The 56,059-nt window shown below is 69.8% G+C and carries 50 protein-coding genes and 2 tRNA genes (1 of these 52 cut by a window edge); 36 read left to right on the top strand and 16 right to left on the bottom strand.

The features are described 5' to 3' along the window. The 12 genes from ACBY01_RS11290 to ACBY01_RS11235 form a co-directional block, all read left to right on the top strand. Positions 1-1,444, top strand: the 3' portion of a protein-coding gene (locus ACBY01_RS11290; RefSeq protein ID WP_416460949.1) for an acyl-CoA ligase (AMP-forming), exosortase A system-associated. 80 nt of this gene lie to the left of the window's left edge; only the last 1,444 of its 1,524 coding nucleotides appear in the window; its start codon lies off the left edge, out of view; the stop codon is at positions 1,442-1,444. Then, positions 1,441-2,688: a pyridoxal-dependent decarboxylase, exosortase A system-associated gene (locus ACBY01_RS11285; RefSeq protein WP_416460948.1), complete on the top strand. Its 1,248-nt coding sequence runs from the start codon at positions 1,441-1,443 to the stop codon at positions 2,686-2,688. The genes ACBY01_RS11290 and ACBY01_RS11285 overlap by 4 nt, the downstream gene beginning before the upstream one ends. A 188-nt stretch (positions 2,689-2,876) precedes the next feature. Further along, positions 2,877-3,515: an XrtA/PEP-CTERM system exopolysaccharide export protein gene (locus tag ACBY01_RS11280; protein ID WP_416460947.1), complete on the top strand. Its 639-nt coding sequence runs from the start codon at positions 2,877-2,879 to the stop codon at positions 3,513-3,515. Positions 3,516-3,527: 12 nt separating this feature from the next. Continuing rightward, positions 3,528-5,057: an XrtA system polysaccharide chain length determinant gene (locus ACBY01_RS11275; RefSeq protein WP_416460946.1), complete on the top strand. Its 1,530-nt coding sequence runs from the start codon at positions 3,528-3,530 to the stop codon at positions 5,055-5,057. Positions 5,058-5,067: 10 nt separating this feature from the next. Next, positions 5,068-5,949: a P-loop NTPase family protein gene (locus tag ACBY01_RS11270; RefSeq protein ID WP_416460945.1), complete on the top strand. Its 882-nt coding sequence runs from the start codon at positions 5,068-5,070 to the stop codon at positions 5,947-5,949. Next, positions 5,946-7,598, top strand: a complete 1,653-nt coding sequence (locus ACBY01_RS11265; protein WP_416460944.1) for a hypothetical protein — start codon at positions 5,946-5,948, stop codon at positions 7,596-7,598. Before ACBY01_RS11270 ends, ACBY01_RS11265 begins: the two co-directional genes overlap by 4 nt. Positions 7,599-7,611: 13 nt before the next feature. After that, on the top strand, positions 7,612-8,706 hold the full coding sequence (locus tag ACBY01_RS11260; protein ID WP_416460943.1) for an AAA family ATPase: 1,095 nt from the start codon (positions 7,612-7,614) through the stop codon (positions 8,704-8,706). A 10-nt stretch (positions 8,707-8,716) separates the two neighbouring features. After that, positions 8,717-9,553: an XrtA system polysaccharide deacetylase gene (locus ACBY01_RS11255; protein WP_416460942.1), complete on the top strand. Its 837-nt coding sequence runs from the start codon at positions 8,717-8,719 to the stop codon at positions 9,551-9,553. After that, positions 9,550-10,620, top strand: coding sequence for a FemAB family XrtA/PEP-CTERM system-associated protein (locus tag ACBY01_RS11250; RefSeq protein WP_416460941.1), 1,071 nt, complete (start codon positions 9,550-9,552; stop codon positions 10,618-10,620). The genes ACBY01_RS11255 and ACBY01_RS11250 overlap by 4 nt, the downstream gene beginning before the upstream one ends. Beyond that, on the top strand, positions 10,620-11,804 hold the full coding sequence (locus tag ACBY01_RS11245; RefSeq protein WP_416460939.1) for a TIGR03087 family PEP-CTERM/XrtA system glycosyltransferase: 1,185 nt from the start codon (positions 10,620-10,622) through the stop codon (positions 11,802-11,804). The genes ACBY01_RS11250 and ACBY01_RS11245 overlap by 1 nt, the downstream gene beginning before the upstream one ends. After that, a complete protein-coding gene (gene xrtA, locus ACBY01_RS11240; protein ID WP_416460938.1) occupies positions 11,801-13,324 on the top strand; it encodes an exosortase A in 1,524 nt (507 codons plus the stop codon). The genes ACBY01_RS11245 and xrtA overlap by 4 nt, the downstream gene beginning before the upstream one ends. After that, positions 13,324-15,210 (top strand): XrtA/PEP-CTERM system amidotransferase, encoded by a 1,887-nt coding sequence (locus tag ACBY01_RS11235; protein ID WP_416460937.1) that lies wholly within the window; start codon positions 13,324-13,326, stop codon positions 15,208-15,210. The genes xrtA and ACBY01_RS11235 overlap by 1 nt, the downstream gene beginning before the upstream one ends. A 30-nt stretch (positions 15,211-15,240) precedes the next feature. Here ACBY01_RS11235 and ACBY01_RS11230 read toward each other — a convergent pair whose 3' ends face one another. From ACBY01_RS11230 to ACBY01_RS11215, 4 genes are all read right to left on the bottom strand, one after another. Beyond that, positions 15,241-15,477, bottom strand: a complete 237-nt coding sequence (locus tag ACBY01_RS11230) for a PEP-CTERM sorting domain-containing protein (protein ID WP_416460936.1) — start codon at positions 15,475-15,477, stop codon at positions 15,241-15,243. Between the two features lie 172 nt (positions 15,478-15,649). Next, positions 15,650-16,627: an alpha/beta hydrolase gene (locus tag ACBY01_RS11225; protein ID WP_416460935.1), complete on the bottom strand. Its 978-nt coding sequence runs from the start codon at positions 16,625-16,627 to the stop codon at positions 15,650-15,652. Between the two features lie 108 nt (positions 16,628-16,735). Beyond that, positions 16,736-17,794, bottom strand: coding sequence for a 1,9-bis(guanidino)-5-aza-nonane synthase (locus ACBY01_RS11220; protein ID WP_416460934.1), 1,059 nt, complete (start codon positions 17,792-17,794; stop codon positions 16,736-16,738). A gap of 106 nt (positions 17,795-17,900) precedes the next feature. Continuing rightward, positions 17,901-19,130: a type III PLP-dependent enzyme gene (locus ACBY01_RS11215; RefSeq protein ID WP_416460933.1), complete on the bottom strand. Its 1,230-nt coding sequence runs from the start codon at positions 19,128-19,130 to the stop codon at positions 17,901-17,903. Between the two features lie 143 nt (positions 19,131-19,273). On the opposite strand from ACBY01_RS11215, the gene ACBY01_RS11210 reads away from it, so the two are divergent. Further along, complete coding sequence (locus ACBY01_RS11210) at positions 19,274-20,242, top strand: threonine ammonia-lyase (RefSeq protein WP_416460932.1); 969 nt, start codon at positions 19,274-19,276, stop codon at positions 20,240-20,242. Between the two features lie 78 nt (positions 20,243-20,320). Here ACBY01_RS11210 and ACBY01_RS11205 read toward each other — a convergent pair. The 6 genes from ACBY01_RS11205 to ACBY01_RS11180 form a co-directional block, all read right to left on the bottom strand. Then, positions 20,321-20,396: transfer RNA gene (locus ACBY01_RS11205), tRNA-Lys, on the bottom strand. A gap of 106 nt (positions 20,397-20,502) precedes the next feature. Further along, positions 20,503-21,636, bottom strand: a complete 1,134-nt coding sequence (gene rodA / locus ACBY01_RS11200; protein WP_416460931.1) for a rod shape-determining protein RodA — start codon at positions 21,634-21,636, stop codon at positions 20,503-20,505. Between the two features lie 25 nt (positions 21,637-21,661). Next, complete coding sequence (gene mrdA, locus ACBY01_RS11195) at positions 21,662-23,725, bottom strand: penicillin-binding protein 2 (RefSeq protein ID WP_416460930.1); 2,064 nt, start codon at positions 23,723-23,725, stop codon at positions 21,662-21,664. Further along, positions 23,722-24,234 carry a rod shape-determining protein MreD gene (mreD, locus tag ACBY01_RS11190; RefSeq protein ID WP_416460929.1) on the bottom strand — a complete coding sequence of 171 codons (513 nt, stop codon included), beginning with the start codon at positions 24,232-24,234 and terminating at the stop codon, positions 23,722-23,724. The genes mrdA and mreD overlap by 4 nt, the downstream gene beginning before the upstream one ends. Continuing rightward, positions 24,231-25,130, bottom strand: coding sequence for a rod shape-determining protein MreC (locus ACBY01_RS11185; protein WP_416460928.1), 900 nt, complete (start codon positions 25,128-25,130; stop codon positions 24,231-24,233). The genes mreD and ACBY01_RS11185 overlap by 4 nt, the downstream gene beginning before the upstream one ends. A gap of 16 nt (positions 25,131-25,146) precedes the next feature. Next, positions 25,147-26,190: a rod shape-determining protein gene (locus ACBY01_RS11180; RefSeq protein ID WP_416460926.1), complete on the bottom strand. Its 1,044-nt coding sequence runs from the start codon at positions 26,188-26,190 to the stop codon at positions 25,147-25,149. Between the two features lie 140 nt (positions 26,191-26,330). Between ACBY01_RS11180 and mutL the strand changes: the two genes are divergently transcribed. The 5 genes from mutL to ACBY01_RS11155 all read left to right on the top strand — a co-directional run bounded on the left by mutL (position 26,331) and on the right by ACBY01_RS11155 (position 30,701). Next, positions 26,331-28,124, top strand: coding sequence for a DNA mismatch repair endonuclease MutL (mutL, locus tag ACBY01_RS11175; protein ID WP_416460924.1), 1,794 nt, complete (start codon positions 26,331-26,333; stop codon positions 28,122-28,124). Positions 28,125-28,510: 386 nt separating this feature from the next. Further along, positions 28,511-28,810: a hypothetical protein gene (locus tag ACBY01_RS11170; RefSeq protein ID WP_416460922.1), complete on the top strand. Its 300-nt coding sequence runs from the start codon at positions 28,511-28,513 to the stop codon at positions 28,808-28,810. After that, positions 28,803-29,495, top strand: coding sequence for an alpha/beta hydrolase (locus ACBY01_RS11165; protein WP_416460921.1), 693 nt, complete (start codon positions 28,803-28,805; stop codon positions 29,493-29,495). Before ACBY01_RS11170 ends, ACBY01_RS11165 begins: the two co-directional genes overlap by 8 nt. Before the next feature lie 271 nt (positions 29,496-29,766). After that, on the top strand, positions 29,767-30,096 hold the full coding sequence (locus tag ACBY01_RS11160; protein WP_416460920.1) for an SMR family transporter: 330 nt from the start codon (positions 29,767-29,769) through the stop codon (positions 30,094-30,096). A 266-nt stretch (positions 30,097-30,362) separates the two neighbouring features. Then, complete coding sequence (locus ACBY01_RS11155; protein ID WP_416460919.1) at positions 30,363-30,701, top strand: GFA family protein; 339 nt, start codon at positions 30,363-30,365, stop codon at positions 30,699-30,701. Positions 30,702-30,806: 105 nt separating this feature from the next. Here the strand turns inward: ACBY01_RS11155 and ACBY01_RS11150 are convergent, their stop codons facing one another. After that, the gene (locus ACBY01_RS11150) at positions 30,807-32,735 is read right to left on the bottom strand and encodes a putative bifunctional diguanylate cyclase/phosphodiesterase (protein WP_416460918.1); all 1,929 of its coding nucleotides are present in this window, start codon (positions 32,733-32,735) and stop codon (positions 30,807-30,809) included. A gap of 109 nt (positions 32,736-32,844) precedes the next feature. Next, entirely contained in the window at positions 32,845-34,398 is a 1,554-nt protein-coding gene (locus ACBY01_RS11145; protein WP_416460917.1) for a PAS domain-containing sensor histidine kinase, read from the bottom strand. Between the two features lie 261 nt (positions 34,399-34,659). Between ACBY01_RS11145 and ACBY01_RS11140 the strand changes: the two genes are divergently transcribed. From ACBY01_RS11140 to ACBY01_RS11125, 4 genes are all read left to right on the top strand, one after another. Continuing rightward, positions 34,660-36,243, top strand: coding sequence for a hypothetical protein (locus tag ACBY01_RS11140; RefSeq protein ID WP_416460916.1), 1,584 nt, complete (start codon positions 34,660-34,662; stop codon positions 36,241-36,243). A gap of 68 nt (positions 36,244-36,311) precedes the next feature. Beyond that, complete coding sequence (locus tag ACBY01_RS11135; RefSeq protein ID WP_416460915.1) at positions 36,312-38,993, top strand: TonB-dependent receptor domain-containing protein; 2,682 nt, start codon at positions 36,312-36,314, stop codon at positions 38,991-38,993. Positions 38,994-39,356: 363 nt separating this feature from the next. Next, complete coding sequence (locus ACBY01_RS11130; RefSeq protein ID WP_416460914.1) at positions 39,357-39,524, top strand: hypothetical protein; 168 nt, start codon at positions 39,357-39,359, stop codon at positions 39,522-39,524. After that, positions 39,514-39,684, top strand: coding sequence for a hypothetical protein (locus ACBY01_RS11125; protein WP_416460913.1), 171 nt, complete (start codon positions 39,514-39,516; stop codon positions 39,682-39,684). Before ACBY01_RS11130 ends, ACBY01_RS11125 begins: the two co-directional genes overlap by 11 nt. A gap of 68 nt (positions 39,685-39,752) precedes the next feature. Here the strand turns inward: ACBY01_RS11125 and ACBY01_RS11120 are convergent, their stop codons facing one another. Beyond that, the gene (locus ACBY01_RS11120) at positions 39,753-40,418 is read right to left on the bottom strand and encodes a prolyl hydroxylase family protein (RefSeq protein ID WP_416460911.1); all 666 of its coding nucleotides are present in this window, start codon (positions 40,416-40,418) and stop codon (positions 39,753-39,755) included. A gap of 134 nt (positions 40,419-40,552) precedes the next feature. Here ACBY01_RS11120 and ACBY01_RS11115 point away from each other — a divergent pair. The 10 genes from ACBY01_RS11115 (at position 40,553) to ACBY01_RS11070 (ending at position 47,718) form a co-directional block, all read left to right on the top strand. Further along, positions 40,553-40,629 (top strand) — tRNA-His (locus tag ACBY01_RS11115). 30 nt (positions 40,630-40,659) lie between these two features. Continuing rightward, positions 40,660-41,706, top strand: a complete 1,047-nt coding sequence (locus tag ACBY01_RS11110) for a Glu/Leu/Phe/Val family dehydrogenase (RefSeq protein ID WP_416460910.1) — start codon at positions 40,660-40,662, stop codon at positions 41,704-41,706. 371 nt (positions 41,707-42,077) lie between these two features. After that, positions 42,078-42,803 (top strand): heme ABC transporter permease CcmC, encoded by a 726-nt coding sequence (gene ccmC, locus ACBY01_RS11105; RefSeq protein ID WP_416460956.1) that lies wholly within the window; start codon positions 42,078-42,080, stop codon positions 42,801-42,803. Then, entirely contained in the window at positions 42,800-42,928 is a 129-nt protein-coding gene (locus tag ACBY01_RS11100) for a hypothetical protein (RefSeq protein WP_416460909.1), read from the top strand. Before ccmC ends, ACBY01_RS11100 begins: the two co-directional genes overlap by 4 nt. Beyond that, positions 42,925-43,359, top strand: coding sequence for a cytochrome c maturation protein CcmE (gene ccmE / locus ACBY01_RS11095; protein ID WP_416460908.1), 435 nt, complete (start codon positions 42,925-42,927; stop codon positions 43,357-43,359). The genes ACBY01_RS11100 and ccmE overlap by 4 nt, the downstream gene beginning before the upstream one ends. Then, positions 43,356-45,299, top strand: coding sequence for a heme lyase CcmF/NrfE family subunit (locus tag ACBY01_RS11090; RefSeq protein ID WP_416460907.1), 1,944 nt, complete (start codon positions 43,356-43,358; stop codon positions 45,297-45,299). Before ccmE ends, ACBY01_RS11090 begins: the two co-directional genes overlap by 4 nt. Continuing rightward, positions 45,296-45,820 (top strand): DsbE family thiol:disulfide interchange protein, encoded by a 525-nt coding sequence (locus ACBY01_RS11085; protein WP_416460906.1) that lies wholly within the window; start codon positions 45,296-45,298, stop codon positions 45,818-45,820. Before ACBY01_RS11090 ends, ACBY01_RS11085 begins: the two co-directional genes overlap by 4 nt. After that, on the top strand, positions 45,817-46,230 hold the full coding sequence (locus ACBY01_RS11080; protein WP_416460905.1) for a cytochrome c-type biogenesis protein: 414 nt from the start codon (positions 45,817-45,819) through the stop codon (positions 46,228-46,230). Before ACBY01_RS11085 ends, ACBY01_RS11080 begins: the two co-directional genes overlap by 4 nt. After that, complete coding sequence (locus ACBY01_RS11075; RefSeq protein WP_416460904.1) at positions 46,230-46,892, top strand: tetratricopeptide repeat protein; 663 nt, start codon at positions 46,230-46,232, stop codon at positions 46,890-46,892. The genes ACBY01_RS11080 and ACBY01_RS11075 overlap by 1 nt, the downstream gene beginning before the upstream one ends. A 109-nt stretch (positions 46,893-47,001) precedes the next feature. Further along, positions 47,002-47,718 (top strand): Crp/Fnr family transcriptional regulator, encoded by a 717-nt coding sequence (locus ACBY01_RS11070; protein WP_416460903.1) that lies wholly within the window; start codon positions 47,002-47,004, stop codon positions 47,716-47,718. A 43-nt stretch (positions 47,719-47,761) separates the two neighbouring features. Here ACBY01_RS11070 and ACBY01_RS11065 read toward each other — a convergent pair whose 3' ends face one another. Then, positions 47,762-49,135 (bottom strand): class II 3-deoxy-7-phosphoheptulonate synthase, encoded by a 1,374-nt coding sequence (locus ACBY01_RS11065; protein WP_416460955.1) that lies wholly within the window; start codon positions 49,133-49,135, stop codon positions 47,762-47,764. Positions 49,136-49,671: 536 nt separating this feature from the next. Further along, a complete protein-coding gene (gene cysS / locus ACBY01_RS11060; protein ID WP_416460902.1) occupies positions 49,672-51,129 on the bottom strand; it encodes a cysteine--tRNA ligase in 1,458 nt (485 codons plus the stop codon). A 247-nt stretch (positions 51,130-51,376) separates the two neighbouring features. Between cysS and ACBY01_RS11055 the strand changes: the two genes are divergently transcribed. Genes ACBY01_RS11055 through ACBY01_RS11045 form a run of 3 tightly spaced genes read left to right on the top strand, consistent with a single transcriptional unit; the run spans position 51,377 to position 53,943 of the window. After that, positions 51,377-51,934 (top strand): SRPBCC family protein, encoded by a 558-nt coding sequence (locus ACBY01_RS11055; protein ID WP_416460901.1) that lies wholly within the window; start codon positions 51,377-51,379, stop codon positions 51,932-51,934. 28 nt (positions 51,935-51,962) lie between these two features. Then, positions 51,963-53,153, top strand: a complete 1,191-nt coding sequence (locus ACBY01_RS11050) for a zinc-dependent alcohol dehydrogenase (protein WP_416460900.1) — start codon at positions 51,963-51,965, stop codon at positions 53,151-53,153. A 16-nt stretch (positions 53,154-53,169) separates the two neighbouring features. Next, positions 53,170-53,943, top strand: coding sequence for an SDR family NAD(P)-dependent oxidoreductase (locus tag ACBY01_RS11045; protein WP_416460899.1), 774 nt, complete (start codon positions 53,170-53,172; stop codon positions 53,941-53,943). Positions 53,944-54,137: 194 nt separating this feature from the next. On the opposite strand, the gene ACBY01_RS11040 is transcribed toward ACBY01_RS11045, so the two are convergent. Further along, positions 54,138-54,452 (bottom strand): hypothetical protein, encoded by a 315-nt coding sequence (locus ACBY01_RS11040; protein WP_416460898.1) that lies wholly within the window; start codon positions 54,450-54,452, stop codon positions 54,138-54,140. Between the two features lie 102 nt (positions 54,453-54,554). Here ACBY01_RS11040 and ACBY01_RS11035 point away from each other — a divergent pair, with 102 nt between their 5' ends. Continuing rightward, positions 54,555-55,943, top strand: a complete 1,389-nt coding sequence (locus tag ACBY01_RS11035; protein ID WP_416460897.1) for an MFS transporter — start codon at positions 54,555-54,557, stop codon at positions 55,941-55,943. Positions 55,944-56,059: the final 116 nt, after the last annotated feature.

Raw genomic sequence — 56,059 nt, 5'->3', positions numbered from 1 at the left:
CAGGGACGGCACGCTCGACTATGCGGGGCTGGAACGGGCGGTCGGACGGCTGGCGCACTGGCTCGCCGCGCAGGGCCTGGCACCGGGCGACCGGGTGGCGAGCTGGCTGCCAAAAACGCGCACCGCCTGCCTGCTGCCGCTCGCCGCGCCGCGTTCCGGGCTCGTCCACGTGCCCGTCAATCCGGTGCTCAAGCGCGCGCAGGTTGCGCACATCCTTGGCGACAGCGGTGCGGCGCTGCTGGTGACCCAGCCGGTGCGCGCGGGGCTGCTCGAACCCGGCGACGTGCCCAGGGGCTGCGCGGTCGCCGCCGAAGAGGATGCGCTTGCCCACGCCGCCGACGCGCTGCCGCCGTCACGGGCGACGCCGGACACGCTGGCGGCGATCCTCTACACCTCGGGTTCGACCGGAAAGCCGAAAGGGGTGATGCTCAGCCACGCCAATCTATGGCTCGGCGCCGTGTCGGTCGCGCACTATCTGAAGCTCGCGCCGGATGATCGCGTGCTCGGCGTGCTGCCGCTGAGCTTCGACTATGGCCAGAACCAGCTGTTGTCGACCTGGGCGGCGGGCGGCTGCGTGGTGCCGCTCGACTATCTCACGCCGCGCGACGTGGTGAAGGCGGTGGCGGCGCAGGGCATCACCACGCTCGCCGGCGTTCCGCCGCTGTGGACGCAGCTGCTCGAGGCGAACTGGCCGGCGGAAGCCGCGGCGCAGCTGCGGCGACTGACCAATTCCGGCGGCGCGCTGACGCCGCGGATGGTTCGCGCGCTGCGCGAGCGCTTTCCCGCTGCCGATCTCTACCCGATGTACGGGCTGACCGAGGCGTTCCGCTCGACCTTCCTCGATCCTGCGCTGGTCGACGCCGCACCCGACTCTATCGGCCGCGCGATTCCCTTCGCCGAGGTGCTGGTGGTGCGCCCCGACGGCAGCCGTGCCGCCGCGGGCGAGCCGGGCGAGCTGGTCCACGCCGGGCCGCTGGTCGCGCAGGGCTATTGGCGGGATGCCGAGCGCACCGCCCAGCGCTTCCGCCCCGCGCCGGCGTTCGCCGAGCACCGCGGCACCGCGGTCTGGTCCGGCGACACGGTGGTGGAAGGCGCCGACGGTCTGCTGCGCTTCGTCGGCCGCGACGACGAGATGATCAAGAGCGCGGGCAACCGTATCAGCCCGACGGAGATCGAGGAGGCGGTGCTCGCCGGCGGCGAGGTCGAAGAGGCAGCGGCGTTCGGGGTGCCGGACGAACGGCTCGGTCAGGCGATCCTGGTAGTGGCTCGCGGCGACGGCGCCGGGATCGAGGCACGGCTGTGCGAGCGGCTGCGGCGCGAGCTGCCGGCGTTCCAGCAGCCCAGCCACTACCGCTGGCTCGACGCCTTGCCGCGCAACGCCAACGGCAAGCTCGACCGCAGCGGATTGCGTGCGGCGATCCTCGCCGAATGGAGAGTGCGATGAAGCCGACCGGACCGATCCCCGCCGCCTTCGCCGGGCAGGATCGGCTGACGATCGGCGGGGAAGCTGCCGAGGCGCTGGTCGCGCGCGCCGGCGACACGCCGCTGTTCGTCTACGACCTGGGACTGGTCGCCGAGCGCATCGCGCTGCTGCGGCGGGCGCTGCCGCAGGGCGTCGGCGTTCACTACGCGATCAAGGCGAACCCCCATCCCGACCTGCTCGCCGGCATCGCGCCGCTGGTCGACGGGCTCGACGTCGCCTCGGGCGGCGAACTGGCGCGCGCCCTGGCGGTGAAGCCGGCGGGCGAGATCAGCTTCGCCGGCCCCGGCAAGCGCGACGACGAACTCGCCGTTGCCATCGCGGCCGGCGCCACGCTCAACGCCGAATCCGAGGGCGAAGTCGTGCGGGCGCTGGCGATCGGCGAGCGCAGCGGCATCGCGCCGCGGCTGGCGGTGCGGGTCAATCCCGACTTCGAGTTGCGCGGCTCCGGCATGCGGATGGGCGGCCGCGCATCGCCCTTCGGGGTCGATGCCGCGCGGGTGCCGGCACTGGTCCGCACGATCCGCGACGCCGGCGCCGAATGGCGCGGCTTCCACATCTTCGCCGGCTCGCAATCGCTCGACACCGCGGCGATCGTCGAGACCCAGGCGGCAACCGTCGCGCTGGCCGCGCGGCTGGCGGACGAGGCGGGCGCCGTGCCGCCGCTGGTCAACTTGGGCGGCGGGTTCGGCATCCCGTATTTCGCCGGCGATACCCCGGTAGACGTCGCGGCGATCGGCGCGGCGCTGGGCGAGGTGCTCGATGCGCGGCCGCCGGTGCTGGCGGAGAGCGGCTTCGCGATCGAGCTCGGCCGTTGGCTGGTGGGGGAGGCGGGCGTCTACCTCACCCACGTCGTCGACGTGAAGGACAGCGGCGGCGAGCGCTTCGTGGTGGTCGACGGCGGGCTGCACCACCAGCTTGCGGCCAGCGGCAACTTCGGCACGGTCGTGCGCCGCAACTATCCGCTCGCGATCGCCGCGCGGATGCGCGAGCCGGCGACGCAGACCGCGTCGGTGGTCGGCTGCCTGTGCACGCCGTTGGACCGGCTCGGCGACCGGGTCGCGCTGCCGCCGGTGGCGGTGGGCGATCTCGTCGCGCTGTTCCTCGCCGGCGCCTATGGCGCGACCGCCAGCCCGGCGGCGTTCCTGGGCCACCCGCCGGCCCGCGAATTGGTGGTCGGCGGAACCGGTTCGACACGCGGTCGTTAATCGCCCTTCCGAACGTCCCGCGGGGCGCCGCGACGCGAGGACGGCCGGTCGGGAGCCTTCCCGATATGGCACGCCGAGGCGCGGAAAACCGCCGGTTTCATCTAACCCAATCTTTACCGTGCCGGGTATACGGCACCCACGATCCTGCCCGCTGCTGCGGGCCCATATTGCTGAACAAGGGGTTTGCCATGCGCGTGCACAGGTTTCCGTCGATCGTCGGCGTCGCGGCTCTCGCGGCGGTGCTGGTCGGCGGATGCGCGACGACGCGGGCCGAGCTGCCTCCTGCCGCCTTCGTGACCGCCAACGAGACGCCGGGCGAGGATTACGTGATCGGCCCGCTCGACCAGCTCAACGTCTTCGTGTGGCGCAATCCGGAGCTGTCGGCCAAGGTCCAGGTGCGTCCCGACGGCCGCATCACCACGCCGCTGATCAGCGACATGCCCGCGGTCGGCAAGACGCCCAAGATGCTCGCCGACGACATGAAGCTGGCGCTGGGCGAATATATCCAGAACCCGCTGGTGTCGGTGATCGTGGAGAATTTCTCCGGCACCTACAGCCAGCAGGTGCGTGTGGTCGGCGCCACGGGCAAGCCGGCGTCGCTGCCGTATCGCGCCAACATGACGCTGCTCGACGCGATGATCTCGGTCGGCGGGCTGAACGAGTTCGCCGCCGGCAATCGCGCGCGGCTGGTCCGCTTCGACCGCGAGACCGGCAAGCAGGAGGAATATGGCCTGCGCATCTCCAGCCTGCTGAAGGATGGCGATACCAGCGCCAACGTGCGGCTGGCGCCCGGGGATGTGATCATCATCCCGGAAACCATGTTCTAAGAGGGGCTGCGGGTGGACGGTCTTCTCGACGAACTGCGCGCCGCGGCGCACGCGGTGTGGCTGCGGCGCTGGGTGGCGCTGGGCGTCGCCTGGGCGATCTGCCTGGTCGGCTGGCTTGCCGTGTCGCAGATCCCCAACCGCTACACCTCGGTCGCGCGGCTGTCCGTCCAAATGCGCTCGATCCTGCCGGCGGGAAGCGCCACCGGCGGGGTCGAGGTCCAGCAGGGCGACGATCTCGACCGCGTTCGCCAGACGCTGGTCTCCGCCTACAATCTCGACAAGGTCGTCCGCGGCACCAGCCTGGCGAACACCGTCGCCAACGACCGGGACCTCGCCGAGCGCATCGGGATGCTGCAGAACGCGATCCGCATCGTCGCGCAGCAGGACAATCTGTTCGAGATTTCGGCGACGCTGGGCGACGGACGCACCGCGCGCGAAGTCGTCCAGAAGATGGTCGACCTGTTCGTCGCGGACAATCTGGCGAGCGGGCGCGATGCGACCAGCCAGTCGCTGCGCTTCCTCGACCAGCAGCTGGCGACGCGCCAGCGGCAGCTCGCTGAGGCCGAGGCCAAGCGGCAGGCGTTCCAGGCGCAGTTCCTCAACCTACTCCCCGGCAGCGGTGCGCTCGACGACCGGATGAGCCAGGCGCGCGAGCAGCTGGCGCAGATCGATGCCGATCTCGCGGCTGCGAACAGCAGCCTCTCGGCCGTCAACGGCCAGCTCGCTGCGACGGCGGCGACGACCGCCGGCGAAGGCGGCACCGCCTCGGCGGGCCCGGCGCGGGCGCGCGTCGCGGCGATCGAGGGACAGCTCGCCGAAGGGCGCGGCCGGGGCTGGACCGACCAGCATCCCGACATGATCGCGCTCAACCGGCAGCTTGCGGTCGCGCGCGCGGCGGCACGCAACGAGCCGGTGACGCGGAGCGGCGGCACGGGCGCGCAGGCCAACCCCCTCTATCTCCAGCTCCAGTCGATGCGCACCGAACGATCGGCCCGCGTCGCCGAGCTCGCGCAACGCAAGGGACAGATCGAGGCGCAGCTCGGCAGCCTCCAGGCGAAGATGGCGCAGGATCCGGCCGCTGCCGCCGAGCAGGCGCAGCTCGACCAGGACATCGCCGCGATGAAGACGCAGTACGACCAGCTGCTCGCCGACCGCGAGCAGGTGCGGCTGCGCCGTCAGGTCCAGAACGAGACCGACGCGGTCAAGTTTAGCCTGATCGACCCGCCGTCGCAGCCGAGCGTTCCCACCTCGCCCAACCGGCCGCTGCTGCTGCTGGCGGTGCTCGTCGCCGGCATCGGCGGGGGCGTGGCGGTGGCGTTCGCGCTGGGCAAGCTCAAGTCGACCTTCTCGACCGCGACTCGGCTCGAGCGGGCGAGCGGCCTGCCGGTGATCGGATCGATCGGCGAAGTGCTGACCGACGCCCAGCGCCAGCTGCGCGCTCGGCGGCTGAAGCTGTTCGTCGGCGCGACCGCCGCGCTCGGCGTCGCCGCGGTGGCGCTGCTCGGCGTGGAGTTCGCGATGCGCGGGCTGGCGGCAGCGTGAGGAAGATCCGATGAACAGCGCACCCCCGCCGCCCCGCCGCCGCAATTCGCTGCTCGAACGCGCGGTCGAGCGCTACGGCTTCCAGCCGGGCGTCGGCCTGCGCCCGGGCGGCTCTTCGCCCGTGTCCGCGCCGATGGCGGTCGCGCCCGAGGTGGCGCCGGTGCCGGCGCGCGCGCCCGAGCCGATCGATCGCGTCCGGCTGGCGGAGCGCGGCATGCTCGTGCCCGGCGGCGCCGTCTCGACGCTTGCCGAGGAGTTCCGTCTGGTGAAGCGCCAGCTGCTCGCCGCGCGCGGCGCCGGCGGGCGGCCGCTGAGCGTGCTGGTCTGCTCGGCGCACCCGGACGAGGGCAAGACCTTCTGCGCGGTCAACCTGTCGCTGTCGCTCGCCGCCGAGCGCGATTGGGAAGTGCTGCTGGTCGACGCCGATTTCGCCAAGCCGGACGTTCCCGACACGCTCGGGCTGCCGGCGGGGCCGGGGCTGCTCGATGCGCTCGCCGACCCGAGCGTCGATCTCGAAAGCTGCATCATCCCCACCGACGTGCCGCACCTGTCGGTGCTGCCCGCGGGCACGCGCAGCGACAGCGACACCGAACTGCTGGCGAGCGAGCGCGCCCGCGCGCTGCTCGACCGGCTCGAACAGGCGCAGCCGCGCCGGCTGATGCTGTTCGATTCGGCGCCGGTGCTCGCCGCCTCGACGGCGTCCGCGCTGGCGGAGCATGTCGGCCAGGTGCTGATGGTGGTGCGCGCCGACCGCACCGGCGAAAGCGACCTGCGCGAGGCGGTGGCGCTGCTCGACGGCTGCGAGACCGTCCAGCTGCTGCTCAACGCCGTGTCGCTCCAGCCGCGCGGCCATCGCTTCGGCAGCTATTACGAGGCGGAGGAAGAGGCGTGAGCCGTGCCGCTTGGCTTGCCGGGAGTGCGCTGATCGCGACGACGGCGGCGCTGCCCGCCGCGGCGCAGACGCGCACCGCACAGCCGCGCGCCGCGCAGACGCGCACCACGCAGGTCTCGCCCTATGTCGAGATCGGCCAGGGCGTGGTCGCCGATCTCACCAACGACGACGTGCTCACCTACACCCAGCTGACCGCCGGGGTAGACGCGACCGTGCGCAGCCGCCGCGTCCAGGTGCAGGCGAGCTACCAGTATCAGCGGCAGATCGGCTGGGGCGACGACGTCGGCGACAGCGAGACCCATTCGGGTCTGGCACAGGCGAACGTCCAGCTCACCCGCACGCTTTCGCTCGAAGCCGGCGCGCTCGCGACGCGGATGCGGTCCGGCATCGGCGGCTACGCGCCGGCCTATATCGGCGGCTATGGCAGCGGCGGCAACGCGCAGCTCTACTCGCTCTACGGCGGCCCGTCGTTCTCGACCCAGGCGGGGCCGGTCGCGGTCGATGCCGGCTATCGCATCGCCTACACCAAGGCGGATTCGCCCGACACCTTCCGCTTCGGCACCGACCGTGCGCTCGACTATTTTCAGGAATCGACCAGCCATCAGGTGCGGGGCAGCCTCGCCACGCGCCCGGGCACGGTGCTGCCGGTCGGTCTGAAGCTGTCGGGCGGCTTCGTGCGCGAGGACTCCAGCCAGCTCGACCAGTTCTACGAGGGCAAGTTCCTGCGGCTCGACGGGCTGATGCCGGTCAGCCGCGAGCTGGCGATCGTCGGCGGCATCGGCTGGGAGCAGATCCGCGTCGGCCAGCGCGACCCGCTGCTCGATGAGGACGGTTTTCCCATCGCCGACGGCTCCGGGCGCTACGTCACCGATCCCGCGTCGCCGATCCGGCTCGCCTATGACATCGACGGCGTGATCTGGGATGCGGGCGTGATGTGGCGGCCGACGCCGCGCTTCGCGCTGGAGGCGCGGATCGGCCAGCGCTACGGCAGCATGATCTACACCGGGTCGTTGGAGTGGCAGACCTCGCCCGCCTCCGGGCTGCAGGTCCGCGTCTACGACACCGTCACCACCTTCGGCCAGCAACTGACCAACGGCCTCGATTCGCTGCCGACCAGCTTCTTCACCGGCGGCGCCGATCCGTTCGGCAACCGCTACAGCGGCTGCGTGTTCGGCGACGGCAGCGGGGACTCGGGGGCGCCGCAGCCCGGCGGCTGCCTGACGCCGATTTTCCAGTCCGCTTCGGGCTCGGTTTACCGTGCGCGCGGCGTGGATGCGGTGTATTCGGTGAGCCGCGGCGCGACGCGCTTCGGCGTCGGGGCTGGCTATGCCCACCGCCATTATTTCCTGCCGGCGATCCCCAACAGCGTCTTCGATCGCGGCGACGACGAGAGCTATTACGCCCAGGCGTTCGCCCAGCGCTCGCTCGATTCGCGCTCGGGCATCACCGCCGATCTCTACGCCAACTATTTCTCCGGCGGCGGCGAAGGCGGATTCGACAGCTGGGGCGGGGGCGTGCAGGGCGCCTATTACCGCAGCTTCGGACGGGCCTATGGTACCCTGTCCGGGGGATTGTACACTTATGATGCCGATGCGGGCGAGAGCGCGTGGATCGCTCAGGCGCTTCTCGCCTTCGGCTACCGCTTCTGAGGAGGCCGGGACGATGTACGACGACTTCTACGGCCTGACGGGCAAGCCGTTCCAGCTGACGCCGGATCCGGCCTTCTGGTTCGACACCGCGACGCATCGCAAGGCGATGGCCTATCTGACCTATGGCCTGAGCGAGGGCGAGGGCTTCATCGTCATCACCGGCGAACCCGGTGCGGGCAAGACGACGCTGCTCGGCCATGTGCTATCGACGATCGATCCGGGTCGGCTGAACGTCATTCGCCTGGTCACCACCCAGCTGGAGCCCGAGGACCTGTTGCAGGTGATCGCCTCGGGCCTCGGCACCGACGGCGCCGGCCTGTCCAAGGCGCAGCTGCTGTCCGCGATCGAGCGCGGGCTGCACGCCGTCGCGCGCGGCGGGCGCCGCACGCTGCTGGTGGTGGACGAGGCGCAGTCGCTGCCGCTCTCCGCGCTCGAAGAGCTGCGGATGCTCTCCAACTTCCAGGCGGGCGGCCATGCGCTGCTCCAGATCTTCCTGCTCGGCCAGCCCGAGTTCCGCGAGCGGCTGCAGGGCTCCGGCCGCGTCGAGCAGCTGCGCCAGCGCGTGATCGCGATGCACCACCTCGAGCCGATGGAGGCGCACGAGGTCGAGCCCTATGTGGTCCACCGGCTGTCGCTGGTCGGTTGGAACGGTCGCCCCGACTTCACGCCCGAGGCGATCGAGGCGCTGCACCGCTGGTCGGGCGGCGTGCCGCGCCGCCTCAACCTGCTGATGAGCCGGGTGCTGCTGCTGGGCGGGGTCGAGGAGATCGAGCGGTTCGACACCGACGAGATCGATACGGTCGCAGGCGAACTCGACGACGACGTCGGCCATTCGGAAGAGGCGGAGGTCGCCGCGCCGCTGTCGATGACGCCGACGCCCTCGCCCGATGCGCCGCGTCCGATGCGCGGCGTGCTTCATGCGGTGCCGTCGCAGCCGGGTGTCCAGCAGGCCGACCTCGCGCCGCTGCTCGACCGCCTCGCCAAGCTCGAGGCGCGGGTCAGCGAGCAGGACGAGACGCTGCGCCGCGTGCTGATGCTGCTGGTCGATTGGGTGGAGGGCGAGGACCGCCGGCCCGATATCGACCGGCTGCACGGCACCGCCGCCTGAGCCGACGGCGATGCGCAATGCCATGTCGGTGGACGTCGAGGACTGGTTCCAGGTCGGCGCGTTCGAGACGGTTATCGACCGCGACAGCTGGCCGCGGCTGGAGAGCCGGGTCGAGGCGAATACCGACCGCGTACTGGCGCTGTTCGCCGAGACCGGCACCACCGCGACCTTCTTCACCCTCGGCTGGGTCGCCGAGCGCGCGCCCAAGCTGATCCGCCGCATCGCCGAGGCGGGACACGAGGTTGCGAGCCACGGCTGGGACCACCGGCGCGTGTTCACCCTCACGCCCGAGCAGTTCCGGGCCGACCTCGCGCGTGCGCGATCGGCGCTGGAGGAAGCCGGCGGCGTTCCCGTCACCGGCTATCGCGCGCCGAGCTTCTCGATCGATACGCGCACGCCCTGGGCGCACCCGATCCTGGCCGAGGCGGGCTATCGCTATTCCTCCAGCGTCGCGCCGGTCCGGCACGACCATTACGGCTGGCCCGACGCGCCGCCGCACGCCTTCCGCCCGCTCACCGACGCTGAGCTGATCGAATGGCCGATCACCACCGCACAACTGCTCGGGCGGCAGGTGCCGGCAGGCGGCGGCTTCTTCCGGCTGTTGCCCGCCGGGATCACCGACCGCGCGGTGCGCCACGCCAACGCCGCGGAGACGCGACCGGCGATGTTCTACTTCCACCCGTGGGAGATCGATCCGGGCCAGCCGCGGGTCGCGCGCGCGCCGCTGCGCTCCCGCATCCGCCACTATTCCCGGCTCGGCGCGATGGAGGGCAAGCTGCGCGGGTTGCTCGGCCGCCATGCCTGGGGGCGTGCCGATGCGATCGTCGCGGCCGAGGCGCAGGCGTGACCCACGGTGCTGCGGGCGTCACTGTCCGCGCGGCCCGGCTGAACGATTCCGGCGAGGTGGCGCGCGTGGACGCCTTCGTCGCGGCGCATCCGGGGGGGACGCCCTTCCATCTGCCCGCCTGGGGGCTGGCGACGGCGCGGGCGACCGGCCAGCGCTTCACGCTGCTACTGGCCGAGCGGGGGACGGATCTGGTCGGCATGCTTCCGATCACCATCGTACGCTCGCGGCTGTTCGGCGCGGCATTGGTCTCGACCGGCTTCGGAGTCGGCGGCGGGGTGCTGGGCGACGATCCGGCCGCGGAAGCGGCGCTGGTCGCCGAGGCGTTGGCGATGGCCGACGCCACCGCCGCGCCGACCATCGAGCTGCGCGGCGGCCCGGTGCCGCAGGGCCCGGGGTGGAGCGTCGACGCCGACCGGTACCTGGGCTTCGTGCGCCCGATCGCAGCCGACGATGCCGCCGAACTCGCCGCCATTCCGCGCAAGCAGCGCGCCGAGGTGCGCAAGGCGCTGGCCGCCGAGCTGGAGGTGGTCACCGGCCGCGGCCCGCGCGACCGCGCGGAGCATTTCGCCGTCTATGGCGAGTCGGTCCGCAATCTCGGCACGCCGGTCTTCCCGCGGGCACTGTTCCGCGAGGTGCTGGACGCGTTCGGACCCGAGGGTGCCGATATCCTCACCGTCCGCCATGCCGGCAAGCCGGTGGCGAGCGTGCTCAGCCTCTACTGGCGCGGCACCGTCTATCCCTATTGGGGGGGCGGAACGCGCGCGGCGCGGGGGCTGCGCGCCAACGACGCGATGTACTTCGCGCTGATGCGCCACGCCCGCGCACGGGGCTGCACCGCGTTCGACTTCGGACGGTCCAAGGCGGGCACCGGACCTGCCGCGTTCAAGAAGAACTGGGGCTTCGTGCCGCAGCCGCTCGCCTATCCGACCTGGACCCGCGACGGCGCCGCGCCGCGTGACGCGAGCCCGCTCAACCCCAAATACCGGCTCAAGATCGCCGCGTGGCAGCGGCTGCCGCTGGCGATCGCCAACCGTCTGGGGCCGTGGATCGCGCGCGGGCTGGGGTGATGCGCGCGCTGCTGTTCCTCGCCCACCGCGTCCCGTTCCCGCCCGACCGCGGCGACAAGATCCGCGGCTGGCACGTGCTGCGGCACCTTGCGCGCAACCACCGCGTCCACCTCTGCGCCTTCGCCGACGATCGCCGCGACCTGGTGCCGCGGCCGGAGCTGGTGGAGGCGACCGCGAGCCGCAGCATCCTGTGGCGCGGCAAGGGGCGCGGCCGGGCGGCGGCCGAGGCGCTGCTCACCGGCCGGCCGCTGTCGCTCACCGCGTTCGACGATCGCGCGATGCGCCGCGCCGTCGCCGACGTGTTGGCGCGCGAGTCGATCGAGACGATCTACGTCTTCTCCGGCCAGATGGCGCAGTATCTGCCGGAGGCGCAGGACGCGCGCGTGGTGATGGATTTCGTCGACATGGATTCGGCCAAGTTCGCGCAATATGCCGGCGAGGCGCGCGGGCCGATGCGCTGGATGCTGTCCCGCGAGGCGCGGCTGCTTCAGGCGTTCGAGGCGCAGGTCGCCGCTCGCGCCGATGCCAGCCTGTTCGTGAGCGACGCCGAAGCCGCGCTGTTCCGCACCGCGACCGGCGCCGAGCGCGTGCAGGCGGTCGGCAACGGCATCGATACCGGCTTCTACGATCCGCAGACGGTCGCACCCGTCGGCGAGGCCGGGCCGCTGATCGTCTTCACCGGCCAGATGGACTATCGTCCCAACGTCGATGCGGTGCGCTGGTTCGCCGATCAGGTGCTGCCGACGGTCCGCGCGCAGCATCCGCAGACGCGCTTCGCGATCGTCGGTCGCGCGCCGGGTGAGGCGGTGCAGGCGCTCGGCAGGCGGCCGGGCGTGCGGGCGACCGGCGAGGTCGCCGACGTGCGCGGCTGGCTCGCGGCCGCGGACGTGGTGGTGGCGCCGCTGCGGATCGCACGGGGGGTGCAGAACAAGGTGCTCGAAGCGATGGCGATGGCGCGGCCGGTGGTGGCCTCGGCGGCGGCGGCCGAAGGAATCGACCACGCCGGCTGCCTGCGGGGTGCCGAGGAGCCCGCCGCGTTCGCCGCGGTGGTCGCGGCGCTGCTGGCGAACCCCGCGGAGGCGCAGGCGCTCGGTGCCGCGGCGCGGGCGCAGGTCGAACGCCGCTACGGCTGGGATGCGCAGCTGGCGCCGCTCGACGCGGTGCTGGACGGGGGAGGGGCATGAGCACGGTGATCGCACCCGCGGACACGATCCGCTTGGATGGGCGCTGGCGGCGCGCGCTCGGCAGCTTGGCGCTTGCCTGGGCGGCGTTGCTGCTGCTCTTCCGCCGCGACGTCGCACACCTGCTCGACATCTGGTGGAACTCGACCACCTACAGCCACTGCCTGTTCGTGCCCCCGATCCTCGCCTGGCTGGTGTGGCAACGCCGCGCCGAGCTTCTGCAGCTGACGCCGCAATCCTGGTGGCCGGGCGTGTTGCCGGTGGCGATGGGCGGAGCGCTCTGGCTGGTCGGCGACGCCGCGGCGGTGGCGCTGTTCCGCCATGCCGGACTGGTGACCATGCTGGCGGGTGCGGTGGTGGCGCTGCTGGGACCCAATGTCGCGCGGGGCCTTGCCTTTCCGCTCGGCTACATGGCCTTTCTCGTGCCGTTCGGCGATTTTCTCGAGGCGCCGCTCCAGGCGGTGACCGTTCGCCAGACGATGACGCTGCTCCACCTGCTTGGGGTGCCCGCGGCGGTCGACGGCGTGCTGATCACCATCCCCAACGGCTATTTCGAGGTGGCAGAGGCCTGTTCGGGCACCAAGTTCGTGATCGCGATGGCGGCCTATGGCGTCCTCGTCGCCAATGTCTGCTACGTTCGCTGGCGCCGCCGCCTCGCGTTCCTGGCGATGGCGATGGTGGTGCCGGTGCTCGCCAACGGCGTCCGCGCGGCGGGGACGATCTATGCCGCGCACCTCACGTCGGTCGAGGCGGCGACCGGCTTCGACCACATCGTCTACGGCTGGGTGTTCTTCGCGCTGGTGATGGCCGCGGTGATGGCGATCGGCTGGCGCTGGTTCGACCGCGACCCCGACGCGCCCTGGTTCGACCCCGCCGCGCTCCAGGGGCCGGTCGGCCACCGGGCGGGGTTGCCTGTCGCAACCGCGCTGGTGCTCGGCACGGCGCTGCTGTTCGCCGGCTGGGCTGCGGCGATCCAGGCGCGCAGCGCGCCGCTGCCGCCCCGCGTGGCGTTGCCGCAGGTGCCCGGCTGGCGGCAGGTGGCGGCGGACGGCGGCCCCGCGTGGTCGCCGGCCTATCCCGGCGCCGACCGTACGCTGCTCGGCCGCTATGCCGACGCGCGTGGGCGCACCGTGGACCTGGCGATCGCGGTCTATGTCAACCAGCACGAGGGCAAGGAACTGGTCGGCTTCGGCCAGGGCGCGATCCGTGAGAACGACCGTTGGGTCCGGGTCCAGGATCTGGCGCCGATCGCCGGCGGGGCCGGGGTGCGGATGACCGCGCCAGGTCCCGTCGAACGCCAGACCTTCACCTGGTATCGGCTGGGCGGGGTGACCACCGGCAGCGCGCGCCGCGTCAAGCTGGAGACGCTGCGCACCAAGCTGCTCGGCGGATCGCCGCTCGCCGTCGCGGTGCTCGTCTCGGCGCACGGTGGACCGGAGTCGCGCGCCGCCGCCGAAGACTTCGTCGCCGCTGCCGGGCCGATCGATCGCCTCGCCGATCGGATCGCCGGGACCGCGCGCTGATGTGCGGCATCGCCGGCCTCTATTACCCCGCGCTGCCCCGGCCGGTGGAGCCGGCGCGGCTGCACGCGATGACCGACGCGCTCGCGCACCGCGGCCCCGACGGCTCGGGCATCTGGACCGCCCCAGGCGTCGGGCTGGGGCATCGGCGGCTGTCGATCATCGACGTCGCCGGCAGCCCGCAGCCGATGGCGACTGCCGGCGAGAGCCACGTCGTCGTCTTCAACGGTGAGATCTACAACTATCGCGAGATCCGCACCGAGCTGGTCGCCCTCGGCGCGCACTTCGTCACCGATGGCGATACCGAGGTGCTGCTCCACGGCTGGCGCGCCTGGGGGGCGGACCTGCTGCCGCGGCTGAACGGCATGTTCGCCTTCGCGCTCTACGATGCCGAGACGCGCAGCCTGTTTCTCGCGCGCGACCGGCTGGGGGTGAAGCCGCTCCACTATGTGGAGCTGTCCGACGGCGCGGTTGCCTTCGCTTCCGAACTCAAGGGGCTGCTCGCCCATCCGCTGCTGCGCCGCGCGCCCGACCCGGCGGCGATCGAGGATTATCTGGCGCTCGGCTACGTGCCCGACGACGCGAGCCTGGTCGCGGGCGTGCGCAAGCTTCCCGCCGGCCATTTCCTGCGGCTCGAACGCGGACGGTCGGTGCCGCAGCCGGTGCGCTGGTGGGACGTCGACTTCTCGCAGCGGGCGAAGGGCTCGACCCGCGACCTCACTGCCGAGCTGGCGTATCGCCTGCGCGAGGCGGTGCGCTCACGCATGGTGGCCGACGTGCCGCTCGGCGCCTTCCTGTCGGGCGGGGTCGACAGCTCGGCGGTGGTGGCGCTGATGGCCGAGACGAGCCGCCAGCCGGTCAAGACCTGCACCATCGGGTTCGAGGAAGCCGGCCACGACGAGCGCGCGCATGCCGATCTCGTCGCCCGGCGCTTCGCCACCGAGCACCGCACCCGGGTGGTCGCTTCGGACGATTTCGGGCTGATCGACACGCTGGTCGACGCGTTCGACGAGCCCTTCGCCGACGCGTCGGCGCTCGCGACCTATCAGGTGTGCGCTCTGGCGCGCGAGACGGTCACGGTGGCGCTGTCGGGCGACGGCGCCGACGAGACGCTGGCCGGCTATCGCCGCTATCGCTTCCACGTCGCCGAGGAGCGGGTCCGTGGGCTGCTCCCTGTCCATTGGCGGTCGCGCCTGTTCGGCGCGCTCGGCGCCGCCTACCCCAAGGCGGATTGGGCGCCGCGAGCGTTGCGCGCCAAGACCACGCTGCTGGCGCTCGCCGACGATGGCGCCACCGCCTATGCGCGGGCGGTGGGCGTCACCACGCCGGCCACGCGCGGCCGGCTCTATACCGCCGCGACTCGCGCGACGCTGGGGGGCTATCGTGGCGAGTCGCGGTACGTGACGACGATGCGCGGGGCGCCGGGGCGTGACGCGCTGGACGCCGCGCAATATGCCGATCTCAAGCACTGGCTGCCCGGTGACATCCTCACCAAGGTCGATCGCACAAGCATGGCGGTGAGCCTGGAGGCGCGCGAGCCGCTGCTCGACCATCGGCTGGTCGAGTTCGCCGCGACGCTGCCGCCGGCGCTGCGGCTGCACGGCGGGCAGGGCAAGTGGCTGATGAAGAAGGCGCTCGAACCCTGGCTGCCGAAGGAGATACTCTACCGGCCCAAGATGGGGTTCGTGACCCCGGTCAGCGCGTGGTTTCGCGGCGCGCTCGCCGCCGAGGCGGCGACGCTGGCGCGTTCGCCGGTGCTGGCGAGCTGGTTCGAACCCGCCGCGATCGAACGGCTAGCCGCCGATCACCGCGCCGGACGCGCCGAACACGGCCGCACGCTGTGGCAGCTGGTGATGCTCGACCGCGCGATGCGGCGCCTGTTCGGGTGAGACAAGGGCGGCTCGCGCCGCCCCCTCCCGTTACTTGGCGCGACGCTTGCGCGCGAAGGCGAGCGCAGCGGCGCCGCCGCCGAGCAGCAGCATCGACGCGGGCTCCGGCACCGGCGCGGGCGTGCCTCCCGACGAACCGGTTCCCCCCGACGAACCATTGTGGCCGCCCGACGAGCCGCCGCCCCACCAATGCTTGCCGGTCGCCATCGCCGGCGACGCTGCTGCGACGGTGACCAGCGCCGCGCACAGGATCGTCGAAATCTTCATTCCCGTTCCCCTTCGGATGAACTGTAGAGAACCGGAAATAGCGAACGGCTGCCGCGAAAGTAAACGAATCAATAACGCTGTGGACAACCAGCCTGTGCCTCTTTGAAACGCCTGTAAAAGAAGCCGACGCATCAGTCGCCGGCGACGCTCCCCCGAACCCCGCCGCGCCGCCTCACGGTAAATGGGTGCGCACCCATGTGTCGTAGAGCTCCGGCCAGCCGCGGCCAGGCGCGCTCTCGGGCAGGTGCTTGGCGCCGAAGCCGTGGCCGCCCTTCTCGTAGAAATGCGCTTCGACCGGCACCTTGGCGGCGCGGGCGGCGGCGAGCAGGTCGAGGCTCTGTTCGAGGGGAACCAGCGGGTCGTCCATCGCGTGCACCAGGAACAGCGGCGGGGTGCCGGTGGTGACCCGATCGGGCGTGTCGTAGCGGCGGCGCGTCTCCGGAGTCGGATCGGGGCCGAGCAGGTTGTCGGCCGAGCCGCTGCGCAGGCCGGGCTTCGACAGGCTAGTGACCGCATAGACCAGCCCCGACCATGCCGGACGCGCCGATTGGCGGTCGGCGGCGTCGATCGGCGCATAGACGCGGTCGTCATGGCCGACGGTCAGCGCGGCGGCGAGGTGCCCGCCCGCGGAGAAGCCGAGCACGCCCAGTTTCGCCGCATCGATGCCGTAGCGCACGGCATTGGCACGGATCAGCCGCATCGCCCGCTGCGCGTCCTGCAGCGGCACGTCCGCGCGGTCGGCCCAGCCGTCGCCCGGCAGGCGATAGCTCAGCACGAAGACGGTGATGCCGAGCGGGTTGAGCACGCTCGCCACGTCGATGCCCTCGTTCTCCAGCGACACGAAGCCATAGCCGCCGCCGGGGATCGACAGGACGGCGCGGCCATCGGGGCGGGCAGGGCGGTACACCGCGACGATCGGGTCGGCGGTACCGCGCATCCACAGCTCGGGCCGCTTGGGATCGCCGCTCATCTCGGGCCTGGGCGTGGGAAGACGGGCCGGCGCGCCCGGTGCCTTGCCGGGCCACAGCCGGAAATGCTCGGCGGGCGGCCAGGGCGTCATGCCGCCGCGGGGCTGCGCCTCCGCGCCGGTGGCTGCGGCGACGGGCAGCGCGAGCGCGGTGCCGAGCAGGGTGCGGCGGTCGAACGTCATGGGAGCCTCTCCGTTTCGTCGGCGGAAGACGTACCGCGCGCACGCGCAAAGAAAAACCCGCCCGGACGCGTGCCCGGGCGGGTTCCTTGGTCCGGTCGCTGGACGGGCTTACTTGCCGTCGAACAGCTTGGCCCAGCCGCGCTTGGCGCGGTTCTTCCAGTGGCCGCGGTGATAGGCGTCGGACGCCAGCAGCGGCATGACCGAGCCCGCTTCCGCGAACACCATCTGCTCGATGCCGGTGTTAACCTTGCCCCAGCTCGCCGCCTCCTGGAGGGTCGAGGACGAGCAGGCGCCGTCGCGCACGTCGGCGACGGTGATCTGCACCGCATACTTGTGCACTTCGACGTCCTCGTGGCCCAGGATCTCGGCGCAGACGACCGTGTCCTGGATGAAGTTCTTGGGCACGCCGCCGCCGATCATCAGCAGGCCGGTGGTGCCGGCTGCGATCTTGATGTCGGTCAGCTCGCGGAAGTCCGCGATCGAGTCGATGGTGAGGTAGGGCTTGCCCGCCTTCATCGCGTCAACCTGGTGCTTGACGAGGCCGAAGCCCGCCGACGAGTCGGTGAACGCCGGGCAGAAGATCGGCACGTCATGCTCATAGGCGAGCTTGACGAGGCTGTTCTCCTTCTTGCCGTGCTCGACGAGATACTTGCCCATCTCGCGGATGAACGCGCGGCTCGAATAGGCCTTGGGCTCCAGCGTCTCGGCGATCTCGAAGATCGTGTGGTCGACGTTCTGGAGGTCTTCCTCGTCGATGTAGGTGTCGTAGATGCGGTCGATGTAGAGCGAGCGCAGCGTGTCGTCGTCGGGGATCTCGAGCGCCTGATAGTGCTTGTGACCGAGACCTTCGAAGAAATCCATGTCGACGATGGTGGCGCCGGTCGCGACGATGCCGTCGACCATGTTGTTGCGCACCAGCTCGGCATAGAGATCCATGCAGCCTGCGGCCGAGGTCGAGCCCGCGATCACCAGGAAGACCGAGCAGTCCTTGTCCTCGAGCATCTGGTTGTAGATGCCGGTGGCGCGCGCCAGGTCGCGGCTGGTGAAGCTCATCTTCTGCATCGAATCGATGATCGGACGCGCGTCGAAGCTCTTGATGTCGATGTGCTCGACGACGGACGAGAGCAGCTCGGCCTTGCGATTGTCGTTGGTCTTGGTCTCAGTCATGGTCTTCCCAATGTTCAGGACCGGCGTCGTTCAAGGGGACGCACGAAACCCGTAGGGCGGCGGGAGCATCAGCGCCCGCCGCCCGCGTCGGTTGGCCGCGTGGCCGTTACAGCTTGATGACGTTCGAGCGCTGCTCGCGTTCCGCCGTTTCCAGCGCAACGTAGAGCGAGGCCATCGGCTCGTCCTCGACGATCACCGTCTCTTCCGATCCGAAGCCGTTGAACGCCGTGCGCATCGCGCAGCCGTAGGCGCCGAGCATGCCGATCTCGACATAGTCGCCCGCGCGGCTGTCCGCCGGCAGGTCGAACGGACCCGCCATATGGTCCATGTCGTCGCAGGTCGGGCCGTAAAAGCTGAAGCCCACGTCCTTGGCATCCGACTCCGGCTCGCGCAGCAGCTGCACCGGAAAGCGCCAGCCGATGTGCGCCGCGTCGAACAGCGCGCCATAGGCGCCGTCGTTGATGTACAATTCCGCGCCGCGGCGCTTCTCGACTCGCACCACCAGCGAGCTGTACTCGGCGCACAGCGCGCGGCCCGGCTCGGCCCACAGTTCGGCCGAATAGGAGACCGGCAGGCTTTCGAACGCGCGGTGGATCGTTTCGAAATAGCGCTCCAGCGGCGGCGGCTCCATGCCCGGATAGGTCGACGGAAAACCACCGCCCACGTCGATCACGTCCACCGTCACGGCTGCCTCGACGATGGCGGCGCGCACGCGCTCCATCGCGTTGGAATAGGCTTCCGGGCTCATCGCCTGGCTGCCGACGTGGAAGCAGATGCCGAGCGCGTCGGCCGCCTGGCGCGCCGCGAACAGCAGATCCTTCGCCTCGTGCGGCGCTGCGCCGAACTTCGACGCGAGGCTGAGCTTCGAGTGATCCGACGACACGCGCAGCCGGACGCACAGCGTCAGGTCCTCGGCGCCGCGGGTCGCGCGGACGATCTTTTCCAGCTCCTCGAGCGTGTCGAGCGAGAAGGTGCGCACGCCGTGCGTGAAATACGCTTCCGCGATCGCTTCCTCGGCCTTGACCGGGTGCATGAAGCACAGCGTCGCGTCCGGCAGCGTGCGCGCGACCAGCCGCACCTCGGCGATCGAGGCCACGTCGTAGTGCGTGATGCCGCTGTCGAACAGGATGCGGAGCAGATCGGGAGACGGATTCGCCTTCACCGCATACATCGACCGGCCCGGAAACTTCTCCACGAAGAAGCGGGCGGCCCGACGCGCGGCGTGCGGGCGAACGAGCGTCACCGGCTGGACCGGTGCACGCTGTGCGATGTCGACGCCACGAGCGGCAGTCGAATGGGCGATCGCTAGCCCCAACGCGCTATGATGTTCGGCCAATTCAAGGGACCTCCAAGGGGTTGTTCGACACAAGAGCTGCCTTGCGGTTGGAAGTCCCATGGGGCAGCGGATGGCGCACATAGGGTCGGTGGTCCGGCGTGTAAAGCGCCTGACTCGCAGACCGGCCGCCACGGAGACGAAATGTGACTCTCGTACGACAGCCGACCCACGCCGGCGTCCGCGATGCGGCAGCCAAGATCGCCCGGATTCTCCCGCCGACACCGGTATTCGTCGTCGAACTCCAGGGTGTCGCCGTCGCGTTCAAGGCCGAATCGCTTCAGCCTGTCGGCGCGTTCAAGATCCGCGGTGCGTGGCACCGTCTTACCACGCTCGACCCGGCGGCGCGAGCGCGTGGGGTCGTCGCCTTCTCCTCGGGCAATCACGCGCAGGGCGTCGCCTGGGCGGCGCAGCGGCTGGGGATGCCGGCGACGATCGTGATGCCGTCGGACGCGCCCGAGGTGAAGCGTGCGGCGACCCTGGCGCTGGGCGCCGAGATCGTCGGCTACGATCGCCGAAGCGAAAGCCGCGAGCGGATCGCAGGCGACCTCGCGGCACAGCGCGGCGCGACGCTGGTGCCGAGCTTCGACGATCCCTGGGTGATCGAGGGGCAGGGGAGTGCCGGCATCGAGGCGGCGGCGCAGATGGCGGCGGAGGGGCTCGGCCCCGTGCGCCATGCGGTGACCCCGTGCGGCGGCGGCGGGCTTGCCGCCGGCCTCGCGCTGGCGCTGCCCGATGCCCGGGTGACTGTCGTCGAGCCGGCGGGCTGGGACGACATGCGCGTCTCATTGGAAGCCGGGAGGATCGAGCCGGTCGCCGCGGACGCGCCGGACACCGCCTGCGACGCGCTGCAGACGCCGCGCGTGTCGCCGCTGACTTTCGCGGTGCTCGCAGGGCGTGGTGCGACCGGCGTGTCGGTCAGCGAAGCGGACGTGCGCGCCGCGCAGCGCTGGGCGGCGCGCCAGCTACGGCTGGTGGTCGAACCCGGCGGCGCCGTCGCGCTCGCCGCGCTGCTGGCGGGCAAGGTTGCGCCGACGCAAGGCATGCTGGTGCTGCTGTCGGGCGGCAACGTCGATCCGCAGGCCTATGCGGCGGTGCTGGCTCGGAACGACTGAGTGGCGGCGCCAGCGGGGCGAGCGGCGCTAGGCACACCGATCCTGCCGTGAAAAACCTGATTTTCTGCGGTAGGAAGGTGGTGGACGCACTTGGGCTCGAACCAAGGACCCGCTGATTAAGAGTCAGCTGCTCTACCAACTGAGCTATGCGTCCGTCGCCTTTGGCGCGGGCGGCGGGGTGGCCCGCCGCGTTGGAGGCGGCCAATTAGCAACGACCCCTGGGGCTGCCAACCCCTAAAATGCAGCTTTTCCCGTTTTTCTCACCAGCGCTGCTGATCGCGGTTGGCGCGGTCGATCGACATGAGAATCCCCAGGCACAGCAGCACCGTCATCTGCGCAGACCCGCCGTAGCTCACCAGCGGCAGCGGGATGCCGACCACCGGCGCCAGCCCCATCACCATCATCAGGTTGATCGCGACGTAGAAGAAGATGGTGGTGGCGAGCCCCGCCGCGGACAGCCGGGCGAAGCGGGTATTGGCGCGCACGCCGACGTGCACGCCCCAGCGCACCACCAGCAGGAAAGCGAGGATCAGCAGCACGCCGCCGACCAGCCCCCATTCCTCCGCCATCGTCGCGAACACGAAGTCGGTATGCCCCTCCGGCAGATAGTCGAGGTGGCTCTGGGTGCCCTGGAGGAAGCCCTTGCCGAACATGCCGCCCGATCCGATCGCGATCTTCGACTGGCTGATGTGATAGCCGGCGCCCAGCGGGTCGCTTTCGGGGTTGAGGAAGATGAGCACGCGGTTGCGCTGATAGTCGTGCAGCAGGAAGTTGAACGCGAGCGGCACGATCATCACGATCGCCAGCGCGCCGCCGACGAACAGCCGCAGCGGCAGTCCGGCGAGGAACATGACGGTAAGGCCGCCTGCGGTGATCATCAGCGCGGTGCCGAGGTCGGGCTGGAGCATCACCAGCGCGGCCGGCACGCCGATCAGCACCACCGCGGGCCAGATCGCGCCGAAGCGCCGGATCTCCGACGGCGGCAGCAGGTCGTAGAAGCGCGCGAGCGCGAGCACGATCATCGGCTTCATCAGTTCGGACGGCTGCAGCCGGATGAAGCCGACGTCGAGCCAGCGCTGGCTGCCGCCGCGCACCGCGCCGAGCAGCTCGACCAGCAGCAGCAGCACGACGATCACCGCATAGGCGGGCAGGGCGCCCTGCTGCCACACCGACAGGCGCACGCGCGACACCACCACCGCGCCGCCGAGGAACACCGCGAAGCGGATGCCCTGGCGCAGCGCCCAGGGATTGATGCTGCCGCCCGCAGCCGAGAACAGCACCACCAGCCCGAAGCCGCCGATCGCGAGCACCAGCAACAGCATCCGCCAGGGAAGCTGCGCGAGCGCCGAGGGAACGAGGCCGAGTCCGGTGCCGGAGTTCTTGATGCGCTTCATTCGGCCGGGTTCTCGCGGGGGCTGCTCATTCGGAGCGCTGGTGGGTCGGGGACTGCGCCACCGCGGGGTCGGGAGGCGCTTCGCTGGCGATCGCCGCATCGACGGCGTTGCCGACCGCGTCAGGCGTGTCGACCGTCGCCGGGGCCGGCGCGACCTGCGCCGCGGCATGCGCGGCCTGGAAGGCGGCGCTTTCGGCGCGCATGCGCGTGGCGATGTCGCCGCCCCAGGTCGGCTCGAACTCGGCGAGCGTCTTCATCGCGCGCTCGCGGTCGTAGAGATAGGTCAGGATGTCGCGCGCGATGATCGGCGTGTCGAGATTGCGGATCAGGTGGGCGTTGTGCTCGAGGACGATGCCCGCTGCATAGCGCGGATTGTCGGCCGAGGAGAAGCAGATGAACAGCGCGTGGTCGCGCAGCTTGAACGGCAGCTGCCCGTTCTTGAGCACGCCCGAGCGACGCTCGGCCATGGTGATGCGGCGGACCTGGGCGCTGCCGGTCTTGCCGGCGATGGTGACGCCGGGCACCTGCATCCGCGCCGCGCCGCCGGTGCCGCCGCCGTTGACCACCGCGAACATCGCGTCGCGCACGATCGCCATCTGCTCGGGCGTCGCCGAGAGCGCCGGTGCGGCGGGCGCGGGGCCGTCGATCAGCAGCCGCGGCTGGAGCGCGCGGCCCGAGGCGAGCCGCGACGCCATCACCGCGAGCTGGAGCGGATTGGCGAGCACGTCGCCCTGACCGATCGAGGCGTTGAGCGAATCCGCCACCGTCCACGGTTTGCCGTATTTCTTCAGCTTCCACTTGGAGTCCGGGACGGTGCCGTAGCGCTGTGACGAGAAGGGCAGGTCGAACGTCTGTCCCATCCCCAGCGAACGCGCGACCGGCGCGAACATGTCGTAGCCGAAGCGGCGTGCCATTTCGTAGAAATAGATGTCGCAGCTCTGCGCCACGGCATAGCGCATGTTGACCGCGCCATGACCGCCGCGCTTGTGACAGTGGAATACGCCGGTGCCGACGCGCAGCGCGCCCGAGCAATGCACCGTCTCCTGCGGGTGCACGCCCGCTTGCAACAGCGCGAGCGCGTTCATCGGCTTGACCGTCGATCCCGGCGGGTAGAGTCCCTGAAGGACCTTGTTCATCAGCGGGATGTGATCGTTTTCCGACAGCATCTTCCATTCGAGCCGGCCGATGCCGTCGGAAAAGCTGTTGGGATCGTAGGCGGGCATCGACACCATCGCCAGGATGTCGCCGGTGAGGCAGTCGATCACCACCGCCGCGCCCGAATTGGTGCCGAGCCTGCGCGCGGTATATTCCTGCAGTCCGGCGTCGATCGTCAGGCGGACCGTCTGGCCGGGTCGATCCGGGCGCGTTGCGAGCTCGCGCACCGGCTCGCCGCGGGCGGTGACCTCGACCCGCCGCTCGCCAGGGATGCCGCGCAGACGCATCTCGAGCGCCTTTTCGAGCCCGTCCTTGCCCAGCTTGAACCCCGGCGTGATGAGCAGCCGGTTCTTGGTCTCCTGATATTGTTCGGCCGAGGCGGCGCCGACATAGCCGGTCAGGTGCGCGACCGCGGCGCCCAGCGGATAGTTGCGCGAGAAGCCGCGCGCCGGCACCACGCCGGGCAGGTCGGGCAGGCGGACGCTGAGCGCGGCATAGCGCTCCCACGGCAGGTTCTCCGCCACCTGCACAGGCTGCAGCCCGCGGCTGCGCTCCAGGTCGGTTTCGATCCGCTCCATGTCCTCCGGCGTCAGCGCGAGCAGGTCGCGCAGCATCGCCAGCACACGCGGCGGATCCTTCAGCCGGCCGGGGATGACGTCGACGCGGAAGTCGGTGCGGTTGTTGGCGATCGGGGCGCCGTTGCGATCGACGATCCAGCCGCGGCGCGGCGGCACCAGTGTCATGTTGACGCGGTTGCTCTCGGCCATCAGCTCGTAATGCTCGTTCTCGGCGACCGCGAGCCAGCCCATGCGGCCGGCGAGCAGCAACCCGATGCCGCCCTGGATCGCGCCGAGCGCGAAGGCGCGGCGCGAGAAGGTATAGGCTTGTGCCGCCTCGGTGACGACTCGGGTGGGACCGCCGAGCAGCCGGCTCATTTTTTCGCGCTCCGCCGGTGCTGCCACGCGCACAGCCGCGTCGCCGCGGGGAACGTCAGCCCCGCCAGCGCGGTCTGGATCAGCAGCGGCCCGTCGACATAGGCGGACAGCGTGCCGGCGAACACCCGACAGAGCGCGATGTAGAGCGCGATCGCCGCGGTCGCGATCACCCAGTCCTGCCAGAAGTCGCGCTGCACCAGCCGCGTGTCGAGCAGGTCGAGGGCGAGCAGGCACAGCGACCAGAGCAGCGTCGCGCTGCCCATCGGCTGGCCGCTCACCAGATCGTCGAACAGCCCGAGCGGCGCCGCCGACCACACCGGCAGCGCGTTGGATCGGAACAGCCGCCAGGCGAGCAGCCCGATCAGCCCGAACGGCGGCAGGAACGGCACGGTCGCGACCAGCGGCACGATCGTGAGCAGCGATCCGAGCATCACCATCGCCACCGCGGGACGCCAGTAGCGGTAGCGCGGCTCGGGAACCGCCAGTTCGATCGGCACCAGCGCGCTCACGATGCGGTCTCCGCCTCCGGCGCGGGCGTCGGCACCGGCTGAGGGGGCGGGGCGGGGGGCAGGAAGGTCTCCAGCACCATCGCGAAGTCGGCGCGGTCTGGCTGGGCGAACACGCGCGAGGCGGCGGTGTCGCGCGCGTTCTGGAGCACGCGCGCAACCGGAATGCCCGGCGGATAGATGCCGCCGATGCCGGACGTCACGAACACGTCGCCGGCCAGGAACGGCGCGTTGGCGATGTTGGCGGAGCGCACGTCGACCATGCCGTCGCCGCGTCCGTTGGCGATCGCCGGCAATCCGTCGCGGGTACGGCGCACCGGGATCACGCTGTCGGGATCGGTCAGCAGCACGACGCGCGCGGTATGGGGGCTGGTCTCGACGACGCGGCCGAGCAGTCCCTCGGGCCCCAGCACCGGCTGGCCCGAGCGCACGCCCTGTGCATGGCCGACCGCGAGCACGGCGTAGCGGCGCGTGGACGAGGCGGACGAACTCACCAGCCGCGCGGTGGCGACGGTGCGGGTGGGCAGTTCCTGGACGCGCAGCAGGATGCGCAGGCGCTCGTTCTCGCGCACCAGCAGCCGCGCGCGCTGCACCAGCGCGGCGTCGCGCTGTACCTGGGCGCGCAGCTCGCGATTCTCGCCCATCACGCGGAAATGGTCGCCGATCGAGCCCGGGATGCCGGCGACGCCGTCGCGCAGGTTGCGCAAGCCGAGCGACACCGGCGCCGTGCCCTCGCGCACGACTCCGCGCAGCGCGGCGAACGCCGGCGGGTCGAACGTCGACAGCAGCAGCAGGGCAGCGCCGATCAGCGCCCCTGCCGCCGCCGCGACATAGCCCAGGAACAGCCCATATTGTGCCCGGCGCGAAAAGCCCGGGCGCCGGTCGCGTTGCGGCGCCATCGCCGGCAACCCCCCATCAGACCGCGAGCAGCACGCCCCGGTAGATATCGTCCTCAAGCGCCCGGCCGGTGCCGAGCGCGACGCAGGTCAGCGGATCCTCGGCGACCGAAACCGGCAGCCCGGTCTCGTCGCGCAGCACCTCGTCGATCCCCTGCAGCAGCGCGCCGCCGCCGGTGAGGACGATGCCCTGGTCGACGATGTCGGCGGCGAGCTCGGGCGCGGTGTTCTCCAGCGCGATCCGGACGCCCTCGACGATCGTGTTGACCGGCTCGGCGAGCGCTTCCGCGATCTGGCCCTGGTTGATCTGGATCTCCTTGGGCACGCCGTTGACGAGGTCGCGGCCCTTGATGTGGATGACCGCGCCGATGCCGTCGGCCGGCGGCTTCGCGGTGCCGACTTCCTGCTTGATGCGCTCGGCGGTCGCTTCGCCGATCAGCAGATTGTGGTTGCGGCGGACGTAGGAGACGATCGCCTCGTCCATCTTGTCGCCGCCGACGCGCACCGAGGTGGAATAGGCGAGGCCGCGCAGCGAGAGCACCGCGACTTCGGTGGTGCCGCCGCCGATGTCGACCACCATCGAGCCGATCGGCTCGGTCACCGGCATGTCGGCGCCGATCGCGGCCGCCATCGGCTCCTCGATCAGGAACACCTGGCTCGCGCCGGCATTGGACGCGGCGTCGCGAATCGCGCGGCGCTCGACCGAGGTTGAGCCCGACGGCACGCAGATCACGATCTGCGGCCAGCGCACGAAGCGGCGCTTGCCGTGCACCTTCTCGATGAAGTGCTTGATCATCTGCTCGGCGACATCGATGTCGGCGATGACGCCGTCGCGCAGCGGGCGGATCGCCTCGATCGAGCCCGGCGTCTTGCCCATCATCAGCTTGGCGTCGTCGCCGACCGCCTTGACCTTCTTGACGCCGTTGAGCGTCTCGACCGCGACCACCGACGGCTCGTTGAGCACCACGCCCCGGCCGCGCAGGTAGACGACGGTGTTCGCGGTGCCGAGGTCGATCGCCATGTCGTGCGACATGAATTTGAAGAAGCGAGAGAAGAGCGCCATCAGTTGTTCCGTCTATCGCCGCGTCGCCCCCGTCGCGGCTGTTCGCACCTGTACCGGACCCGGCGACCGGATGTCTCCGGCCGATGTACGCTGGCGGATGCGGGTCGCGGGATGGCGCCGCTTGGGCTAGAGCGGCACCCATGTCAATACGACGCCTGCCCGAGCATCTCGTCAACCGCATCGCCGCCGGCGAAGTGGTGGAACGCCCCGCCAGCGCGCTGAAAGAACTGGTCGAAAACGCGATCGATGCGGGCGCCGCCCGGATCGAAGTCCGGATCGCCAGCGGCGGCATCGACCTGATCGAGGTGACGGACGACGGCTGCGGCATGTCTCCGTCCGACATGGCGCTCGCGCTGGAGCGCCATGCGACCTCCAAGCTGCCCGACGAACGCATCGAGGCGGTCGAGACGCTGGGGTTTCGCGGCGAGGCGCTGCCCTCGATCGCCAGCGTCGCGCGGCTGACGATGGAGAGCCGCCCGCGCGGCAGCGCCGGCTGGATGCGCACGGTCGACAACGGCCGGGTCGAGGCGGAGGGGCCGGCCGCGGTGCCGCCGGGCACCCGCATCCGCGTCGAGGGGTTGTTCGCGCGCGTGCCGGCGCGCCGCAAGTTCCTGCGCACGCCGCGTTCGGAGTTCGCCGCCTGCCTGGACGCGGTGCGGCGGCTGGCGATGGCGCGCCCCGACATCGCCTTTTCGCTCGAGCACGACGGCAGGCGGGCGCTGGCGGTGCAGGGCGGCGAGACCCAGCCCGAGCGGGTGGCGGGGCTGGTCGATCGCGCGCTCGCCGACAACAGCGTCGCGATCGACTATGTCCGCGAGGGGCTGCGGCTGGGCGGGGTCGCGGGGCTGCCGACCTTCAACCGAGGCATCGCCGACCACCAGTATCTGTTCGTCAACGGCCGGCCGGTGAAGGATCGGCTGCTCGCCGGTGCGGTGCGCGGCGCCTATGGCGAGATGCTGGCGCGCGACCGCCACGCGGTGGTGGCGCTGTTCTTGGAAGTGCCGCCCGACCAGATCGACGTCAACGTCCATCCCGCCAAGACCGAGGTGCGCTTCCGCGACCCGGCGCTGGCGCGCGGGCTGATCGTCGGCGGCCTGCGCCGCTCGCTCGACGCCGCCGGGCACCGCGTCGTGCAGCGGCCGCAGGCGGATGCGCTCGCGGCGTGGCAGCAGGAACCGGTGGCGCCGGCGATGCCGGAAGGCGCGCTGTTCGCGGCTGCCGTAGCGGCAGGGCAGGAGCGCGCGGGCTATGTTCCGGTGCCGGCGTTCCACGAGCCGCGCACCGGCTTCTTCACGCCGCAGCCGCTGCAGGCACGCGCCGAAGTGGCGGAGGCGCCGGTGCCGGCCACCGTCTCGCACCCGCTGGGCGTCGCGCGCGGGCAGGTGGCCAAGACCTATATCGTCGCCGAGGCGGAAGATGGTCTGGTGCTGGTCGACCAGCACGCCGCGCACGAGCGGCTCGTGCTCGAACGCATGCGCCGCGCGCTGGCCGAAGGCGGCGTCGCCGCGCAGGCGCTGCTGCTGCCCGAGGTGGTCGAACTCGACGAGCCCGCCTGCGACCGGCTGGAGGAGCGGAGCGCCGAACTCGCCGAGTTCGGGCTGGAGCTCGAACGCTTCGGCCCGCGCGCGATGCTGGTGCGCGCGACGCCGGCGCTGCTCGGCAAGAGCGACATCGCCGGGCTGGTCACCGACCTAGCCGACGAGCTGGCGGCGCACGACACCGCCCTCAGCCTCAAGGAGCGGCTCGACCACGTCGCCGCCACGATGGCGTGCCACGGATCGGTGCGCGCGGGCCGGGTACTGGCGGTCGCCGAAATGAACGCCTTGCTGCGCGAGATGGAGGTGACGCCGCATTCCGGCCAGTGCAACCACGGTCGCCCGACCTGGGTGAAACTGTCGATGGCGGACGTGGAGAAGCTGTTCGGGCGGAAGTGACTGTCCTGCACGAGGTTTCGTGTCGGCGACTGGGTCCGCTGTCAGGGGAGTCTAGTTGGCGGGGTCACAATCCAGACATCGGGCGTGAGATGCCCGCTTCCGACCCAGGCCAGAACACTCGGTTCGGCAATCCTCGTACCCAAGCGTTCAGCGCGCTCAGTCCCGTTCTCCATCGCCGAGCGGCGATCTTGGGAAAGAGCAATCGGGAACAGATACTGGAAAGAGCGGATGCCCCGGACGTCTATGGGAGCAAACGGCGGGGTCGCCTCCCCACGGCACGTTCCTTTGCGGAAATGATGGGTGAGGCGCTAAGGGGTAGCATATAGGGGCGCTGTGACCACTTGCGCTGACCTGCAACCTGTCGGTGTTGAGAGTAGCGTATCCAAATGAGCGACCAAAAACATGGCGTCGCGGTGCAAGGCCGTCTGATCCCCTTCCCAGCATCCATCAGTCCGGAGGCGCGTGCCAGCCTCGAACGGCAGGTGAACGACGATGGCGTGCCGCTGAACGCGCTCTATGCGATGCCGCTTCCCGACGATTATGCCGGGTGGATGAAGGTCAAGGCGGCGGCGGACGGACTATGCGGCTGCAGTCAAGGCCCTCGCCGGTACATTGCGGGCAAGCGTCGAGGCTATCCGGACCGACGACGCCACAGTCCATATCGCGACGCCCGAAACCGTGCTTAAGCCGGGTTGCGCCTATCTGGATTTCCATGGCGGGGCGCTGGTAGTGGGCGGGGGCGAGGCTTGCAGGGCGCAGGCACGGATGCAGGCTGACCAGCATGGGGCGGTTTGCTACGGCGTCGATTACCGGATGCCGCCCGAGCATCCTTATCCGGCTGCGCTGGATGATGCATTGGCGGCCTATCGCTACGTGCTGGAACGCCATGCGCCGTCAAATATCATCGTGGGCGGACGATCGGCGGGCGGTAATCTCGCGGCGGCGATGCTGCTGCGCGGTCGGGACGAAGGGCTGCCCATGCCTGCCGGGATGATCCTGCTGTCGCCGCAGGTGGACCTGACCGAGTCGGGTGACAGCTTCGAAGTCAACCAGATGGTCGATGTTGTGCTGCCTGGATCGCTCATGCGGAACAACCGGCTGTATGCCGGCGGCGCCGACCTGTCGCATCCTTATCTGTCCCCGCTGTTCGGCGACCTTACCGGCTTTCCGCCGACCTTCCTCCAATCGGGAACGCGCGACCTTTTTCTGTCCAACGCGGTACGGATGCACCGTGCATTGCGCCGGGCACATGTAGATGCCGAACTGCACGTCTTCGAGGGGATGCCGCACGGTGGGTTTCAGGGGAATACACCGGAGGATCAGGACATCGCGGCCGAGGTATCGCGATTTGGCGAAGCCCTTTGGAGTTGAAGCCTTTTCCCGAAACTCGATTCCGATAGGGACACCTTCGCCGTCTCACTGGCCGTTCCTTTGTTGCAAAGGCCAATAGCTGCAAACGCCCATCGGCAGAGGTGACCCCCGCCTGACGGTGGGGTAAAGGCAGTGTGCCGAGAATAGAGTGGCAGGGTGGTGTCTCCTGCATCCGCTACGCGGATTCTTCCCTGCCACGGCATCAACCTGACTGGTTCAGGGGGTGCTTCGCGTACGCGCTGGCCCGCTGATCCGGCGAGTGGAGCCGACCATGAAGTACGTTTTTCTTGCTGCAGCGATCATTTCCGAGGTGATCGGCACCACGGTTATGAAGCAGTCCGAAGGCTTCACCAGGCTAGTGCCTAGCCTCATCACGGCTGTTGCTTACGCCATCGCGTTCTTCTGCCTTTCGCAAACGCTCAAAACGATACCTACCGGCATTGCCTATGCCATTTGGTCTGGGGCAGGCATCGTCCTGATCGCGACCGCTGCGGCAGTGTTTCACGGGCAGAAACTCGACGCTCCGGCTATGATAGGGATGGGGCTTATCATCTGTGGAGTGGTCGTGATGAACGTCTTCTCCAAAGCGACCGGGCATTAAGGTGCGTGTTGAAGCAGATTCCCACCGTCTGTTTTACCGTCGAACCCAGATATTCCCGAAAACAGCATCGCTTTCGGGACAGAACCGCGGCCTCGGGATGGCAATTAACAGCATCCGCGTTCTCGAGAGCCGCCAGTCTGCTTCCCAGCCACTTCCGGTCGGCTTGGCCAGCTGCGGGCGAGCAACACGATGCGCTTCGCTTACGGATGTTAAGCTCAGGTGAGACAGTCTAATAAAGCGGGAAGACTAAAGCGGAGAGGGTGCGGATGACCGAGCATCACGGGAATTGCCATTGCGGCCAGCTTCGGCTCACCCTCTACGAGACGCCGTCTGAGGTGGCCGAGTGCAACTGCTCGATATGCCGGCGTACTGCCGGACTGTGGCACTATTGCGTGCCCGACGCTGTGACGGTGCTCGGTGCGGGGATCGCGTATCAGCAGGGCGATTGCGCGCTCGACCTGTGGCATTGCCCTACCTGCGGATGCACGACGCATTGGACGTCGACGGATCCCACGTATCTGCGCATGGGGATCAACCTCAGGATGTTCGATCCCGCGCTCTGGGGCGACCTCCCGCACCGGTTGGTCGATGGCGCCAGCTACTAGGCCAGGTCGTCCGCTACCAGCTTTCCAGCCAGAACCTACCGAAGCGCGACGGGACTATCCGCGTTGGTCGCGCACGTGCCCCGTCAAACGGAAAGCGCTCGTCCGCTACCCCAGCAGGGCGCGGACGCCGGCGGCGTCGGTGGGGCGGCCGAACCAATAGCCCTGGCCCTCGCGGCAGCCGAGCGCGCGCAGCGCGTCGAGCGCCGCGGCGGTTTCGACGCCCTCGGCCACCACGCCCAGCCCGAGAACCGCGGTGAGTTCGACGATCGCATGCACCAGCTTGTGCGCCTCGGGGTCGGTTTCCATGTCCTGGACATAGGACTTGTCGATCTTGAGCTTGTCGAACGGCAGCATGCGCAGATGCTGGAGCGACGAGAAGCCGGTGCCGAAATCGTCGAGCACCAGCTGCATGCCGCGATCCTTCAGCGTGCCGATCGCGATGCGCGCGTTGACCGGCTCGGCGATGATCGCGTTCTCGGTGATCTCCACCGCGATGCGCTGCGGCGGGAAGCCGGTTCGGGCGAGCAGCGCCAGGACGGTGTCGCCGAACCGCGGATCCTTGAGCTGGATCGGCGAGACGTTGATCGACAGCAGCAGGTCGGACGGCCAGGTCGCGGCGACCGCGCAGGCGCGTTCGAGCAGCTGCATCATCAGCGCGTCGACCAGTCCGCTTTCCTCGGCGATCGGGATAAACTGATCCGGACCGACCGCGGCACCATCGGCGCGGTGCCAGCGCGCGAGCATCTCGAACCCGCTGATCCGCCCCGAGGCGAGCTCCACGATCGGCTGGAAATGAGGCTGGAAGGCGTCGTCGGCGAGATCGCGGCGCAACTCGCGCTCGAGCAGCGAGCGGCGGGTGATCTCGGCATCCATCGAGGGCTCGAATGCCAGCACGCGCGAGCGCCCCTCGGCCTTGGCGCGATAGAGCGCGATGTCCGCGCGGCGCATCAGCGTCGACAGGTCGCCGGCATCTTCCGGGAAGAAGGACAGGCCGATGCTGGCGCCGATATAGTGCGACAGCCCTTCGATCAGGAAGGGCGCCGAAAGCTCCTGTACCAGTTGCGCCGCCAGCCGCTGCGTTCCCTGGCGGTCGCCGGAGGATCGGTCGAGCGTCACCGCGAACTCGTCGCCGCCGAGCCGATAGGCCGTGCCGCACGCGCCGACGAGCCGCTGGAGCCGATGCGCGACCGCCTGCAGCAGCCGGTCGCCGGCGGCATGGCCGTGGACGTCGTTGACGCCCTTGAAAAGGTCGAGGTCGAGGATCATCAGCGCGAGCGGGCCGGCGGTGGGGCCGAGCGCGTGCAGCGGTTCGAGCCGCTCGTTGAGCGCGCGCCGGTTGGGTAGCGCGGTCAGCGGATCGCGATAGGCGAGCTCCTGCGCGGTCTGTTCGGCATGGCGCGCGCGCTCCTGTTCGGCGAGCATCTCCGAGCGCGAGCGCAGGACCTGGGTGAAGCGCGCGTAGTTGGCGGTCATGGTCGCCGCGATCAGCAGCGCGACCAGCGCCAGATTGGTGCCGATCCCGATCTGGTAGAGATCGCCCGAGAGCAGCAGGCGCAGCGTCACCGGCATCGTCCCGAACAGCAGCGCGAGATAGGCGGCGTGGGGCAGGGCCTGCAGGCAGTAGCAGGTGCCGATCGAGCCGACGAAGATGTAGAGCACCACCGCCAGGCGATGCTCCGGCGTGACCGCTTCGAGCATCACCAGCCCCCAGCCGCCGAGCACGAGGCTGAGGAAACCCGCCAGGAAAATGGTGGTGCGCAGATGGCGCCGGATCTCCGTCGGCGGCGCATGCCGCCGCCGCAGGAACCAGATCGCCCCGCGTGCCGCGACCAGCACCGACAAGAGACCCGGGACGCCCGGCGATAGCAGGAACGGCACTTCGCCGATCGTAATGCCGGCGAGGAACGCCACGTTGCAGACCAGCAACAGGTACATCAACGGAATCTGTCGGCGCAGCGAGAGATACTGCTCGACCAGCAGTTGGTCGGTCTCCGGTCGCGCAAGCGCCGGCAAAGGAAACAGCCGACCGATCATCGTCATGTAACTCGCAGCCGTGTCACTTGGCTGCCTTGCACCGTAATCGGTTTAGAATTTCTTGTGCACTTCTTTGGACATAGCGGCATTGGGTGCCGCGCATTCGGACCTATGCCACCAGCATGCGCCGCAGCACGTCGAGCGAATAGGGTTTCTGCACCACCGCAAAGCCGTGGTGCCCGTCCTCGGCGAGAACGTGGCTGTAGCCGCTGGTCAGCACCACGCGCAGCGCCGGCCAGCGCCGGCGGAGCTGCTGCCCCAGGGTGATGCCGTCCATGCCGGGCATCACCACGTCGGAGAAGACGAGGTCGAAGCGCTCGCCGTCCTCCTCCAGGACCTGCAGCGCCTCCGCGCCGCTCTTCGCCCAGCGGACGGTCTGGCCGAGTTCGGCGAGCAGCATGCCCGCGCACTCGCCCACCGTCTCGTTGTCCTCGACCAGCAGGACGTGGCGCGCCGGAATCGGCGTGGGACGATCGCCCGCCGCCTCCGCCCCGTCGCTCGGCGCTTCCTCGGCGCAGGGGAGGAACAGGCTGAAGCGGCTGCCTTCGCCGGCGCGACTGGCGACGGCGATGTCGCCGCCCGACTGTTTGGCGAAGCCGTAGATCTGGCTGAGCCCGAGCCCGGTGCCTTTGTTTACCGGCTTGGTGGTGAAGAAGGGCTCGAAGATGCGCTCCAGCGTCTCGGGCGCGATGCCCGATCCGGTGTCCGCCACCGCGACCTCGACGAACGCGCCGTGCGCGGCGGCGTGGCCGCGGATCGCGGGGATGGCATCGGTGCGCGCCGCGGTGATGCGGACGCTGCCGCCGTCGGGCATGGCATCGCGCGCGTTGATGACGAGGTTGAGGATCGCGGTTTCGAACTGGCTTGGATCGGCCTCGACCGATCCGACCGCGTCGGCGATGTCGATGGTCAGCGCGGCCGTGTCGCCCAGCGTGGTGCCCAGGATCTGCTCCATGCCGCGCACGCGCTCCGCCACGGCGAAGCGCTCGGGGCGGAGCGGCTGGCGGCGGGCGAAGGCCAGCAGTTGCCCGGTGATCCGCGCCGCCCGGTCGGCGGTGTCGGCGATCGCCTGCACGTAGCGCGCCCGCTTCTCCTCCGGCAGGTCGGGGCGCTGGAGCAGGTCCGCCGAGGAGCGGATCACCGTCAGCAGGTTGTTGAAGTCGTGCGCGACGCCCCCGGTAAGCCGGCCGATCGCCTCCATCTTCTGCGCCTGCGACAGCGCCTGGCGGGTGCGCTCGATCTCTTCCTGCGCGCGCCGCCGCTCGCTGATGTCGCGGGTGACCTTGGCGAAGCCGAGATGGCGGCCGTCCTCGCCATAGACCGGATCGATGACCACGCTGGTCCAGAACGGCGTGCCGTCCTTGCGCACCCGCCAGCCCTCGGCCTCGAACTTCCCTTGTTCGAGCGCGGTCCGGAGCGCGAGTGCGGGGATCCCCTTCTCGCGATCCTCGGGCGTGTAGAAGCGCGAGAAATGCTGGCCGATGATCTCGTCGGCGGTGTAGCCCTTGAAGCGCTCCGCCCCGGTGTTCCAGCTGCTCACCCGTCCTTCGACGTCGAGCATGTAGATCGCATAGTCGCGGATCGACTGCAGCAGCAACTCGAAGCGGACTTCGCCGACCGAGCCGCAACGCTGGGGCTCGCCGGTCCCGGGGGAACTACTCATGCCCGAGCCATAGGGCGGCCGGGCGTGCTTGGCGAGACACCGCTTCGCGCGTCGTTTCAGGGCGGGACGCCGGCGCGTCCCGCGGCGCAGGCGGCTTGTCACGATGCTGTAACGATCCCGTCACCGAACTGACCCGCAAATCGCATCATCCCGTCATCTGAAATCCCTAGCAGGGCGCTCGAGGCCGATCGGGGGAAGGTCCTCTCCAATCGGTCGCGCCTGTCCTGCAAGCCCCGGGGTGTATCCCGGAACGGAGATTTCATGGCCGACCTGAAGCGCATGAGCCTGATCCTGCTGACGAGCTGCGCCGCGATGGCGCTGGCCGGCTGCGACGGTTCCTCGAGTGTGGCATCGCCCGGCGAGGGCACGGTGGTGGTCCCGGGAACGCCCACGCCGACCCCGACCCCAGGCGCCACGCCGACCCCGACGCCCGGAACGCCTGCCGCGAGCTGCCCGACCGGGACCAGCGACGTCGGCGTGATCGGCAACTATCGCAGCTGCCGCCTGCCGTCGCAGATCACCTCGGCGCTGTCGCTGCCGAAGGTCGCGGGCGTCGCCTACGAGATGAACGGCCGCGTCGACGTCGGTGCCGACATCGGCGGCGCGGGCAATACGCCGGGCGGCGTCAGCGCCACGCTGACCATCGCGCCGGGCGCGATCGTCTATGCCAACACCGCCAACGCCGATAACGACTTCCTGGTCGTCAACCGCGGCTCGCGGCTGATCGCGGAAGGCACCGAGACCCAGCCGATCATCTTCACCGCGCAGGACAACCTGACCGGCAAGGTCACCGACGAGTCGCAGGGGCTGTGGGGCGGCATCATCCTCGCCGGCCGCGCGCCGATCTCCAACTGCAACGCGACCGTGACGCCGGGCACCGCGCAGTGCGAGAACGTGGTCGAGGGCACCAGCACCGCGCTGTACGGCGGCGCGATCCCGACCGACAACAGCGGCACGATCCGCTACGTCCAGATCCGCTATTCGGGCACCGTCATCAGCCCGAACAACGAGCTGCAGGGGCTGACGCTGGGCGGCACCGGCTCGGGCACCACCATCGACCACGTCCAGGTCCACAACAGCTCGGACGACGGCATCGAGATCTTCGGCGGCCGCACCAACCTGCGCTACCTGGTGATGACCGGCGCGGACGACGACAGCCTGGATACCGATGTGGGTTGGCAGGGCTTCGTCCAGTTCCTGCTCGCGATCCAGAAGCCGAACAACACGCAGAGCGACAACTACGCGACCGAGATCGACTCGAACAACAACGAGGACGCACTGCCGCGCCAGCGCTACAACCTCGCCAACTTCACCTTCGTCCACACCTCGAGCGCGACCAATGCGGCGATCCGCATCCGCGGCGGCGCCGACGCGCGCTTCGTCAACGGCATCGTGGTGAGCCCGGTCGCCTGCCTCAACATCGTCGCGGGTGCCGACAGCAACGGCAAGACGACGATCCGCCCGGCCAACGGCGCGCTGGAGGATCAGGGTCCGCCGATGTTCGACTCGGTGCTGTTCGGCTGCGCCTCGCCATATGCGGAGACCACGGTGAACAACGTCACCGTCACCACCGCCGAGCAGCGGGCCGTGTTCGCCGCGGGCAGCAACAACCTGGAGAACGGTTCGGGCCTGATCGCCAACGGCTATTTCCCGGCCGGTGCGGCGACGACCGCGACCGCGTTCGACGCCTCGACGCTCAACCCGACCGGAACCAGCTTCCTCATCAAGACCAGCTACGTCGGCGCGGTCAGCGGGCCGAACGACACCTGGTACCAGGGTTGGACCTGCAGCTCGAACCGGGCGACCTTCGCGACCAGCAACAGCTGCGTCGCACTTCCGAACTGAGGCCGAAAGGGCGGGGGCGTTCGCGTCCCCGCCCACGCCATCTTTGCGACCAGAGCGCCGGGGCAGCCATGAAGAAGACCGTGTTTCTCACCACCTTGCTCGCCTCGACAGCCTGGGCGCTGCCGGGTCAGGCGCAGACCACCACCGCCCCGGCGACTCCGCCAGCGGCCACCACCGTGGCGCCGGACGCCGGCACCCCCGTCGATCAGGAAGACGTGGAGCTTTCGACTCCCGGTGCCGACACGGGCGGCGACATCGTCGTGGTGGGCCGCCACATTCCCGATGCGGTGCGCGCGACGCCCCAGGTGGTGAACGTGCTCTCCACCGCCGACATCGCCCGCACGGGCGAGGGCGACATCGCCGGCGCGCTCCAGCGCGTTACCGGCCTATCGGTCGTCGGCAACGGCTTCGTCTACGTGCGCGGTCTGGGCGACCGCTACTCCTCGTCGCTGCTCAACGGATCGCCGCTGCCGAGCCCCGAGCCGCTGCGCCGCGTGGTGCCGCTCGACATCTTCCCGACCAACGTCATCGCCTCGGCGCTGGTGCAGAAGAGCTATTCGGTGAACTATCCCGGCGAGTTCGGCGGCGGCGTCGTCAACCTCACGACGCGCGCCGTTCCCGAGGAGAGCTTCCTGCAGATCGGCGGATCGCTCAGCGCCGACACCGTCACCACCAGCGAGCTGGGCTACGTCTACGACGGCGGCCGCTACGACTGGACCGGATTCGACAGCGGCGAGCGCAAGGTGCCGGGCTTCGTCCGCGCCGCCGGTGCCGACGGCGCATCGCTCGCGCCCGAGCGGCTGGCGCAGATGTCCAACGCGCCGACCACGCTGCTCCAGGAGAATGCGCAGCTGCCGGCGAACTATTCGGCCGAGCTCAGCTTCGGCACCGCCAAGGACATCGGCGGCACCCGGCTGGGCCTGATCGCCGCCGCGGGCCTCAGCAACACGTGGCGCACGCGCGACTCGATCCAGCAGGTCAGCGACAGCCCCGACGGCGGGCTGCTGCGCGACTTCCACACCGTGTTGACCGACAACCGCGCGATCGTGAACGGGCTGCTCGGCCTGGGTGCCGAGTTCGGCGAGAACCGCGTTCGCTTCACCAACCTCTACGTCCACGACACGCTCAAGCAGGGTCGGCTGTCGCGCGGCTCCACCGCCAACATCGGCACGCTGCCGGGCGGCATCGACCCGTTCATCAACCAGAACACCAACTGGTTCGAACGCCAGCTGATCGACAGCCAGCTGGTCGGCGAGTTCAAGCTGGGCGACCTGTCGCTCGACCTGCGCGGCGCATATGCCAACACCCAGCGCAACGCGCCCTACGAGCGCGCCTTCACCTACCAATACAACGAGGGGCTGCAGCGCTACACCAACAACCTGTCGGGGCTGCAGTCGGCGAGCGTCGCGTTCAGCGAACTCGACGAAGACTTGTGGTCGGGGCAGGCGAACCTCAGCTGGCACGTTCCGGCCGCGCGCGAGATCGTGCTCTCGGCCGGCTATGCCTACAACGACACGGACCGCGACTCGACGCGCTACACCTTCCAATATTCGGCGGCGAACAACGGTGCGCTCGATCCGGTGCTCGCGCAGCTGCGTCCGGACTATCTGCTGTCCGACTATACGGTGCTCACCAACGGCATCTACCTGCGCAACACGTCGACCGGTCAGGGGGCGGCCGCCTACAGCGCCAGCCTCCGCGTCCACGCCGGCTATGCCCAGGCGGAAGGCGAACTGGCCGACGGGCTGCGCGCGACCCTGGGCGTCCGCTACGAGGATGCGATCGAGGAGGTGCAGCCCTCGGGCGGTGCCGCCGGTACCCGGCTCGCCAACGACTATTGGCTGCCCGCCGCCACCGTCACCTGGAACTTCGCCGAGGACATGCAGCTGCGCTTCCACGGATCGAAGACCATCGCCCGCCCGCAGTTCCGCGAGCTCGCGCCGCAGCTCTACCAGGATTTCGAGAGCGACCGGCTGTTCTTCGGCAATCCGTTCCTGAAGGACTCGCAGCTCTACAACGGCGAGGCGCGCTTCGAATGGTATTTCGCGCGCGACCAGCGGCTGTCGCTCGCCGGCTTCTACAAGAAGATCGAGGATCCGATCGAGGCGGTTGCCTTCTTCCCGGCGGGCACCGACACGCTCCAGACCGGCTTCGCCAACGCCCCGTCGGCTCGGCTCTTCGGCGGCGAGGTCGAGTTTCAGAAATACGTGTCGCTCGCCGGGCTGGGTGGCGACTTCTTCGCCACGCGCCGGCTCGTGCTGATCGCCAACTACACCTACACCGATTCCAAGATCAAAGCCGACGACAGCCTGATCGCCAGCCCGATCCAGGGCGGTGCCGAGCCGGTGCTGCGCGCCGCGAACATCCTGTTCCAGGACGGCGCGCCGCTTTCCGGTCAGTCGGACCACCTCGTGAACCTTCAGCTTGGGCTGGAGGATACTGAGCGGCTGTCGCAGCTGACGGTGCTGTTCAACTACGCCAGCGACCGCGTCACCAACCGCGGTCCGGTCGGCGGGGGCGGCGGCGTGCGGCTGCCCGATCTGATCGAGCGGCCGGGCATACGCCTGGACGTGGTCGGGCGGCAGGGCTTCGAAATCCTGGGCACGACGGTCGAGGTGAAGGCGGAGGCCCGCAACCTGACCGGCACCCGCTACCGCGAGTCGCAGACCTTTGCGGAAGGCCAGCGCGTCGACATCAACAACTACCGCCTCGGCCGCGTCTTCTCGCTGGGCGCCAGCGTCACTTTCTGAAGACCCGAGCCTCGACGACCGCAAAGGGCAGGCGCGCGGTTTCGCGTGCCTGCCCTTTTGCAGTGCGCGAACGTCGGCCCGACGCCGGACGGCGGTATTGGTCCAATCTGCCGCGCGACCCGTGGCTTCCCTCCGAAACCGACCTGTTCGCGGTTTCCCTCGCCTCGTCGCAGCCCTATCGCCGCGCCATCGGCAGCAGCGCCGCAGTTCCTGTCATCAAAGTGGCATGTATCTGTCGCAAAACGAAAAGACCCGCCGCCTATCGTCCCGAGAATAACAAGGGTGAATGCGGTGATGCTGCTTGTGGAACATGCTGCCAGGCGTAGCGGCGATTGGGCCGAAACGGGGTGGATGGAGCTCGAAATGCAACGCGACGACGATCTTCAATACTATTACCGCAGGGCGGAGACCGAACTGGAGCGCGCGCAGACGGCGGCCGATCCTGCCGCGGTGAAGGCGCATTACCTGCTCGCCGGCTATTATCTCGATCGCGTGTACAACCAGGAGGGTTTGGCCCGTCGTGCCCACTAAGCCGGGCCCGACGGCGGCGGATCTCGACCGTCAGGCGCTCGGCGCGCTGTCGCTGGCGGCGGGGCAGGCCATCGCCCAGCACGCCGACCAGCTTCGCCGGCGCAGCGGCCTCGGGTCGCTGCGCCCGCGCGGGATGCTCTCGCCGATCTTCCGCAACTAAGCACTGCCTAAGCGCCGCCGCGACCCTACCGCTGCCGATCGCCGGCCGAACCGCTGCCGCGGCGGGAGTCACCAGCCCCAGGGGCGCTCCCGAAACCATTTCGTCAGCACGTATTTGGTGCCCGCGCGCACCTTCATCCCGTGATGGATGGTCGAGGGGTTGGGCGTGCCGTCCGGCCGCAGGTTGTTCCAGGCGAGCAGCTTGCCCGTCTCCGGCTGGACGATCTTGTCGATCGCCTTGAACCGCGTCGCGCCGCCCGCCTCCGGTGCGTTGAGGTAGAGCATCACCGTCCAGGTGCGGTTGCCCGCGACCCCGCAGTATTTCTGGAAGTCGACGCCCTTGGGCTCGAAATAGTCGGTGTGCGCCTTGAACTCCTGTCCCAGCGCGTAGCGCTGCCCCTGCAGCGGCTCGCCATGTGCCGGGTCGATCCCGCAGAAGCCGTGGATGCGCGCTTCCACCTCCGCCACCTGGCGGTCGGCACGATCGAGGTCGCACGTCTCGCTCGTCCGGAACGCCGCATCGCCGTTGTAGTCGGAGACGGTGGAGGGGCGGCGATTGGCATCGATCCGGGCGATCATCGCCGCGCACAATTCGGCCGGCAGGAAGTCGCGCACCATGAACAAGGTCAGCTTCGGGCTCGGCACGCGCTGCACGCCGGGCTGGGCAAGGATGTGCGCAATGATCGGTTCGGCCGGATAGCCGGAGCCGAGCGAGGGGGCGGGGGGCGTCTGCATGGCGCCTTCTCCTGCCAGAGCCCGCCCGACGATGCCAGCGGCACTGCGGCGGAGAGATGGCGACAAACTTTGCGCCGGAACGCGACACCAGCTTGACGGATCGAGCCGACCCCGTCTAAGCGCGCGGCTTCGCGGCGACCGTAGTTCAATTGGTTAGAGCGCCGGCTTGTGATGCCGGAAGTTGCGGGTTCAAGTCCCGTCGGTCGCCCCACTCCCTTTCCTGACACGCGGACCTTTGCCAGTGCAGACCGACTGGGGCTTCCCCGATTTCGACGAGCACGAGGGCGTGCATCTCTTCTCCGATCGGGAGACCGGGCTCCAGGCGGTGATCGCCGTCCACTCGACCAAGCTCGGCCCGGCCGCCGGCGGCGTCCGCTTTTGGCATTATGCCGACAGTGCCGCGGCGATCACCGACGCGCTGCGCCTGTCGCGCGGCATGAGCTACAAGAACGCGATGGCCGGCCTGCCGATGGGCGGGGGCAAGGGCGTGATCCTGGCCGATCCGGCGCGCACCAAGACACCGGCGATGCTCGAGGCGTTCGGCCGCGCGGTCGACTCGCTCGGCGGCCGCTACGTCACCGCCGAGGACGTCGGCATCGCCGAAGCCGACATGATCGCGATCGCCAAGGCGACCCGCTACGTCTCCGGCCTGCCGGCCGAGGGCGAGAAGGTCGGCGGCGATCCGGGGCCGTATACCGCCAAGGGCATCTACCTGGGCCTGCGCGCCGCAGCGAAGCGGGCGCTCGGCACCGACGACATGAAGGGCGTGCGCGTCGCCGTGCAGGGCCTGGGCAGCGTCGGCGGCCGGCTGGCGCAGATGCTCGCCGCCGATGGCGCGCTGCTGACCGTCGCGGACGTCGATGCGGCGCGGGCGCAGCGCTTCGTCGACCAGCATGGCGCGACGCTGGTCGCGCCGGACGCGATCCTCACCAGCGAGGTCGACATCGTCAGCCCGAATGCCCTCGGCGCGATCCTCGACGCGACGACGATCGACGCGCTGCGGTGCAAGGCGGTGGCGGGCGGCGCCAACAACCAGCTCGCGGCGCCCGAGGACGGCGCGCGGCTGCACGACCGCGGCATCCTCTATGCCCCGGACTATGTCATCAACGCCGGCGGCATCATCAACGTCGCGCTCGAATATCTCGGTCAGGGTGACCGCGCCGAAGTCGACGCGCGCCTGGCGCAGATCCCCGAGCGTCTCGTCGAGGTGTGGGACGAAGCCGACCGCACCGGCGATTCGCACGCCGCCGTCGCCGACCGCATCGCCCAGCGTCGCATCGGGCGCTGAGTTCGGTTCGCTGTCCCGACGCACATAGGGATCGGCACGACGCTCAACCTCGACAGGCACCGTCACCCGGTCCTTTTCCGTTCGTCTCGAGTAGGGATCGGCTTGTCGAGAGCCCGTATCGAGAGAGCCGCAAGCGCCGACCTCTCGATACGCCGTCTCGACAAGCTCGACGGCTACTCGAGGCGAACGGCTATGGGGGGATGGTGGGTGCGTTCTACGATGCCGACTTCCGTCAGCGTGACGAAGCTGCTCCCGGAACTTCGCCACGGCGCAATTTGATCCCGCGCAATGTTGCCGGGCGGCGGCTCGCCGAATAAGCGCGGCATCGGGGTGACGCCCCGGCCAATTTCGCTTAACCCTTGTGGCTGATCGTGCCGACCCTCCACGCCTTTGCCAATCCGACGCGATTTCTGTCGATCGCCCGTCCGCTGACGCCGGTCGCGCTGGTGCTCGGCAGCCTGCTGCTCGCCTTCGGTGCGTGGGCCGGGCTGACGCAGACGCCGCCCGACTATCTGCAGGGCGAGACGGTGCGGATCCTCTATCTGCACGTGCCCACCGCCTGGCTGGGGATGGGCGGGTGGACGGGCATCGCCGTCTCCAGCATCGTCTATCTCGTCTGGCGCCATCCGCTGGCGGTGATCGCCGCGCGCGCGGTCGCGCTGCCGGGGGCGGTGTTTGCCGCGCTGTGCCTCGCCACCGGATCGATCTGGGGGCGCCCGACCTGGGGCACCTGGTGGCAGTGGGACGGGCGGCTGACGTCGATGCTGCTGCTGTTCTTCGTCTATCTGGCGTATCTCGCGCTGTCGCGTGCCGATGCCGAGCGCGACGGCGACGGCCGCATCCCCGCGCTCTTCGGGATCGCGGGCACGGCGCTGCTGCCGGTGATCCGCTATTCGGTGATCTGGTGGCGCACGCTCCACCAGGGGCCGAGCATCACGCTCACCAAGTCCACCGTCGACACCACCATCCTGTGGCCGCTCGGCTTCACGCTCGTCGGCTTCACGCTGCTGTTCGTCGGCATCGTGCTGATGCGCATGCGCGCCGATCTGGCCCGCATCAAGGTCGAGGCGCGGATGCGCCGGATGGCGGCGGCATGAATCCTTGGCCGTTCGTGATCGGCGCCTATGCGCTGACCATCGGGGGCACCGCGGCGATGGCCGCGGCCGCCTGGATCGCGATGCGACGCGCCGAAGCACAGGCCGAGCGCCAGAGGAAGAAGTGAAGCCCAAGCATCAACGCCTGACCCTGGTGGCGCTCGCCGTCGCCGCCATCCTCGGTGCGAGCGGCCTCGCGCTCTCCGCGCTGCAGGACGAGGCTGCGTTCTTCTACGCGCCGTCCGACGTCGCCAAGGCCGCGCCGCCGGTCGACCGTGCCGTGCGCTTGGGCGGAATGGTCGCTAGGGGATCGATCCGGCGCCAGCCCGACGGCGTCACCATCGCCTTCACCGTCACCGACGGCGCCGCGCAGGTGCCGGTGCGCTTCAGCGGCATCGCGCCCGACCTGTTCAAGGAGGATTCGGGCGTGGTCGCGGAAGGGCGCTTCCGCCCCGACGGCAGCTTCGTCGCCGACAATCTGCTGGCCAAGCACGACGAGCGCTACATGCCGCCCGAGATGGCCGGCAAGATGCACAAGACCGAGACGCTGGAGCCATGATCGCCGAGGCCGGGCTCGCCGCGCTGTGGCTTGCCGCCGCGCTGGCGCTGCTGCAGCTGGTGGCGGCGACGCTGGGGCTGCGGATGACGCGTAGCGCCACGCCGGCTGCGGGCGGTGCCGAACTGCTCGGTGCGGTGCGGCCGATCGCGGTGGTGCAGGGGCTGCTCACCGCCTTCGCCTTCGGCGCGCTGGTGCTGGTGTTCGTCCGCACCGACCTGACCGTGCTGCTGGTCGCCGAGAACAGCCATTCGGCCAAGCCGATGCTCTACAAGATCGCCGGCGCCTGGGGGAACCATGAGGGGTCGATGCTCCTGTGGGTGACGGTGCTCGGCCTCGCCGGCGCGGCGATCGCGCTGCTCGAGAAGCGGCTGGAGGACCGCACGCTGGTCGCGACACTCGGCGGGCAGGCGGCGATCGCGCTCGGCTTCTTCGCCTTCCTGCTGATCGCGTCCAATCCGTTCGCGCGGCTGGTGCCGACCCCGGCCGAGGGGATGGGGCTCAACCCGCTGCTTCAGGACCCGGGCCTCGCCTTTCATCCGCCGACGCTCTACTTCGGCTATGTCGGGCTGTCGGTCGCCTTCTCCTTCGCAATCGGCGCGCTGGTCACCCGCGATGTCGGCCCGCAGTTCGCCCGCGCGATGCGGCCTTGGGTGCTCGGCGCCTGGGTGTTCCTGACGCTCGGCATCACCGCCGGCAGCTATTGGGCCTATTACGAGCTCGGCTGGGGCGGCTGGTGGTTTTGGGACCCGGTCGAGAACGCGTCGCTGATGCCGTGGCTGGCGGCGACCGCGCTGCTCCATTCGGTGACGGTGCTCGCCACCCGCGACGGCCTTCGCGCCTGGACGGTGATGCTGGCGGTGGTCGCCTTCTCCATGTCGATGGTCGGCACCTTCCTGGTGCGCTCGGGCATCCTCACCAGCGTCCACGCTTTTGCGGTCGACCCCACCCGCGGCGGTTTCATCCTGGCGCTGCTCGTACTCTACATCGGCGGCGCGCTGACGCTGTTCGCGCTGCGCATCGGCACGGTGCGGCAGGGCGCCACCTTCGATCCGGTCAGCCGCGAGGCGGGACTGGTGCTGAACAACCTGCTGCTGTCGGTGATGCTGGGGATCGTGCTGATCGGTACGCTCTACCCGCTCGTCGCGCAGGCGATGGATGTGCAGCTGTCGGTCGGCCCGCCCTTCTTCAACAAGACGGTGGGGCCGATCGCGCTGCTGCTGGTGGCGGCACTCGCCGCCGGGCCGCTGCTGCGCTGGCGCCGCGACGAGGCGCGCGCGCTCGGCCGCCGGATGCTGGTGCCGACGGCGGTGACGGGCGTGGTGCTGGTCGCGGTGCTGCTGCTCGCCCCCGGGATCGGCGTGCTGTCGCTGCTCGGGCTGGCGCTGGCCGCAGGCCTTGCCGTCGCGAGCGTCGCGCCGTTGTGGGGGCGCAACCTGCGCCGCACGCCGCTGTTCACCTGGGGCATGGTGATCTCCCATCTGGGTGTCGCCGTCAGCCTTGCCGGCATGGCGAGCGAGAGCGCCTTCACCCGCGAGGTGCTGGTCGCCGCCGGGGTCGGCGAGACCCAGCAGGTCGGGCCGTACCGCGTCACGCTGGAGGGCGTTCGCCCGGTGATCGGCCCCAACTGGACCGCGATCGAGGGGCGGATGCGCGTCGAGCGCGGTAGCCGGCGGTTCTGGATCGCGCCGCAGCAGCGCTATTTCTCGGCGCCGCCGACCGAAACCAGCGAGGCGGCGATCACCAGCGCGCTCGACGGCCAGCTCTACGTCGTGCTCGGCCAGGCGAGCGAGGGCGGCCGCCGCCAGCTTCGTCTGTGGTGGAAGCCGCTGGTGACGCTGATCTGGGCGGGCGGCGCGCTGATCGCGATCGGCGGCCTGCTGTCGCTGGTCGGCCGCTTGTGGCGTGAGCGGCGGACCGCGCGCCGGGAGGTGCTGGCATGAAGCGGTGGCTGCTCTGGGTACCGCTAGCCGCCTTTGCAGCGCTGGTGCTGCTGGTCGCGCTCAACCTGCGGCCCACCGACACCACGGTGCGCTCGCGGCTGGTCGGCAAGCCCTTGCCCGCGTTCAGCCTGCCGGCGTCGCTGCCCGGCAAGCCCGGTCTCGACGACGCCGCCTTTCGCGACGGCAAGCCGAAGCTGCTCAACGTCTTCGCCAGCTGGTGCGTGCCGTGCCTGGCCGAGGCGCCCAAGCTGCTCCGTCTCAAGGAGGCCGGCGTCGACATCCGCGCGATCGCGATCCGCGACCGGCCGGCCGACGTCCGGCGTTTCCTTGCCGAGAACGGCGACCCCTATGCGGCGATCGGCGACGATCCCACCAGTCAGGTCCAGCTCGCGCTCGGCTCGTCGGGCGTGCCCGAGACGTTCGTGATCGACGGCAAGGGCATCATCCGCGCGCAGCACATCGGCGACATTCGCGACGACGACGTGCCCGAACTGCTGCGCGTGCTGGAGGCGGCACGATGAGCCGCATCGGCCTCGCGGCACTCGCGCTGCTGCTCGCCGCGCCCGCTCTCGCCGATTCGGACCTTCCGCCGGCGCCGCTCGCCTATACCCAGCTGCCCGATCCGGCGAAGGAAGCGCAGGCGAAGGCGCTGATGAACACGCTTCGCTGCCTGGTCTGCCAGGGGCAGTCGATCGCCGACAGCGATGCCGAGATGGCCGGCGACATGCGCGCGCTGGTGCGCCAGCGCATCGCCCGCGGCGAGCGGCCGGAGGCGGTGCGCGACTGGCTGATGGAGCGCTACGGCAGCTACGTCAGCTACGACCCGCCGCTCGACGCGGCGACGCTGCCGCTGTGGATCGCGCCGTTGCTGCTGCTCGGCGTGGGCGTGTTGCTCGCGCGGCGGAGCTTCCGCCGGCGGAGGAGGGGCTGATGGGCTGGGTGATGCTGGGCCTGCTGGCGGCCGCCTCGGCGGTGCTGCTGTGGCGGCTGCGCGTGGCACCCGCGCTGTGGTCGTTGGTCGGCGCCGCGATCATGCTGGGGGCGATCGGCTATTCGGTGCAGGGGCGTCCGGGTCTCGCCGGCGTCTCGGCCGAAGGGCAGCGCGAGCGGCGGACGATCGACCCGGGGTTGAAGGAACTGCGCCAGGCCATGTTCGGCCGCTTCAACTTCGAGGAGACCTATTTCGTCGCCGCCGATGCGCTGCTGTCCGCCGGCAATCCGGCTGCGGCCGCGCAGGTGATGATGGGCGGCGTGCAGAAGGCGCCGCAGAGCGCCGCGCTGTGGACCTGGCTCGGCATGATGCTGGTCGAGAAGGACGGCGGCACGCTGTCGCCCGCGGCCAAGTTGGCGTTCGAGCAGGGGCTTCGCCTCGCCCCGAAGCACCCCGGGCCGGCGTTCTTCTACGGCCTCGCCCAGGCGCGCACCGACGATTTCGGTCGCAGCCGCGCGCTGTGGCTGCGGGCGCTGGAGCGGACGCCGAAGGGTGTGTCCTATCGCCAGGACATCGCGATGCGGCTGGTGCTGGTCGACCGGCTGATCGCGCTTCGGGCGAGCGAGCGCGCGGCGGGGGCGGGGCAGCCTTCCGCACGGTAATTACAGGGAAAATACCTAGGCGCCGGCCTGTTGATCGCGCCGAAACCCTCTGCCATTGGCGCGCCCATAAGAGTTGCCGGAGAGGGTACGCTTGCTTGTTGATCTGCCGTTGCATCGGTTCTCGGAATTCGGCGATCTGACGCCGTTCGAGATCGAGGCCATCAAGGCGCTTGGGGACGCGCTGACCTCCTATCCCCGCCAGACGATCATCCGGCCGGAGGGCGTTCCGGCGACCTGCTTCTACCTGCTGCTGGAAGGGTGGGCCGCCGCGTCGATCACGCTGCCGCGGGGCGGCCGGCAGATCCTGAAGGTGCATCTGCCCGGCGATGCGCTGGGCACGCCGAGCATGAGCGTGACGCACACCGTCGCGACGATCTCGACCGTCACCGCGGCGCTGATCGTCACGATCCCGTTCGAGCGGTTCGGCAAGCTGATCCAGCACCATCCGCGGCTCGCGGCCTATTTCCTGCTGAGCGTCCAGCGCGAGCGCGTATCGCTGATGGACCAGTTGACGTCGATGGGCCGGACTTCGGCCGAATCGCGGCTCGCCGCGTTCCTGATCGACCTGCTCGAGCGACTGGAGCCGACCGGCCATGTGTCCGACGGCACGTTCGTCCTGCCGCTCATCCAGGAGGAGATCGGCGACGCCCTCGGGCTGACCAACGTCCACGTCAACCGGACGATGCGCGAACTGGAACGCTGCGGACTGATCGCGCGCGAGCGCCAGCGGCTGACGATCGTCGACCGTGCGGCGCTGGCGGAGGTTGCCGCGCGACCGACGCGGCTGCTGTGCCGCAATGCTGCGTGGTTGCCGCCCTCGCACTGATCGCGACGGTGACGGGGGAGGGCGATGCCTCCCCCGCGAAGGGTCAGGCGGCGGCGCGGCGGCGCTCGGCCATCTCGGCGTTGAGCATCTCGGCGAGCAGGAACGCCAGTTCCAGGCTCTGCCCGGCGTTGAGCCGCGGGTCGCAATGCGTGTGGTAGCGATCGGCGAGTGCCTGTTCGGTTACCGCGATCGCGCCGCCGGTGCATTCGGTGACGTTCTGCCCGGTCATCTCGGCATGGATGCCGCCGGCGAAGCTGCCCTCGGCGCGATGCACCGCGAAGAAGCCGCGCACTTCGGCCAGGATGCGGTCGAACGGACGCGTCTTGAGGCCGTTGGCCGCCTTGACGACGTTGCCGTGCATCGGATCGCAGCTCCATACGACCGGATGCCCCTCGCGCTGGACGGCGCGGACCAGCGTCGGCAGGTGCTTCTCGATCTTGTCGTGGCCGTAGCGGGTGATGAGCGTCATCCGCCCCGGCACGCGGCCCGGATTGAGCACATCGAGAAGGCGCAGCAGCGCGTCGGGCTCCAGGCTCGGCCCGCACTTCATGCCGATCGGATTGCGGATGCCGCGCAGATATTCGACGTGCGCCGAGCCCTCGAACCGGGTGCGGTCGCCGATCCACAGGAAGTGGGCGGACGTGTCGTACCAGTCGCCGGTCAGCGAGTCCTGCCGGGTCAGCGCCTGTTCGTACGGGAGCAGCAGCGCCTCGTGGCTGGTGTAGAAGCTGGTCGCCTTCAGCTGCGGCACGCTGTCGGCGTCGATGCCGCAGGCGGACATGAAGTCCAGCGCCTCGCCGATGCGGTCGGCTATGTCGGCATAGCGCTCCGCGAGCGGCCCGCGGCCCATGAAGTCGTGGGTCCAGCGATGCACCTGGTGCAGGTTCGCATAGCCGCCGGTCGCGAAGGCGCGCAGCAGGTTGAGCGTCGCCGCCGACTGCGAATAGCCGCGGATCATCCGCTGTGGATCGGGGATGCGCGATTCGGGCGTGAAGGCGATGTCGTTGACGATGTCGCCGCGGTAGCTCGGCAGTTCGACCCCGTCCTGCGCCTCCATCGCGGTCGAGCGCGGCTTGGCGAACTGGCCGGCCATGCGACCGAGCTTCACCGTCGGCAGCTTGGACGCGAAGGTCAGCACCACCGCCATCTGCAGCAGCACGCGGAAGGTGTCGCGGATGTTGTTGGCGCTATGCTCGGCGAAACTCTCCGCACAGTCGCCGCCCTGGAGCAGGAAGGCGCGGCCAGCGGCCACCTCGGCCAGCTCGGCCGTCAGGTTGCGCGCCTCGCCCGCGAACACCAGGGGCGGGAAGCTCGCGAGCTGCGCGGTGGCGGCGTCGAGCGCGTGGGCGTCGGGATAGTCGGGCATCTGGCGGGCCTCGGCCCGTTTCCAGCTGTCGGGAGCCCAGTTCGCGAGCATGGCATTCTCCAGCGAGGGAGCCGGGATGAACCAGTCGGCGTGATGCGCGATGCCGTTCGCGGCGATCTGGTTGACCACCTTGGCATTGGCACGCTTGCCGTCTTCCTCCCAGCCTTGAACGGTGCTGCCCGGCGTATCGTGCCACGCCCCGAACCCCGCGCGGGTGAGCGCGCGTTCTTCGCGGAAACGTCGAATCTTGGCACCGGCTAGCGTCGTCATAGGTGTGGGTTACCCGAAAGGGGTAAGCGGGCGCAAGCGAGTTTGTGCGTCAGTGGTCCTGCGGCGACCCTGCACGTGATGGTGGCGGCGGGGTTAGGAGCCGCAGAAGACTTCAGCCCTCCGCATAAAGTGACGAATTGCAAGCGGAGGCCCGGCTGCCCCAGCTCGTCATCCCAGCGCAAGCTGGATCTCCCCGTGAAAGAGCGGGGCAGGAGCCGCTGGGAGACCCCAGCTTCCGCTGGGGTGACGGAGAGGGACTGATTGGGGGGGGGTGTCGCTGCGGCGCACGCAGGAGCGTACGCCCGGCAACCCCGTCCTCAGAACCCCGGCTTCCAGTCCCAGCCGAGCGGATCGCCGTCCATCACCTCGATCCCATCCGCCGCCAGCGCATCGCGGATCGCGTCCGATCGCGCGAAATCCTTGTCGGCACGCGCCTGCTTGCGCTCGGCGAGCCGCGTCTCGACCGCCTCGGCGGTGAGCGTCGCGGCGGCGGGTCGCACCCGCAGGTCCGCGCGGTCGAGCGTCCGCAGGTTCAGCCCGAGCACCGCGTCGAACTCGGCCAGCGCCGTGAGGCGGTCGGCCGGCGACAGCTTCTTGTCCGCAAGCAATTCGTCGAGCACCGGCAGCGCACGCGGGGTGGCGAGATCGTCCGCCACCGCTTCGTCCAGCCGCGCGAGGTACGCGGCGGCCTTGTCCACGCCACCTTCCACGTCTCCGGCGCGTGCCTTGAGCGCCGACACCGTCATCACCAGCCGCTTGAGCCGGGTCAGCGCCGCGAGCAGGTTCTCGCCCGAGAACTCCAGCTCGCTGCGATAGTGCGCCGACAGGCACATCAGGCGGTAGGCGAGCGGGTGGACGCCGGCGTCGATCAGCGTCTGCAGCGTGGTGAAGCCGCCCTTGGACTTCGACATCTTGCCCGATCGTTCGACCAGGAAGTTGTTGTGCATCCAAATGCGCGCGCCGGTGAAATCCGGCTCGGCATCGGTGCAGCCGCAATAGGCTTGGTTCTGCGCGATCTCGTTGGGGTGGTGGATCTCGCGATGGTCGATGCCGCCGGTGTGGATGTCGAACGGCTCGGGCCCGAGATACTTCAGGCTCATCACCGAGCATTCGAGGTGCCAGCCGGGCGCGCCCTTGCCCCAGGGGGAGTCCCATTCCATCTGGCGCTGCTCGCCCGGCGGCGACTTGCGCCAGATCGCGAAGTCCTGCGGGTGGCGCTTGCCCGCGACCGGATCGATACGGCCCTCGCCGGCGTCGTCCTGCCCGCCCGCCAGCCGGCCGTAGTTGGGCACGCTCCGGCTGTCGAAATACAAGCCGCTGTCGAGTTCGTAGCAATGCTCGGGCGCGATCTTTTCGGCGAAGGCGATCATCTCGGCGATGTGGTCGGTCGCGACCGACCAGCGGGTGGGATCGACGATGTTGAGGTCGGCGAGGTTGCGTTTGAACGCGGCGGTATAGTGCGCAGCGATGTCCCAGATGCTCTGCGCCTGGGCGCGGGCGGCGGCTTCCATCTTGTCGTCGCCGGCGTCGGCGTCGGAGGTCAGGTGGCCGACGTCGGTGATGTTGATGACGTGGGTGAGGGGATAGCCCTTCCATCGCAGCACGCGCCCCAGCGTGTCGGTGAAGACGTACGCGCGCAGGTTGCCGATATGGGCGTAGTTGTAGACCGTGGGCCCGCACGAATAGACGCGCGCTCCCCGCGCGGGATCGACCGGCGCGAAGTGCTCCGGCGAGCGGGTCAGCGAATTGTAGAGCGTGAGCGGTGCGGTCGACATGGCCGGGCGCATAGCGCGCGGTGTCTTGTTCGGGAAGGCGGCACCGGCCCGCTCCCCCACCCGACCACCCATAGGATGCTGGCGCTGGGTGGCCGGGTGGGGGAGCGGGCCGGTGCCGCGACGCGCCGCACGGCGCATCTTCGAACAGCACACTTTTCGCGGCCGGCGCGGAACGGCTGCGCAAGCCATCGGTTGGCAGCACAAGCGGTTCGAAAGCGCCGCAAACTCAACAACAAGGAGCGATGCGATGAGCGATGAGGCAAGCGACGACGCGCCCGACATCCTTGCGAAAGACGCAGCCACGCGGCGCGCCGACACGCCGGGCCGCGAGCCGTCGGTGAGCGGCGTCGCCGTCACGATCAACAAGCCGCGCGCCGAAGTCTACGCCTTCTGGCGCGACTTCTCCAACCTCGTCGGGGTGATGGAGAATGTGGAGTCGATCGACGTGATCGACCGCAGCCGCTCCCATTGGACGGTGAAGGGGCCGACGACCACCTACGAGTGGGACGCGATCGTCACCGAAGACGTCGAGGGCGAGCGCATCGCCTGGAAGTCGGGCGAGGATGCGGACGTGCGGAACAGCGGCTGGGTTTCCTTCGCCGACGCCGCTCCGGGCCGCGGCACGGTGGTGACGGCGGCGATCGCCTATGATCCGCCGGGCGGCTTCGTTGGCAAGGTCGTCGCCAAGCTGACCCAGAAGGAGCCGGCGATCCAGGCGCGTCGCGACCTGCGCCGCCTCAAGCAGTTCCTGGAGACGGGCGAGATCGCGACCAGCACGCCGCCCAATCCCGCCCCCAAGGCCTGATCCCCCTCTTTTCGCGAAGGAATACCCGATGCGAGCGCTCACCTGGCACGGCAAGCACGACGTCCGCGTGGATACGGTACCCGATCCCGAGATCCTCAACCCGCGCGACGCGATCATCAAGATCACCTCGACCGCGATCTGCGGGTCGGACCTCCACCTCTACGACGGCTACATCCCGACGATGAAGGCCGGCGACATCCTGGGCCACGAGTTCATGGGCGAGGTGGTCGAGACCGGCCCCAAGTCCACGCTCAAGAAGGGCCAGCGCGTCGTCGTGCCGTTCACCATCGCGTGCGGCGAATGCTATTTCTGCGGCAAGCAGCAATATTCGGCGTGCGACAACTCGAACCCCGCCGACAACACCGACATCTCGCGCGAGCTGTGGGGCCAGCCGGCCGCCGGGCTGTTCGGCTACAGCCACATGACCGGCGGCTATCCGGGCGGCCAGGCGGAATATGTCCGCGTGCCCTTCTCCGACGTCGGCCCGATCGTGATCCCCGACGGAATCGAGGACGATAAGGTGCTGTTCCTCTCCGACATCCTCCCGACCGGCTGGATGGCGGCGGAGAATTGCGACATCGAGCCGGGCGACACCGTCGCCGTCTGGGGCTGCGGCCCGGTCGGGCTGTTCGCGATCCAGTCGGCCAAGGTGCTGGGCGCGCATCGCGTGATCGCGATCGATCATTTCCCGCACCGGCTCGAACTCGCCCGGCAGATGGGCGCGGAGACGCTCAACTTCGAGGAAACCGACGTCTACGACGCGCTGATGACGATGACCGGCGGGATCGGTCCGGATGCGGTGATCGACGCGGTCGGGCTGGAGAGCCACGGACTCTACCTCGACAACGTCGTCGACCAGATCAAGGCGTCGACCTTCCTCGGCACCGATCGTCCGCATGCGCTGCGCCAGGCGGTGATCGCCTGCCGCAAGGGCGGGCGCGTGTCGGTGCCCGGCGTCTATGGCGGGTTCGTCGACAAGTTCCCGTTCGGCGCGCTGATGGAGAAGGGGCTGACGCTCAAGACCGGGCAGACCCACGTCCAGCGCTATCTGCCGGCACTGCTCGAAGCGATCCTTGAGGGCAAGCTCGATACCACCTTCCTCATCTCCGACCGGATGAGCCTGGAGGATGCGCCCAAGGGCTATGCCAAGTTCAAGAACGAACAGAACGAATGCACCAAGGTGGTGCTGAAGCCGGACATGGCGAAGGCCGCCGCCTGAGAAGAGAGGAATCGACATGGCAAACAAACTGGCAGTGATCACCGGCGCCTCGACGGGCATCGGCTATGAGATCGCGAAGATCGCCGCGGGCGAGGGCTATGACCTGATCGTCGTCGCCGACGAGCCGCAGATCGACGCCGCGGCCGCTGGATTCGGCGATGACGGCGTAGCGGTGGAGGCGGTGCAGGCCGACCTCGCCACGATCGAGGGCAACGACCAGCTGCTCGCCGCGATCGGCGATCGCCCGATCGACGTGCTGGTGGCGAACGCCGGCCGTGGCCTCGGCCACGCCTTCGTCGAGCAGGACGTGGCGGCGTGGCGGCGGGTGGTCGACACCAACATCACCGGCACCACCTATCTGCTGCAGAAGGTGATCGAGCGGATGAAGGCGCGCGATGCGGGCCAGGTGCTGATCACCGGCTCGATCGCAGGGCTGATGCCCGGCAGCTACCAGGCGGTGTACAACGGTACGAAGGCCTATCTCGACAGCTTCGCCTATGCGCTGCGCAACGAGCTGAAGGAGACGAACCTGTCGATCACCGTGCTGATGCCGGGGCCGACCGACACCGAATTCTTCAAGCGCGCCAACATGATGGACACCCCCGTCGGCAAGCAGGACAAGGACGACGCCGGCATGGTCGCGCGCACCGGCTGGGACGCGATGAAGAGCGGCTCGGCGCACGTCGTCGCAGGGGCCAAGAACAAGGTGCAGGCGGCGGTGAGCCACATCCTCCCGGACACGGTCCTGGCCAACATGCACGAGAACATGGCCAAGCCCGAGGGACAGTAAGGCCGGCAAGGGGAAGGGGGAGCTACGCTTCCCTTTCTTGTGCGCCACCGAGCCGTTCCCCGGCGACGGCCGGGGCCCAGTTGGGGGCGCTTGGCGAGGGTCGACGGCCTCTCCAGCAGCTATCCCAACTGGGCCCCGGCTTTCGCCGGGGAACAGTTTATGCTCCTGGGGTGGGCAGCTCCTGGGCTACGCAGCTATGCGATCGGCTGCGGCGCCGCGGCCGGCCCGCGCGGCGTTTCCCCCAGCGCGGCGCGGACCATCGCGTCCCAGATCTCCGCCGCGTCGGCACCCGTCATCGCGTTGCCGGCCTCGACCATCTCCCGGCTCGGCTCGCGCAGCGCGCGCAGGATCGCCGCGGCGCGGGGCAGTTCGTCGGGCAGCCGTTCCTTGACCTCGGCGCTGACGACCTCGTCGGGTTCGGCGTCGCCGCGGCCGTTAGGGCTCAGCGCATGCGCGACCAGCACGCGGGCGATGCGCTCGATCGGGGAGGTGGCGGCGATGTGGGTCATGGGACTCTCCTGTTTTGGCCGATCGAACGCGCTGGCGCCGCACCGCGTTCCGGCAGCGGGCCGCGGTTGACAGCGGCGCGCGGGCAGCGCGTGATGGGGCGAATGCAGTCCTCCCCCGTTTCCGCACCCCCGCCGCAGGCGACGCCCGGCCCGTCGTTGCCGCGGATCGCGCTGTTCGCCTCGGGCGATTTCGCCTGCAACCTCTATTGGCAGAGCCTCAGCTTCTTCCTCCTGTTCTTCTACACCGACGCGCTGCGGCTGTCGCCGGCGGTGGCGGGGCTGGTGCTGCTGCTCGGATCGGTGTGGGACGGCGTCGCCGACCTGCTGGTGGGCATCCAGGCGGAGCGGTCGCGCCGCGACTATCGCTGGTTCCTGAGCATGGGCGCGATCCCGCTGGGGCTGGGCTTCGTGCTGCTCTACGTCGCGCCGCCGCTGGACGGGGCGCTGCTCGTCGCGGCGGTGCTGGCGCTGCACCTGCTGTTCCGGGCGCTCTATGCCTTCGTCAACATCCCCTATTCGGCGATGACCGCGCGGATCACCGGCGACAGCGGCCAGCGCGCGCTGATCTCGGGCCTGCGGATGCTGTTCGGGACCGCCGCGGCGCTGGTGGTGGCGCTCGGCACCGAGCGGATCGCGGCGGCGTCGCCGGGCGGCCTGGCGGGAACGCGCGGCTATCTGACGGCGGCGCTGCTGTTCGGCGCGGTGGGAGCGGCGCTGCTGCTGGTGGTCGGGCGCGGCTCGCCCGCGGCGCCCGGACCGGGGCGGCCGCCGCTGGCGATCGGCGCGGCGATGCGGGTGCTGGCGCGCAACCGGGCGTTCGTCACGCTCAACCTCGCGATGGCGGGAATCGGCATGGCCGCGACCGCGCTCACCCGCTCGGTGCTCTACTGGTTCCACTATGTCGTCGGCGATGCTGGGGGCGGGCCGGCGGCGCTGGCGATGATGGGCTTCGCCGGCGCGCTGTTCGTGCCGATGTGGATGGCGGTCGGCACGCGCACCGGCATGCGCGGGCTGTGGTTCGCCGCCACGGCCGTCGGAGCGATCGCGGTGGCGGTGTTCGCCGCGGCGGGCGGCAACGACGCCTGGACCGCGCAGGTCTTCCTGGTGGTGATGCAGGCGGCGCTGGTCGGCTTCAACCTGGTGTTCTGGGCGATGCTGCCCGACACGGTGGAGTATGGCGAGCATCGCGCCGGCGGGCGGGTCGAGGCGCTGGGGTTCGGCGTTTCCGCCCTGACGCAGAAGGTCGCGCTGGGCCTCGCCGCGGCGCTGATGGGCATCGTCTATCAGGCGGTCGGCTATCGTCCCGAAGTCGCGCAGACGCCGGAGACGATCGCCGGCATCCGCTGGGTCATGCTGCTGGTGCCGGCGCTGTGCTTCGCCGCGTCGGCGCTGGTGATGCGCGCCAACCCGCTGCGCCGCGGCGCGCATGCGGCGATCGTCGCCGATCTGGCCCAACGCCCGCAAGACCGGGAAGGGTACCGAGAGGGTTAGTGCTCCTGCGCAAGTGTAGTGTTTCGCGAGGTTGGCTTTGCGGCAATGGTGGAGGTTGGCGGGACAGAGATGGTGTAGAACGGGGCATGGTCTGGCTGAGGAGTCGGCGATGCTGA

Source organism: Sphingomonas mangrovi (genome assembly GCF_047975845.1).
In the GTDB taxonomy this organism is placed as follows: Bacteria; Pseudomonadota; Alphaproteobacteria; order Sphingomonadales; family Sphingomonadaceae; genus Sphingomonas.
Note: the sequence above shows the minus strand (reverse complement) of the source record. Positions and strands in the feature narration are given on the sequence as shown.

Excerpts from the sequence above, each read along its gene's own strand:
- ACBY01_RS11255 (WP_416460942.1), top strand. The coding sequence starts at position 8,717 with ATGCGCAATGCCATGTCGGTGGACGTCGAGGACTGGTTCCAGGTCGGC.
- ACBY01_RS11065 (WP_416460955.1), bottom strand. The coding sequence starts at position 49,135 with ATGCTCGCGAACTGGGCTCCCGACAGCTGGAAACGGGCCGAGGCCCGC.
- mutL (WP_416460924.1), top strand. The coding sequence starts at position 26,331 with ATGTCAATACGACGCCTGCCCGAGCATCTCGTCAACCGCATCGCCGCC.
- ACBY01_RS11045 (WP_416460899.1), top strand. The coding sequence starts at position 53,170 with ATGGCAAACAAACTGGCAGTGATCACCGGCGCCTCGACGGGCATCGGC.
- ACBY01_RS11085 (WP_416460906.1), top strand. The coding sequence starts at position 45,296 with ATGAAGCGGTGGCTGCTCTGGGTACCGCTAGCCGCCTTTGCAGCGCTG.
- ACBY01_RS11170 (WP_416460922.1), top strand. The coding sequence starts at position 28,511 with ATGAGCGACCAAAAACATGGCGTCGCGGTGCAAGGCCGTCTGATCCCC.
- ACBY01_RS11075 (WP_416460904.1), top strand. The coding sequence starts at position 46,230 with ATGGGCTGGGTGATGCTGGGCCTGCTGGCGGCCGCCTCGGCGGTGCTG.
- ACBY01_RS11185 (WP_416460928.1), bottom strand. The coding sequence starts at position 25,130 with ATGGCGCCGCAACGCGACCGGCGCCCGGGCTTTTCGCGCCGGGCACAA.
- ACBY01_RS11145 (WP_416460917.1), bottom strand. The coding sequence starts at position 34,398 with ATGAGTAGTTCCCCCGGGACCGGCGAGCCCCAGCGTTGCGGCTCGGTC.
- ACBY01_RS11050 (WP_416460900.1), top strand. The coding sequence starts at position 51,963 with ATGCGAGCGCTCACCTGGCACGGCAAGCACGACGTCCGCGTGGATACG.
- ACBY01_RS11055 (WP_416460901.1), top strand. The coding sequence starts at position 51,377 with ATGAGCGATGAGGCAAGCGACGACGCGCCCGACATCCTTGCGAAAGAC.
- ACBY01_RS11235 (WP_416460937.1), top strand. The coding sequence starts at position 13,324 with ATGTGCGGCATCGCCGGCCTCTATTACCCCGCGCTGCCCCGGCCGGTG.
- ACBY01_RS11230 (WP_416460936.1), bottom strand. The coding sequence starts at position 15,477 with ATGAAGATTTCGACGATCCTGTGCGCGGCGCTGGTCACCGTCGCAGCA.
- mrdA (WP_416460930.1), bottom strand. The coding sequence starts at position 23,725 with ATGAGCCGGCTGCTCGGCGGTCCCACCCGAGTCGTCACCGAGGCGGCA.
- ACBY01_RS11080 (WP_416460905.1), top strand. The coding sequence starts at position 45,817 with ATGAGCCGCATCGGCCTCGCGGCACTCGCGCTGCTGCTCGCCGCGCCC.
- ACBY01_RS11160 (WP_416460920.1), top strand. The coding sequence starts at position 29,767 with ATGAAGTACGTTTTTCTTGCTGCAGCGATCATTTCCGAGGTGATCGGC.
- ACBY01_RS11130 (WP_416460914.1), top strand. The coding sequence starts at position 39,357 with ATGCAACGCGACGACGATCTTCAATACTATTACCGCAGGGCGGAGACC.
- ACBY01_RS11180 (WP_416460926.1), bottom strand. The coding sequence starts at position 26,190 with ATGGCGCTCTTCTCTCGCTTCTTCAAATTCATGTCGCACGACATGGCG.
- ACBY01_RS11120 (WP_416460911.1), bottom strand. The coding sequence starts at position 40,418 with ATGCAGACGCCCCCCGCCCCCTCGCTCGGCTCCGGCTATCCGGCCGAA.
- xrtA (WP_416460938.1), top strand. The coding sequence starts at position 11,801 with ATGAGCACGGTGATCGCACCCGCGGACACGATCCGCTTGGATGGGCGC.
- cysS (WP_416460902.1), bottom strand. The coding sequence starts at position 51,129 with ATGTCGACCGCACCGCTCACGCTCTACAATTCGCTGACCCGCTCGCCG.
- ACBY01_RS11150 (WP_416460918.1), bottom strand. The coding sequence starts at position 32,735 with ATGATCGGTCGGCTGTTTCCTTTGCCGGCGCTTGCGCGACCGGAGACC.
- ACBY01_RS11285 (WP_416460948.1), top strand. The coding sequence starts at position 1,441 with ATGAAGCCGACCGGACCGATCCCCGCCGCCTTCGCCGGGCAGGATCGG.
- ACBY01_RS11040 (WP_416460898.1), bottom strand. The coding sequence starts at position 54,452 with ATGACCCACATCGCCGCCACCTCCCCGATCGAGCGCATCGCCCGCGTG.
- ACBY01_RS11245 (WP_416460939.1), top strand. The coding sequence starts at position 10,620 with ATGCGCGCGCTGCTGTTCCTCGCCCACCGCGTCCCGTTCCCGCCCGAC.
- ACBY01_RS11140 (WP_416460916.1), top strand. The coding sequence starts at position 34,660 with ATGGCCGACCTGAAGCGCATGAGCCTGATCCTGCTGACGAGCTGCGCC.
- ACBY01_RS11090 (WP_416460907.1), top strand. The coding sequence starts at position 43,356 with ATGATCGCCGAGGCCGGGCTCGCCGCGCTGTGGCTTGCCGCCGCGCTG.
- ACBY01_RS11270 (WP_416460945.1), top strand. The coding sequence starts at position 5,068 with ATGAACAGCGCACCCCCGCCGCCCCGCCGCCGCAATTCGCTGCTCGAA.
- ACBY01_RS11100 (WP_416460909.1), top strand. The coding sequence starts at position 42,800 with ATGAATCCTTGGCCGTTCGTGATCGGCGCCTATGCGCTGACCATCGGG.
- ACBY01_RS11280 (WP_416460947.1), top strand. The coding sequence starts at position 2,877 with ATGCGCGTGCACAGGTTTCCGTCGATCGTCGGCGTCGCGGCTCTCGCG.
- ACBY01_RS11220 (WP_416460934.1), bottom strand. The coding sequence starts at position 17,794 with ATGACTGAGACCAAGACCAACGACAATCGCAAGGCCGAGCTGCTCTCG.
- ACBY01_RS11035 (WP_416460897.1), top strand. The coding sequence starts at position 54,555 with ATGCAGTCCTCCCCCGTTTCCGCACCCCCGCCGCAGGCGACGCCCGGC.
- ACBY01_RS11260 (WP_416460943.1), top strand. The coding sequence starts at position 7,612 with ATGTACGACGACTTCTACGGCCTGACGGGCAAGCCGTTCCAGCTGACG.
- ACBY01_RS11135 (WP_416460915.1), top strand. The coding sequence starts at position 36,312 with ATGAAGAAGACCGTGTTTCTCACCACCTTGCTCGCCTCGACAGCCTGG.
- ACBY01_RS11155 (WP_416460919.1), top strand. The coding sequence starts at position 30,363 with ATGACCGAGCATCACGGGAATTGCCATTGCGGCCAGCTTCGGCTCACC.
- rodA (WP_416460931.1), bottom strand. The coding sequence starts at position 21,636 with ATGAAGCGCATCAAGAACTCCGGCACCGGACTCGGCCTCGTTCCCTCG.
- ACBY01_RS11225 (WP_416460935.1), bottom strand. The coding sequence starts at position 16,627 with ATGACGTTCGACCGCCGCACCCTGCTCGGCACCGCGCTCGCGCTGCCC.